Annotated in this window: 39 protein-coding genes; 16 read left to right on the forward strand and 23 right to left on the reverse strand. The window is 56.4% G+C overall.

Annotated elements, in window-relative coordinates:
* From J1C54_RS13105 to J1C54_RS13115, 3 genes are all read right to left on the reverse strand, one after another.
* The coding region (locus tag J1C54_RS13105) for a cbb3-type cytochrome c oxidase subunit I (protein WP_229148615.1) at window positions 1–572 on the reverse strand (572 nt) is incomplete at its 3' end.
* A gap of 236 nt (window positions 573–808) precedes the next feature.
* Window positions 809–1,759 (reverse strand): alpha/beta fold hydrolase, encoded by a 951-nt coding sequence (locus J1C54_RS13110; RefSeq protein ID WP_229148616.1) that lies wholly within the window; start codon window positions 1,757–1,759, stop codon window positions 809–811.
* Between the two features lie 148 nt (window positions 1,760–1,907).
* A complete protein-coding gene (locus J1C54_RS13115; RefSeq protein ID WP_229148617.1) occupies window positions 1,908–3,104 on the reverse strand; it encodes a Bcr/CflA family efflux MFS transporter in 1,197 nt (398 codons plus the stop codon).
* Window positions 3,105–3,367: 263 nt separating this feature from the next.
* On the opposite strand from J1C54_RS13115, the gene J1C54_RS13120 reads away from it, so the two are divergent.
* On the forward strand, window positions 3,368–4,003 hold the full coding sequence (locus J1C54_RS13120; protein WP_229148620.1) for a hypothetical protein: 636 nt from the start codon (window positions 3,368–3,370) through the stop codon (window positions 4,001–4,003).
* A gap of 18 nt (window positions 4,004–4,021) precedes the next feature.
* On the opposite strand, the gene J1C54_RS13125 is transcribed toward J1C54_RS13120, so the two are convergent.
* Genes J1C54_RS13125 through J1C54_RS13140 form a run of 4 tightly spaced genes read right to left on the reverse strand, consistent with a single transcriptional unit; the run spans window position 4,022 to window position 9,547 of the window.
* Window positions 4,022–4,852, reverse strand: a complete 831-nt coding sequence (locus tag J1C54_RS13125; RefSeq protein ID WP_229148622.1) for a 23S rRNA (adenine(2030)-N(6))-methyltransferase RlmJ — start codon at window positions 4,850–4,852, stop codon at window positions 4,022–4,024.
* The gene (locus J1C54_RS13130; protein WP_229148624.1) at window positions 4,852–6,414 is read right to left on the reverse strand and encodes an FGGY-family carbohydrate kinase; all 1,563 of its coding nucleotides are present in this window, start codon (window positions 6,412–6,414) and stop codon (window positions 4,852–4,854) included. Before J1C54_RS13130 ends, J1C54_RS13125 begins: the two co-directional genes overlap by 1 nt.
* Before the next feature lie 10 nt (window positions 6,415–6,424).
* A complete protein-coding gene (locus J1C54_RS13135; RefSeq protein ID WP_229148628.1) occupies window positions 6,425–7,936 on the reverse strand; it encodes a glycerol-3-phosphate dehydrogenase/oxidase in 1,512 nt (503 codons plus the stop codon).
* Between the two features lie 18 nt (window positions 7,937–7,954).
* A complete protein-coding gene (locus J1C54_RS13140; protein ID WP_229148631.1) occupies window positions 7,955–9,547 on the reverse strand; it encodes an FAD-binding oxidoreductase in 1,593 nt (530 codons plus the stop codon).
* Window positions 9,548–9,753: 206 nt separating this feature from the next.
* Between J1C54_RS13140 and J1C54_RS13145 the strand changes: the two genes are divergently transcribed.
* Window positions 9,754–10,362, forward strand: a complete 609-nt coding sequence (locus J1C54_RS13145; RefSeq protein ID WP_229148635.1) for a GNAT family N-acetyltransferase — start codon at window positions 9,754–9,756, stop codon at window positions 10,360–10,362.
* A gap of 6 nt (window positions 10,363–10,368) precedes the next feature.
* Here J1C54_RS13145 and J1C54_RS13150 read toward each other — a convergent pair whose 3' ends face one another.
* Entirely contained in the window at window positions 10,369–11,703 is a 1,335-nt protein-coding gene (locus tag J1C54_RS13150) for an oxygenase MpaB family protein (protein ID WP_229148639.1), read from the reverse strand.
* A gap of 106 nt (window positions 11,704–11,809) precedes the next feature.
* Window positions 11,810–12,652: a lysophospholipid acyltransferase family protein gene (locus J1C54_RS13155; RefSeq protein WP_229148641.1), complete on the reverse strand. Its 843-nt coding sequence runs from the start codon at window positions 12,650–12,652 to the stop codon at window positions 11,810–11,812.
* A gap of 172 nt (window positions 12,653–12,824) precedes the next feature.
* On the opposite strand from J1C54_RS13155, the gene J1C54_RS13160 reads away from it, so the two are divergent.
* The gene (locus J1C54_RS13160) at window positions 12,825–13,487 is read left to right on the forward strand and encodes an OmpA family protein (protein ID WP_229148644.1); all 663 of its coding nucleotides are present in this window, start codon (window positions 12,825–12,827) and stop codon (window positions 13,485–13,487) included.
* A gap of 7 nt (window positions 13,488–13,494) precedes the next feature.
* Here J1C54_RS13160 and J1C54_RS13165 read toward each other — a convergent pair whose 3' ends face one another.
* From J1C54_RS13165 to J1C54_RS13190, 6 genes are all read right to left on the reverse strand, one after another.
* Window positions 13,495–14,721 carry an MFS transporter gene (locus tag J1C54_RS13165; protein ID WP_229148646.1) on the reverse strand — a complete coding sequence of 409 codons (1,227 nt, stop codon included), beginning with the start codon at window positions 14,719–14,721 and terminating at the stop codon, window positions 13,495–13,497.
* A gap of 2 nt (window positions 14,722–14,723) precedes the next feature.
* Complete coding sequence (cysG, locus tag J1C54_RS13170; RefSeq protein ID WP_229148649.1) at window positions 14,724–16,106, reverse strand: siroheme synthase CysG; 1,383 nt, start codon at window positions 16,104–16,106, stop codon at window positions 14,724–14,726.
* Window positions 16,107–16,118: 12 nt separating this feature from the next.
* A complete protein-coding gene (gene serS / locus J1C54_RS13175; RefSeq protein WP_229148650.1) occupies window positions 16,119–17,405 on the reverse strand; it encodes a serine--tRNA ligase in 1,287 nt (428 codons plus the stop codon).
* Window positions 17,406–17,513: 108 nt separating this feature from the next.
* Complete coding sequence (locus J1C54_RS13180) at window positions 17,514–18,830, reverse strand: replication-associated recombination protein A (RefSeq protein ID WP_229148651.1); 1,317 nt, start codon at window positions 18,828–18,830, stop codon at window positions 17,514–17,516.
* On the reverse strand, window positions 18,827–19,444 hold the full coding sequence (gene lolA / locus J1C54_RS13185) for an outer membrane lipoprotein chaperone LolA (protein WP_229148652.1): 618 nt from the start codon (window positions 19,442–19,444) through the stop codon (window positions 18,827–18,829). Before lolA ends, J1C54_RS13180 begins: the two co-directional genes overlap by 4 nt.
* Window positions 19,445–19,453: 9 nt before the next feature.
* Complete coding sequence (locus tag J1C54_RS13190) at window positions 19,454–21,763, reverse strand: DNA translocase FtsK (protein WP_370635659.1); 2,310 nt, start codon at window positions 21,761–21,763, stop codon at window positions 19,454–19,456.
* Window positions 21,764–21,995: 232 nt separating this feature from the next.
* Between J1C54_RS13190 and trxB the strand changes: the two genes are divergently transcribed.
* The 4 genes from trxB to infA all read left to right on the forward strand — a co-directional run bounded on the left by trxB (window position 21,996) and on the right by infA (window position 24,730).
* Window positions 21,996–22,937, forward strand: coding sequence for a thioredoxin-disulfide reductase (trxB, locus tag J1C54_RS13195; protein ID WP_229148653.1), 942 nt, complete (start codon window positions 21,996–21,998; stop codon window positions 22,935–22,937).
* 11 nt (window positions 22,938–22,948) lie between these two features.
* Window positions 22,949–23,692, forward strand: a complete 744-nt coding sequence (aat, locus tag J1C54_RS13200; RefSeq protein ID WP_229148654.1) for a leucyl/phenylalanyl-tRNA--protein transferase — start codon at window positions 22,949–22,951, stop codon at window positions 23,690–23,692.
* Window positions 23,693–23,701: 9 nt separating this feature from the next.
* Window positions 23,702–24,409 carry an arginyltransferase gene (locus tag J1C54_RS13205; RefSeq protein ID WP_229148655.1) on the forward strand — a complete coding sequence of 236 codons (708 nt, stop codon included), beginning with the start codon at window positions 23,702–23,704 and terminating at the stop codon, window positions 24,407–24,409.
* A 102-nt stretch (window positions 24,410–24,511) separates the two neighbouring features.
* Window positions 24,512–24,730, forward strand: a complete 219-nt coding sequence (infA, locus tag J1C54_RS13210) for a translation initiation factor IF-1 (RefSeq protein WP_229148656.1) — start codon at window positions 24,512–24,514, stop codon at window positions 24,728–24,730.
* Window positions 24,731–24,828: 98 nt separating this feature from the next.
* On the opposite strand, the gene clpA is transcribed toward infA, so the two are convergent.
* Both clpA and clpS read right to left on the reverse strand, forming a co-directional pair.
* Window positions 24,829–27,102 carry an ATP-dependent Clp protease ATP-binding subunit ClpA gene (gene clpA, locus J1C54_RS13215; protein WP_229148659.1) on the reverse strand — a complete coding sequence of 758 codons (2,274 nt, stop codon included), beginning with the start codon at window positions 27,100–27,102 and terminating at the stop codon, window positions 24,829–24,831.
* A gap of 57 nt (window positions 27,103–27,159) precedes the next feature.
* Entirely contained in the window at window positions 27,160–27,540 is a 381-nt protein-coding gene (gene clpS / locus J1C54_RS13220; RefSeq protein ID WP_370635660.1) for an ATP-dependent Clp protease adapter ClpS, read from the reverse strand.
* A 243-nt stretch (window positions 27,541–27,783) separates the two neighbouring features.
* Between clpS and J1C54_RS13225 the strand changes: the two genes are divergently transcribed.
* From J1C54_RS13225 to J1C54_RS13265, 9 genes are all read left to right on the forward strand, one after another.
* Window positions 27,784–27,990 carry a cold-shock protein gene (locus tag J1C54_RS13225; RefSeq protein ID WP_229148661.1) on the forward strand — a complete coding sequence of 69 codons (207 nt, stop codon included), beginning with the start codon at window positions 27,784–27,786 and terminating at the stop codon, window positions 27,988–27,990.
* 83 nt (window positions 27,991–28,073) lie between these two features.
* A complete protein-coding gene (locus tag J1C54_RS13230) occupies window positions 28,074–28,658 on the forward strand; it encodes a pseudouridine synthase (protein ID WP_229148662.1) in 585 nt (194 codons plus the stop codon).
* Between the two features lie 68 nt (window positions 28,659–28,726).
* Window positions 28,727–29,194 (forward strand): NUDIX hydrolase, encoded by a 468-nt coding sequence (locus tag J1C54_RS13235; RefSeq protein ID WP_229148663.1) that lies wholly within the window; start codon window positions 28,727–28,729, stop codon window positions 29,192–29,194.
* A complete protein-coding gene (mnmA, locus tag J1C54_RS13240; RefSeq protein ID WP_229148665.1) occupies window positions 29,191–30,300 on the forward strand; it encodes a tRNA 2-thiouridine(34) synthase MnmA in 1,110 nt (369 codons plus the stop codon). Before J1C54_RS13235 ends, mnmA begins: the two co-directional genes overlap by 4 nt.
* Complete coding sequence (gene hflD, locus J1C54_RS13245) at window positions 30,300–30,920, forward strand: high frequency lysogenization protein HflD (RefSeq protein WP_229148666.1); 621 nt, start codon at window positions 30,300–30,302, stop codon at window positions 30,918–30,920. The genes mnmA and hflD overlap by 1 nt, the downstream gene beginning before the upstream one ends.
* 94 nt (window positions 30,921–31,014) lie before the next feature.
* Window positions 31,015–32,385 (forward strand): adenylosuccinate lyase, encoded by a 1,371-nt coding sequence (gene purB, locus J1C54_RS13250; RefSeq protein WP_229148667.1) that lies wholly within the window; start codon window positions 31,015–31,017, stop codon window positions 32,383–32,385.
* A 5-nt stretch (window positions 32,386–32,390) separates the two neighbouring features.
* The gene (locus J1C54_RS13255; protein ID WP_229148668.1) at window positions 32,391–33,536 is read left to right on the forward strand and encodes a JmjC domain-containing protein; all 1,146 of its coding nucleotides are present in this window, start codon (window positions 32,391–32,393) and stop codon (window positions 33,534–33,536) included.
* A complete protein-coding gene (locus J1C54_RS13260) occupies window positions 33,508–33,972 on the forward strand; it encodes a GNAT family N-acetyltransferase (RefSeq protein ID WP_229148669.1) in 465 nt (154 codons plus the stop codon). Before J1C54_RS13255 ends, J1C54_RS13260 begins: the two co-directional genes overlap by 29 nt.
* A complete protein-coding gene (locus tag J1C54_RS13265) occupies window positions 33,972–34,466 on the forward strand; it encodes a hypothetical protein (RefSeq protein WP_229148671.1) in 495 nt (164 codons plus the stop codon). Before J1C54_RS13260 ends, J1C54_RS13265 begins: the two co-directional genes overlap by 1 nt.
* On the opposite strand, the gene J1C54_RS13270 is transcribed toward J1C54_RS13265, so the two are convergent.
* The 6 genes from J1C54_RS13270 to ttcA form a co-directional block, all read right to left on the reverse strand.
* A complete protein-coding gene (locus tag J1C54_RS13270) occupies window positions 34,446–35,126 on the reverse strand; it encodes a hypothetical protein (RefSeq protein WP_229148673.1) in 681 nt (226 codons plus the stop codon). The genes J1C54_RS13265 and J1C54_RS13270 overlap by 21 nt on opposite strands.
* A gap of 119 nt (window positions 35,127–35,245) precedes the next feature.
* Complete coding sequence (locus tag J1C54_RS13275; RefSeq protein WP_229148676.1) at window positions 35,246–35,911, reverse strand: tRNA (guanosine(46)-N(7))-methyltransferase TrmB; 666 nt, start codon at window positions 35,909–35,911, stop codon at window positions 35,246–35,248.
* A 92-nt stretch (window positions 35,912–36,003) separates the two neighbouring features.
* Entirely contained in the window at window positions 36,004–38,229 is a 2,226-nt protein-coding gene (locus J1C54_RS13280) for a hypothetical protein (RefSeq protein WP_229148678.1), read from the reverse strand.
* Between the two features lie 172 nt (window positions 38,230–38,401).
* Window positions 38,402–40,570, reverse strand: coding sequence for a malate synthase G (locus J1C54_RS13285; RefSeq protein WP_229148680.1), 2,169 nt, complete (start codon window positions 40,568–40,570; stop codon window positions 38,402–38,404).
* 180 nt (window positions 40,571–40,750) lie between these two features.
* Window positions 40,751–42,484, reverse strand: a complete 1,734-nt coding sequence (locus tag J1C54_RS13290) for a hypothetical protein (protein WP_229148681.1) — start codon at window positions 42,482–42,484, stop codon at window positions 40,751–40,753.
* A gap of 103 nt (window positions 42,485–42,587) precedes the next feature.
* On the reverse strand, window positions 42,588–43,298 hold a 711-nt coding region (gene ttcA, locus J1C54_RS13295), incomplete at its 5' end, for a tRNA 2-thiocytidine(32) synthetase TtcA (protein WP_229148682.1).

Consider the following 43,298-nt stretch of genomic DNA (forward strand, 5'->3'; position numbering starts at 1 on the left):
TTCCACATGGAAATCGGCACTTCCAGATTGTTAACCACGTGCAGCATGGCAATGGTCAGGATATAAGCACCGAAAAACCAGTTGGCAACATAAATGTGGGAGGTAGTCCGGCGAGCCACAGTGGTAAAGAACACCACCGCATAGGAAACCCATACCACCGTGATAAGAATATCAATTGGCCACTCGAGTTCGGCGTACTCCTTGGCGGAGGTCAGGCCAAGCGGCAGAGTAATTGCAGCCAGCACGATAATTAGCTGCCACCCCCAGAAGGTGAATGCTGCCAGCTTGGGAAATGCAAGAGTGGTTTGACATGTTCTCTGCACTACATAATAAGAAGCTGCAAACAAGGCCGATCCACCGAAGGCGAAAATAACCGCATTGGTGTGCAGTGGTCGCAAACGGCCAAAGCTAAGCCAGGGGATATCAAAGTTCAGTGCCGGCCACGCCATTTGCGCCGCAATAAGCACCCCAACCAGCATGCCAACAACGCCCCAAAGAATGGTGACAATGCTGAACTGCCGGACAACGGTGTAATTGTAGTCAATGGGGCCGGGAGAGGGTGTCTGGGTCATCGGTCTTCCCTTGTTTGCCAGTAAACGCCCTTGCGACTGCGAGGGCGCAGGGTGGGGCGGTTGCAACCCTACCGTGCGAACTTGCCGAGAACCTTGATATAGGTCAACAGGGCCAGCGCTGGCGCGGATTATCGCTGTTTAATCGGCAGGATTCGACTGATTAAATGCATACATTGAGCTGGTTGGCGACAGACCAACCAGTCAGCAGGCAGTGAACAATGCGGGCAACGAACAGATTACAATTCGCGGCTTGCCAAGAACTCGCGCACAGCACTCAGAGTTTGCCCCGGTGCTTCTTCATGCGGGACATGACCGACGCCCTCAAGCATTACCAGCGTACTATCCGGAATGTCCTGATCCATTAACTCGCCAATGCTCGGTGGAATCAGGCGATCCTCATCACCCCAGATCAGCAGTGTCGGCATGGCGAGTGTGGCGGCGCGCTGCCGGGCATCCTCCCGGAATGTCATCTGGCTAAATCGCTGGGCCAGTGCCCGGCGGTTACCTTCGCGCAAGGTAAGCTGGTAGTAACGCTCCACCAACTCATCCGTAACCAGTGAAGGGTCGCCATAGACGTCTCGAACACTGGACTCAATCATGCTGCGTGGTAGCAAGCGATCCATCAAAGGTGCCATTGCCGGAATCTGGGCAAGGCGAAACCCGAGTGGCATTGACTCTGCCCGGAAGGGATAGCCAGCGGAATCCACCAGCACCAGTGCGGCAACTCGGCTCGGCGCTAACAGTGCAGTTTCCATAGCAATCTGCCCGCCAAGCGAATTGCCCGCCAGTACGGCGCGCTCTATGCCTCTGGCATCCATGACCTTGAGAACAAATGCGGCATAGCGCTCAGCACTGTAATCGTTGTCTGGTGCCGGCCCGGTCAGGCCGAAAGCGGGTAAATCGAAACGCAGCACGCGGCGGTCTGCGCTCAGGTCATTTGTCCATGCGTCCCAAGTGTGCAGGCTCGCAGATGTGCCGTGAATCAGCACTATAGGGTTGGCGTCTGTCTGCTGGCCCTGATCCCGGATATGTACCTGCATACCGTCGATTTGAATAAATTCAGACGGGGCTTCGGCCCAGCGCGCTTTAAGCTGCGCCAGTGGCAAGTCTGGCGCCCAACTTGAACCAATAGCTACTGCCACGGCGATAACAATCAAAATTGCAGCAGCGGAAATCAGTTTGGTCATTCTGGTTCTCCAGATCGTTTTTGGGGAGGCGGCACAATACCTGTAAAACTCTGTCAGCGGCACCCCGCTGGCCCACCACGGTTACTTCGCATAATGTATATTATGTTAAATCATTGAAATGAGGTCAGACTCTCGGCGAGCCGGTGATTCAGCCTGCCCTGTTTTGACCGTGACGGAATGACAACATAGCTAATGTCGATGCACCGAGCATGGCAATGCCCAGAGGCAGCAGACTGTGATTGTGCAGCGAGGTCATGATCATGCCAGTGATGCCTGCGAGGAAAAACTGCAGACTGCCATTGATGCCCGTGGCAGCTCCGCTGTCATGGGGAAAGTAATGGGTAAAACAGGCAATGGCATTCGGGATAATCATGGCAACGCTGCCGGCAGCCAGCATAACCAGAGGCACCAATAGCCAAAGTGGCGGCTGGCCAAGCAGTATGATCAGCAGCAACAGACTGGTCGAGGCAAATAGCTGGATTGCCAAGCCGGCTGCCATCAGGCGAATTGAGGCAAAACGTCGCAGTAACAGCACGTTAAGGCGGTTAAATAGAATCATCGCAACCACGTTGATTCCAAACAGCAACGGAAAACGGGTTTCAGGAACCCCGTACAGGCGCAGATAGACAAAAGCCGAGTCGGTGATAAAGGCAAACAGGGTCGAGAACGCCAGTGCATTGGCGGCAATTATCGGCATGGCCTGCCGGTGCCGGAGCACCCTCGCCCAACCCCGCGCTACGTCGCGCAGACGGCGATCCATGGCCACAGGGCTATGGGTCGGCATTACCCGCCATACCCAAAACATCATCACCAGGGCATATCCCGCCAGAGCGACAAAGATCATTGGCCAGCCAAACCGGGTCATCAGCAAGGCACCGGCTGCCGGAGCCAGTAAAGGGGCGATCAGCATTACCAAGCCGATACTACTTAGCACCCTCGCCGCCTGCTGGCCATCAAACCAGTCCCTTACTGAGGCCGCGGCGACCACCACTGTGGCTCCGCCGCCGAGAGCCTGAATCGCTCTGAGCAGGTCCAGCTGCCAAAGCGCGGTTGTCTGGCTTATTAGTAGACTGGTCAGGGCGAATAGCAGTAACCCGGCCAGTGCCACTGGCTTGCGGCCAAGGTGATCCGACAACGGTCCACCGAAGAGCTGGCCGACAGCTGTGCCAATCACGTACAGGCTGACCGAACGCTCTACCTCTGTGACCCTTACGCCATAGCTGTCCGCCATTGCGGACAGCGCTGGCAGATAGGTGTCGATGGCCAGTGGGCCAACAGCAATAAGGGGACCAAGTGCCAAAGCAAGGCGCAGATGGGTAACGTTAGGCGATGGAGTGTTGCGCACCAGATCTCCGGGAAATAAGGGGGGTATAAAGCAGGTCGTCACCCAGAGTAATAAAATACTTTAATAATGTACTTTATATGATTGTTTTTAAACATAAAATACGGCCGACATGGCCAGAATATAACCATCCGCCTGCCCTGTGCTCGTCAAGGCTCTGCATAGCGCCCTGACAAAAACCGCCAGCTCTGCCACCTTCGCGGATATGACAACCGACTCTTCACGCACTAATCTGAGCGGTAAAACTATAACAAAAGATCGGGAACATGGGCGTTCGACAATTACAAAAGGAAAGGACACGGCAGGCGTTTATGCAGGCGGCGCTGGATATGGTTGCAGATGACCGGTCGTTCACCAGTATTAGCCTGAGAGAGATTAGCGCCAAGGTCGGCGTGGTACCTACGGCCTTCTACCGCCACTTTCCTGATCTCGATAGTCTTGGCGTGGCGATCGTGTCCACGGTATTGCCAGCATTGCGACAGGAGCTCAAACAAAGGCGCCAGAAAATCCGCGACTCCGCCACATTAGTGGAAGATTCGGTTAACACCTATTTCGACTATGTTCTGGCCCACCGCAAGGAATTCGTTTTTTGCGGCCGGGAGATTACCGGGGGCTCGAAGACAATTCGAACGGCACTGCGCCTTGAGGTATTCACCTTTAGCAGGGAGCTTGCTGACGATATCGCCGGAATCAAGCAGACCCAAGGACTTAGCGACGATGACATCTTTGCCATGGCGGACTTGATGGTCAGAGCCATTCTGACCACAGCGCAGGATTTGGCAGGCATCAGTCAGTACCCGGAAGCGGTGGAAACCCTGAGAAAGCGCACCATCAAACAGATCCAGATGGTTGTGATCGGTGGTGAGCATCTGCGCTCTTCGGGCAGCGAATCCAGAATATAGTCCTTGTCCGCCAGACCCTCACCCCTGCCTGACTGCCCTTACCCGCAGCACCCGGCCCGGCTCCTGTAGCTGCTGAAGCCAGGTGCGCATGGATTCCATCGATCCGGCTAATGTCCAGGGAGGGTTAAGAACAAACATGCCGGAGCCATACATGCCTGCTCCGGGCGGACGAACGCAGAACTCGGTTTGCAGCAGCGGGCCCTTTGTTTGTCGTTCAACAGCCTGAACGAATGGGTGATGAGCCCCCCCTGCAAGCAGCGGGTACCACAGTAAATAAGTGCCAGTCGGCCATTTTTCTTCCGCCTTGGCCAGCGCTTCCGGCACGGTGCGGTATTCATCCTTGACCTCGTAGCTGGGATCGATCAGCACCAGTCCGCGCTTTTCTGGCGGTGGCACCAGTGCAACCAGAGACTCAAGGGCATCTCGATGATGTATATGAACCCGGGGATCCGAGGCAAAACGGGCTTTTAGGGCTTCATACTCCCGCGGATGCAGTTCGTTAAAGATCAGCCGGTCTTTGGAACGGGCCAGATCAGCGGCGATCTGAGGGGAGCCGGGGTAAAAGCGCGGCGGCCAGTGATGGGCTGCAGCCCGGCGGACAACCTCACGATATGGTGCTGCCGCTTCAGGCCAGGCAGTATCGGGCAAGGCGCCTATGCCTCTTTCAGCCTCGGCAGTCTTTTTTGCCCGTGCATCAGCCAGATCATAGAAGCCGGAGCCGGCATAGACATCCACCACTGCCAGTGGCTTGTCTTTTTTTAGCAGATAGTCGAGCACCAGGCAGTAAGTCAGGTGCTTGTGAACGTCAGCAAAGTTGCCGGCGTGAAAACCATGTAGGTAGCTGAGCATCAGTAACGCTTCGGGTATCCCGTGATGCGGCGAATATTACGGTAAAGAGGCGCCAGACGCCCGTACAACGGACGATAAACCTCGCTGTAGAGCCGGTCATACAGCTTGACCGCATCTGGATCCGGGGAAAATGCCCTGCCCGGCCGCGTCATCGCAGCCACGGCGACGCCGTGATTGGGATAACAACCGGAGCCCACAGCTGCGTTGATCGCCGCGCCGAGGCCGGAGGTTTCCCATGTGTGCGGTCGTTCGGCACGCAAGCCGAAAATATTTGCGGTGATCTGCATGATCTCGTCGCTCTGCGAACCACCACCGGAAACCCGCAACTGACGAATGGGTATGCCGTTACGTTTTTCCAGCCGCTCCTTGCCTTCGCGCAGCGCGTAGCCTATGCCTTCGATAATCGCCCGGTACAGGTGCGCGCGGGTGTGTACATCACCGAAGCCGATAATGGCGCCCTTCGCTTCTGGTCCGGGATATTTCACGCCCGGGTTCCAGAAAGGCTGCAATGTCAGACCCATGGCCCCTGGTGGTGACTCACGCAGTAGTCGATCAAACAACTGTTCGGCGGCGACATTCAGGGTTTCCGCTTCTTGAACTTCGGCAGCGGCAAACTCGCGCTTGAACCAGTTCACCATCCAATAGCCCCGTTGCACGATGATTTCCGAGTTGTAATGATCGGGTAATGCGGCTGGATATGGGGGCACAAACGGCATTGGCTCGACGTATCTGGAATTGCAGGTATTAAAGGTGGCTGTGGTGCCGTAACTCAGATTCCCGGTGTCAGGTGTCAGTGCGCCGCTGCCGAGTACTTCGCAAGCTTTGTCTGCACCGCAGGCGTAAAGCGTCAGTCCTTCAGGGATACCAGTATCGCGTGCGGCCTGATGGTTTATTACGCCGAGCGGTTGGCCGGCAGCTACCAACGGCGGCAGCTGCTCTCGCTTAACCGTCAGAGCATGCCATTTTAGATCCAGCGCTCCAGCCCAGTCCTGTTTGCGAAAATCAAACGGGATATAGCCCACCTGAGAGGGAATAGCATCAACCAGCTTTCCGGTCAGCTTCATAGTCAGGTAGCCGGAAAGCAACGCGTAGTGTTCGGTTTTTTTCCAAACCTCCGGTTCATCGGCGGCAATCCAGTTGCACTCAGCCTTGCTACGGAACTGGCGCAGCGTTTCACCCTGACCAATGGCCGTTACCGCAAGGTTCAGCCAGGTCGGCAGTGGTGGAAAGGTGCTGGTACGACGCTGGTCTAGCCAGATTACCGCCGGGCGTAATGGCTGGAGCTCCCTATCAAGGCAAACCACCGAGGCGCGCTGGGTTGTCAATGAGGCGGCAATTATTCGTGACTGCAAATCTGGATAATTTAACCACAGGCCCTGACAGGCACGACAAAGGTTTTCCCAGAAGTAGTCGCAGTCCTGCTCGGCCCAGCCAGGATGGTCGGCACGATAGGGTTCGATATGCACCTGATGCCGAGCCACTAGTTCGCCACGTAAATCGAATAACATGGCGCGAACACTCTGGGTGCCTTGATCAATGGCCAGCAGCAGGTCCTGGCTCATGACATGCCACTCATGCTGCGTCAGCCACGCTATTATTGGCCTGCGGCACGCTGTAGTAACGCTCGACTATTTGCAGATAGCGGGAAACTTCCGCGTCCCACTGTGCCCCGTTCCAGCCAAGTTGCTGCTGACATAACGATTTGATATCGCCAAGCACCGCCTTACCGCCCTGCTCCAACAAGTTTCCAATACGAGTACGGCGCAATAAAAGGTCGTCCAGGTGAACCACCATTTCGTTGTCCAGCACCCAGCGCACCTGATCAAGCAATGCATTGCCGCTGGGTAGTGCGGCAAGTGGATGGCCAAGACGATGCGGCGGGTTAACGGCGAAGTGGAACATGCGCTCCTTCGGTGTCTGGTTGGCCCTATGATCGCTGGCTTCAATCAGACCAGCGGCCAGTAATGCATCCAGCGCAATCAGCCGGAAGGTGGTCAACTTGCCGCCACTGACAGTAGTGACTCCATCGTGGGACCAGACCGCATGATCACGGCGCTCCTTGGAGGGATCAATGCCCTTGCCAGAGGCGATGATCGGTCGCACACCGGCCATGGTCGAAATAATATCGCTGTCTTGCAGTGCAACCTGCGGGAACTGACTGTTAGCCAGTTTGAGCAGATAATCGACTTCTGCGCGGGTGCAAACCGGTTCAAATGACAGGTCATCACGATGATCCAGATCCGTGGTGCCGATACAGGTTCTGCCTTCCCAGGGAAACACGAACACGGGCCGACCATCGTCCGGATGTAGAATGGTCAGGCAGTCGGAAACCTGCAGGCGCTCGGCCGCTACGAACAAATGGCTGCCGCGTTGTGGGCGCACCTTTTTTTCCGTACCAGACAGTCGGTCGGCCCAAGCGCCGGTGGCGTTAATTACATGACGAGTGCGAAATGACAATGCCGCACCAGAGATCAGATCCGTTGCCGATAATTGCAGCACATCACCGTCTCGCTGAATCTTGCCAACTTCAACATAGTTGCAAGCCCGGCCGCCATGGCCGCAGCCCTCATGCAACACTCGCGCTACCAGCCGACTGTCGTCGGTGAGAGAGTCGGTATACCTCATGGCGCCGACGAGGCCATTACTGTTAAGACCTGGCACCAGTTGCATCAGCTTGTCCATGGACAGCCAGCGGTGATCCCGAATTCCGGCAAGAAAATCGTAAAGCCATAGAACAGCTTTCATTGGCCAGCGGCCGGGGAACTTTCCGCGCCGAACCGGAAATATATAGGGCTGGCGTACCACCATATCTGGCAACTCTTGCAATAGACGTTCGCGCTCCAGTAAGGAATGACGAGTCAAACGGATATCGCCCTGGCCGAGATAGCGTAACCCGCCATGAACCATTTTTGATGAGCGGCTTGAAGTGCCCCAGGCAAAGTCGCGCTGCTCGACCAGCAGTACACGCTGCCCCCGGCGTGCAGCCTCCAGAAGCACTCCAGCACCAGTGATACCCCCACCGATGACAATCAAGTCCCAGGTTTCCGCTGTCAGTTCGGACGGATTCGGGCGCTGACCAAGCATGTTATTTCTCCTACAGAACTACTCTTCCAGCAAGCAGCCGGGATTCATTTGTTGGGTCGGATCGAAATGCCTCACCAGAGTATTGAGCACGGCTATGCCCTGCTCTGTTTTTTCATGTTTTAGCCAGGGCGCGTGGTCTCGACCGACACCATGCTGGTGGCTGATTGTGCCCCCAAGGGCCACAATCGCATCACTGGCCGCCTGCTTCATCTGCGCCCATCGTGCTTTGGTTTCTCCATAGGATGGCGCGCAAGGGAACACATACGTGGTGTAAATACTGGAACCCTGCGGGTACAGGTGTGACAGATGGGTAAAGACATGTACTTTGCCATCATCACCGCAGTTGTCGCGAATTGCTTGCTCGATATTGGCAACCATTTCTGGAACGCGGTTCCAGTCGACAGCTGTTTCCAGAGTATCCACAGCATAGCCGTGCTCCCACAGCCCATGGCGAAGATAGGGAGAGCGAAAGCGTGACTCTTCCCATTTTTTACCCAGCAGTGTGCCGACATGAACCCCACCGGCTGCACGAATACGACGCTTGGCGTCGGCCAGATTCTGCGAACAGGCGCGAGCCTGTCCGGTCACGCCAAAGGTAATCATGCATTTGCTGTCAGCAATGCCGCGTAATGCCAGATATTTCTCCAGCCAACCGACCAGCTTTTCGTGCCCTGCCAGTTTCAAGTGAGAACGCGTTTCCTCCGCATTAGACAAACGCAGCATCGACAACGGAAGTTTCGCTTGAGCCATGGACCGCACCAGCTCCACTGCGGTACCCCAGTCCGGGGCGAAGGCGACATGGAACTCTTCTTTTTCCGGCAATGGCGTGACGCGTACCTTTACTTCGGTAAGCACGCCAAAGCGCCCTTCACTACCCATCACCATTTCGCGCAGGTCTGGACCGGCACTGGAAGCCGGGATTGTCGGTATGACAAGCGTGCCACGGGGTGATTCGAGTCGGCCACCGGCAAACATCTGCTCGATCCGCCCATAGCGCATGGATTGCTGGCCGCTGGATCGGCTGGCAATCCAGCCGCCGACCGTGGAGAGCTCCCAGCTTTGCGGAAAATGGCCCAGCAGATAGCCTTTCTCGCGTAACTGTTGCTCCAGTGCGGGCCCAGGGGTGCCGGCACCGAAAGTGGCGATCTGGCTGACCGGGTCCAGATCAATCAGTTTATTCATTCTTGCCAGTGACAGGGTCAGTACCGGAGCCTCCACTGCTGGCGGATTGATGTGGCCGGCTACTGAAGTTCCGCCACCGTAGGGGATCACCACAACGTCGTTGGATAACGCCCAGTCAAGTAGCTCGCGCACCTCGGCGCTGGTCTCCGGCTCGGCGACGCCATCGGGAAACGGTCCCATCTCGCCACCACGCATGGCCAGCCAGTCCGGCAGACTTTGCCCGCGCGCATGTCGCAAGCGAATTTCTGCATCAGTGCGGATCAGTGTGTGGGCCGGCAAACGAGATGCGGGCACTTGAGCCAGCACCTGCTCCAGGGAGGTGTCCGCCAGCGCTGTTGCAACGCCAAGGCGCTGCTGCAGAAAAGCCAGCCCCGATGGCTTGAGTTCGTATTCGTTGGCCTCGTCGCCCCAGCCATTCCAACGTCGCATGCCGTACTCCCGTGTTTTCGACAACCACACATTATTACCTGCGCGGATGCTAACTGTTGCGAATCCCAACTTCACTGGCGCCGGCTGTCAGCATATGGACATTTGGGGACACAGCGGAAGCCCCATGGCGCACAAAGTCATCCCGGTGACCACAAACACCTTGTCTTGTGCAGCTATAATGCAGTCCTTTGCCAGTTGGAAAAACCATGCATAAGATTCGTCCAGCCAGCCAATCTGATTTAAGCGCTCTGGCTGCGATGTTGGCGCGGGCATTTAACAACGACCCTTTTTGGCGTTGGATAGTTGATGGCCAAGGGGATTATCAGTCCCGCCTATGTGGTGGCTTCGAAGCACAGCTACGGCATATGGCATTACCAGGTGGGCTAGTATGGTGTGGAGGTCAGCATCAAGGTGCGGCGCTGTGGTCCGCACCCGGCCAGTGGCAACTGGGTGTTTTACAGCAATTACGTTTCTTGCCTGAGTTCGTCCGCATGACCCCATGGCAACGTCTGTGGAAGGTCAGTCGTGCCATTCAGGCCGTACAGGAAGCTCATCCAAAGGTTCCTCATTACTATCTTCAGGTGCTTGGTGTTGACCCTTCTCATCAGGGTAAGGGCTGGTCGCGACCGCTCATTGAAACCGGCCTTGCTCTGGCGGACCGATATGCTCAGCCGGCATATCTGGAAACCGCTGAACAAAGCAATCTATCCCTCTATCGCCGTTATGGCTTTGAAGTGACTAAAACGCTTGGCGATATGCCAGGCAACCCGCCACCTCTGTGGTGTATGTGGCGGGAGCCAAAAGGCAGTGCTTGATACTGGTTAGCTGGCTTTAGCATCCTTGTACTTGGCCGGGTCGGTGGTGTACTCCGCGTGACCATAATTAACCAGCAGCTGATTCAGCCGGCGAATTAGCAGCTGGTCCGCCACCCAGCCGGCCACCGGCACTCGCTCAATCAGGGAAAATGCCGTCATCTGCGGCAGGATGTACAGGTTGCTTGCTGCGAAAAACAGGTAGTCCTTGATACCAGGTTGCACGCCCATCCGCTTGGCCTTCTGCTTTTCATCTCCAATCAGAAATACCCGGCTGAAGAACACCTTGGAAAAACTTTTTTCGAAGCTGTTGTAAACACGATTGCGCAACGATTGATCCGGTGGCAGATAGGCTGACATGGTGGAACGCACTAGTGCGCCACAGGTTTCATCGTCATAGCCGTCACGCAATGTGCCGCCGTAGGTCATCATGGCGTTGAAAATTTCCCGCGGCGAATCCGGCAGCAGATCCTCGGGCAAACCAAGCAAATAGCTCTGGTAGCGGCACAGTTCGACAATGGCGCGCTCGTCCCGGGTAAATTCCTTGCGACCTTTGCGAATTACTTTAAAGGCTGTAATAAACGCCGGCATTGTGCCGGCAGGCATCTGATCGACCTGTGGAATCGGAATGCCGTAAACGCTGACATCCCATACCTTTGAGCGCTTGAGGATATTGAAGCGCACCATAGAGTGCATCAGTCTCACCATGGCGGCGGCTTTGAACCCGGTACCGAAACGCTGCAATGCACCGGGCAGGGTCGCAGTGGTAAAAAAGCTGGCGGTTTCCTTGACCCGCTGCACCGATGACTCATCCGACAGAGTGCCAGTCAGAGCCATGGGCAAACCCGAGTACTTGTTCATAAAAGTTGCAACAAAGGCGCCGCGAATGGCGAATGGGGCCAGATTGGCCATGGCAATACGGCTGACCCGGGCACCCTCGTTAACCAAGTCCATATCGAGCCACTCCGGGATGCGCTCCATGGACTGAATAAAGTCGATCAGCTCCTGCGGTGCGCCGTCGACCTTGTCGACTCCCTTATCGCAAGCATCGGTGAGCATGCTGATCAATCGGCGGAAGCCGAATTGAGGAATCAGTGCGGCATAGGCGTCGGCCACAGTATCGCCGAGCATAGTGTAGGCCCGGGCCCGCTCAATCCGCTCCCTATCCGCCAGCAGGTTAGGCCGGTACTTGCGAGCAAATCGGCCTGGCAAGGCGCACTCATCACTGGGGTCGTCAGTGAAGCGTTCCGGGGTAATGCTAAAGTCCACATCTCCATAAAGAGATGGAATCAACGTTTTTTGGGCGGCCACCTTGGCTCGCAGTTCCTCAAGGGACATAACCATGGCTGAATACCGTTATCACAGATAGACACACAGTAGTCAGCCAGTCCGATGTTGAGCAATGGGCAGATCACTCACCGCTTTGACCTTCCGGGTCAGTGGGTAAACATCAACGCCCAAGAAGTCGACGGCGCCAGCCAGGCAGTTGTTGTGCTGCGCGCTTTACTTTCAGGCTCTCAATCATCGACTCAATGCTGTCAGCAGTTCTATTGCGCAGCTCCCACAGTGCCTCCCGATCATCTTGGCGGCCAGCATATTCCAAGGTACTTATCGGCTTGCCAATCATGAACCAGAAGGGTTCGGGGCGCGGCAGCATGGTTGGGCCAAGCCCCTTGGCAACGGGCATAAAAGTATCGCCGCCGCGCAGCAGCGTGTTCACGCGCGGGTGGCCAAGTAGCCAGCGCCCTGCCCGGCTATTCTGAAAGTCGTCGCCATCGAACAGAATGGTATAAGCCTCATCACAGCCCACCGAGGCGAACGGAATAACGTCGTAGCCGTGTTCGATGGCCATACGGGCGAAGCCGGTCCGCTTCTTCCAGGTCAGCCGGTTGATCTCGCTACGTCGTTTGGCAACTTCGCGAGCTCCGCCGGGGAATACCAGAATGTGCTGGCCTGCCTGCATCAGCCGGCTGCAGTTCTCCCGCGTTCCCGGCACCGCGCCGTAACGAATCAGCATGTCACCCCAGCCGGGCACATCAAAGTGGAAATGATCTCCGAGGCTGCGCGGATAGATACCCGTCTTGCTATACAGGGCGCTAGCAAATAGTGGCGAGTCAACCACGCCAAAAATGGCGTGGTTGCCGACAAACAGGCCCGGGCGACCTGGAATGATATTCTCCGCACCAAGCAGTCTGGGCGTGAAATACCAGCGCTGGATGGTCAGCATCCGGCGAATACGGCCCGCTGATGGCGGGCGGTAATCCTCAAACTGAATCGGTGTACGGACTTTCATGCAACCTCTGCTGACCTTGTCAGCTATCGAAGTGGTCGAGTTTACCATTCCATGACACAGTCACGGTTCCCCAAAGGTGACAAAACGACTAGGCTTGGTGGTCAGTTGCGGCCAGATGATGCGCCGTATTGCGCTGGATTATTCAGAATTTTATGTTTCCCAAGGAGTTCCCATGAAGAAGCTCGCTCTTGCTGCCCTGGTTGGCAGCGCCGTTACCCTTAGTGCCTGTACTGTTAATCCCTATACCGGCGAAAAACAGACTTCCAAGGCGGCAACGGGTGCGATGATCGGTGCCGCTGCCGGTGCGCTGATCGGCATCGCTACCTCCGACAACTCTAAGGAGCGCAAAGAGCGAGCTCTCAGGGGCGCAGGTATTGGTGCCGTAGCCGGCGGCAGTGTCGGCGTTTATATGGACGTTCAGGAGGCCAAGCTACGGGAAAAACTGTCCGCCAGTGGTGTTTCGGTGACCCGCGATGGCGACAACATCATTCTTAACATGCCCGGCTCCATTACCTTCGACAGCAATCAGTATGTGCTGCGCGAGTCGTTTATGCCGGTGCTGGACTCAGTTGCCGAGGTGCTGAAAGAGTACAAGTCGACCATGATTCAAATAGGCGGCCACACGGACAGCACCGGAGCAGACCAGTACAACATGATGCTGTCGCAGCAGCGTGCGCAATCAGTAGCCAATGCTCTCAGCGGTTATGCGGTCGAGTCGGTGCGCATGGATGTGGTCGGTTTTGGAGAAACTCAGCCAATTGCCAGCAATAGTACGGAGAGTGGCCGAGCGCAGAACCGCCGTGTGGAACTGATTTTGTTACCCTTCACTCAGTAATCTCTCGTCAACTGTGGCGTCTCCCCAGGCGCCACACCGCCCAAGCCAAAGGCAACACCAGCACACAAACCAGTACGTACGGCCCTATCGGCCAAATGCTATATATACCGGTCCCCAATAGGGGCCCGATGATATAGCCCAAAGCCGGACAGGCACTCATCATTCCTGCCACAGCGCCCTGCTCTTCCGCCCCCACACGCAAGCTGGCTGCACTACTGACGCCGGGCATGCCCAATCCCAATCCCAGGCCCACAAATGCAATGGCGGTGGCAGCCACAGACTGCACCGGCGCAAATAAAAGCAGGAACGAGCCGAGTCCGATCGCGATAACCGCCACCTTGAGCAGGGTCTCCGGCGGCCAGCGCAGTTTTTGCACAATCACGACCTGTGCCAGTAACGACGCCGCCGCCGCCACCATCATCGCGAGTCCAACCCCGGCCGCGCCCTGAGTGGGAGTCAGGCCAAAACGGTCCTGATACATGAAACCAAGCGTTTGCTGCACCACGGCAAAGCACAGGAACAGGGATACCCCGATAAGCAGCACATCTACCAAGCGCCTATCAACATAGGCCGCCAGACTGGCGCGCACCGCATCCAGTACAGAAAATGGATGGCTGGGTCTGCTGTGCTCCAGTATACGTGGCGACTCCGGCAGCCGATGCCAGACCAGCAGTGCCATGATCAAAGTAATCAGGACCACCGCATACAACGGCATAAGCAGACCAAATACGGCCAGAGCACCACCCAGTGCCGGGCCAGCTATAGTGCCAAGATTATGGGCAGCGGCAATCTTGCCCATTCCCCGGGTCCGCTCAGCGGCACTGGTAATATCAGCAATATAGGCAGTTGCTGCGGGTGGTGAAGCAGCCATAACCAACGCTTGTAAAACCCGCGCCGTCACCAACAAAGCTAATAGCCTGACACCGCTTACCCAGCCACCAAGGCCTGCTTCAAATGCCAGTGCGAATAATAATGTTCCGGTTGCATAGCCACTCAGCCCAATAACCAGCACCGGGCGCCTACCAAGATATTCACTGAAGCGTCCCCATACCGGGCTGGCCAACGCGAAAGCCAAAGCTGAACAGGTAATAATCATGCCAACCTGGATATCTGCCAAACCGGTGGCCCGACCCAAGGACGGCAAAATGGCAAACACCAGAGTCTGACCCATGCCAGTTACAGCAACCGCTAGCAATAGCAAAAAAGTAGAGGGTTTGAGCGGGGCTTTTGGCACGCTTACATAAACCAGCTGTAGCGCGGGTGAAGCGTGACCACGGTACCAATAATTAACAGGCTCGGCGCGGCAACTTCCATTGTGGCAACTTTATCCGGCAAAGAACTTATGCTGCTGATAATCACTTGCTGATCCTCCAGCGTGCCGCGCGACACTATTGCCGCTGGCATATCGGTGGCCATGCCCTGTGCCAAGAGGTTGCTGCAAATCTCCGCCAGACTGACCAGCCCCATGTAGAAAACCAGCGTTTCATTGACGGTATTCAGATTGGCCCAGGGCAAGTCTACAGATCCATCCTTTCGGTGACCGGTAATAAAGCGCACGGACTGCGCATGATCACGATGCGTTAATGGAATTCCTGCATAGGACGCACAGCCTGCAGCAGCGGTGACTCCGGGTACCACCTGAAAGCTGATGCCGGCGGCAACCACGCTATCGAGCTCCTCCCCACCGCGGCCAAAAATAAACGGGTCGCCCCCCTTCAGGCGGCAGACTTTTTTACCTTCAAGAGCGTACTTGACTAGCAGGTTATTAATTTCCTGTTGCGGAACAACATGTTCATTGCGGGCTTTACCCACATAGACCAACTCTGCATCGCGCCGGGCCAACTCCAAAATCCCCTTACCCACCAAGCGGTCATAAAGAACAATATCTGCTTTCTGCAGCAGACGTAGCGCTCGAAAGGTCATAAGGTCCGGGTCACCAGGACCAGCACCGACCAGATATACCTCTCCCTGCGACAGCTTCTGGATATCCGCATTTGTTACTGCATCAGATAACAGTGTTTCTGCTTCAGCTTGCTGGCCAGCCAAGACCTTTTCCATCAGCGGGCCGTCCAGTAGGCCCTCCCAGAACAGTCGTCGCGCGCCAATTTGCGGAAGCTTCTCTGCCAGAGGCTTGCGAAAGCGCCCCATCAGCTCAGCAAGCTTGCCAAGGCGTGCCGGAAAGAGTGTTTCAATTTTTGAGCGGGCCCATCTTGCCAGCACCGGAGAGGCACCACCCGAGCTGATACTAATCAGCAATGGATCACGGTCGACAATCGCGGGAAAAATAAAGGTGCACAGCGGAGGGTTGTCGACCACATTGACCGGCAGCTGTCGGGCTACCGCATCGGCATTCAGCTGCCGATTGACGTCGTTGTCATCAGTGGCGCCAATGGCCAGCACCACACCGTCAAGGTGGTGTGTCTGGTAAGTCTCAGGCAGCCATTCGCCACCTTGCTGCTCAATCAGCAGTTTAAGCTCCGCTTCTATTTGCGGCGCTACTACCCGCAATCTGGCACCGGCACGGACCAGCAGCCGGCCCTTGCGCAGGGCAATATCACCGCCACCGACCAGCAGCGCAAGCTGATCACGCAGTCGCCAGGAAACTGGCAGATAGTCCATTGCTATCTCCCGTTACAGGGTCTCTCGACCGCCCAGGTAGCTGCGCAGCACAGGCGGAACCGTGACGCTTCCGTCGGCATTCTGATAGTTCTCCAAAATGGCCACCAGAGTGCGTCCAACGGCCAGCGCGGAGCCATTCAGAGTGTGCAGCAACTCTGGCTTGCCGGAGTCCGCACGGTAACGGGCCTGCATGCGGCGCGCCTGAAAATCAGCAAAGCTGGAGCAGGAAGAGATTTCCCGGTAGGTATTCTGGCTCGGGATCCACACTTCTATGTCATAGGTTTTACATGCGGAAAAGCCCATATCTCCAGTGCATAGCACGACCACCCGATAGGGTAACTCAAGCGCCTGAAGGATAGCTTCTGCGTGCCCGGTCAATGCCTCCAGCGCGGCGGCTGATTCTTCCGGGCGTACCAGTTGCACCAGCTCCACCTTCTCAAACTGGTGCTGTCTAATCATGCCGCGCGTATCACGGCCATAGGCGCCTGCCTCGCTGCGGAAACAAGGGGTGTGGCAGACGTAACGAAGCGGCAGCTTCGCCGAGTCAATGATTTCATTAGCTGCCAGATTAGTCACCGGTACTTCCGCCGTGGGGATAAGGTATAGTTCCCGGTCGCCTTGAATACGGAACAGATCCTGTTCGAACTTGGGCAACTGGCCGGTGCCGCGTAATGCCTCAGGCCCGACCAGATAGGGAACGTAGACCTCTTGGTAGCCGTGCTGGTCTGCATGCATGTCGACCATAAAGTCGATCAAAGCTCTATGCAGGCGCGCCAAAGAACCGGTCATTACTGAGAAACGAGACCCGGATAATTTGGCTGCCAGATCAAAGTTGAGCTCTCCACTTGCCAGAGTGGCGCCCACATCAACGTGGTCACGGACTTCGAAGTCGAACTGACGGGGCTGTCCCCAGCGCCGCAACTCAACGTTATCTGCCTCGTCCTTGCCCTCCGGCACATCATCCAGCGGCATGTTAGGCACCGCCATCAACAGGGCTTCAATCTGCCCGTGCAGTTCGGCGGCACGGTCCAGCGCTGCCTGCATCTGCGCGTCGATCTTGGCCTGTACCTCTGCCACTCTGGCCTTGGCCTCATCCACCGCCACGCCCGACTTAACCAGCTCACCAACGTCGCGGGAGGCCTGCTTGCGCTGAGCCTGCAGGTCCTGTGACAGCATGTCCGCCTGCTTGCGCTCAGCATCCAGCGCCCGAAAGGCGGCCAGATCAAAGTTCACTCCACGGCGCGCCAACCGCGCAACCATCTGCTCGCCATCACGGCGTAATTCACGAATATCCAGCATCAAACCATCCTGCCCGTTATCCTGCTGCCCCGGCTGTTAGCGGACAGCGTAATCAAGGCGGGGATTATCGTTGAGATGGGCCGCAAGGTCACGTTCTGTAGCGAAAGGCTATTTTTTCTCGGGATAACGCTGCCAGTCGGCACCGAGGTTGCGTTGCTGCCAGTCGCGCAGCTTCTCAGCGATGCGAATTTCAAGGCCGCGGGATGCCGGTTGGTAGAATGCTGGCCGACCCATGCCTTCGGGAAAGTAATTCTCGCCAGCAACGTAGGCATCGGGAAAATCGTGGGCGTAGTGATAGTCCGCCCCGTAACCTTCTGCCTTCATTAGCGTGGTTGGCGCATTGCGCAGGTGCAGTGGCACCTCGTCACTCGGATGAGAGGCGACAAATGCTCGGGCCTGCTTCCATGCCAGATAAACCGCATTGCTCTTCGGTGCCACAGAGAGATATACCAGTGCTTGAGCAATAGCCAGTTCACCCTCCGGTGAGCCAAGACGCTCCTGCACATCCCAGGCATTCAGGCATAGTTGCAGTGCGCGCGGGTCGGCGTTACCAATATCCTCACTGGCCATCCGTACTATACGGCGGGCCAGGTATAGTGGGTCGCAGCCGCCATCTAGCATGCGTGCAAACCAATAAAGAGCGGCGTCCGCATCAGAGCCCCGTACAGATTTGTGCAAGGCGCTAATCTGATCGTAGAAATAGTCGCCTCCCTTATCAAAGCGCCGCAGGCTGTCGCGCAGCAGCTCATTGACCAGCTCCAGATCAATCACCTCTTCGGCCATATCCAAAGCAATATCCAGAAGATTAAGCAGGCGCCTGGCATCTCCATCGGCGTGATCAAGTAAGCGGTCTCTGCCGGCATCCTCCATGCTGATACCAGCGAACTCCGGCATCCCCAGCGCCCGCTCAAGCAGCTGCATCAAGTCTTCCCGATCGATGCTGCGCAAACGATACACCCGAGCCCGCGATAACAGCGCATTGTTAAGTTCGAAAGAGGGGTTTTCAGTGGTCGCACCAATAAAAATCAAAGTGCCATCTTCCACATGAGGTAAAAATGCATCTTGCTGGGCCTTGTTAAAGCGATGCACTTCGTCAACAAAAAGCACGGTACGCTGACCACGAGTCAGGCGCTCTTTTGCCTGCGCCACTGCCTCGCGTATTTCCTTGACCCCTGCGAGTACTGCAGAAAGAGTGATAAATGCAGCATCAATGGATTGTGCAAGGATTAACGCCAGAGTAGTTTTACCAGTGCCGGGCGGCCCCCAAAGAATCATTGAGTGAAGCTGATGTTGCTCAACCACGCGACGAAGCGGCTTACCTGTTCCTACCAGATGAGACTGACCGACATAATCATCCAGTGACGTTGGACGCATGCGCGCTGCCAACGGCTGATGAGACATATCTGCAGCAAACAGGTCACTCATTCGCTTTGCCGGATTACATCAACGCCGTCTGGTGCAGTGAATTCAAACACGCTGTTATCAAGCGTTTCATTAATTCGGGTGCCTTGAAAGTCCAGCGAGGTCTGTTGTCCCAATGCATCCTCAAGACGCATGCTATGAGGCATCTTGCCAACAAAGGTGACCTCCAGCTCAACGAACATGGTGTCGTCATTACGGGGGGAAAGGCGGTACGTCACCATTTTCCCTTGGCGGGCGCCCTCCTCCACCAGGAATGCCTCGCTCACCTGACCTGGATCCCCACCAAATAGCAGCGCTGGAGTGCTTGCGGTATCCGGCGTTAGCGGCTTTTCCACCACTTGTTCCAGATCAACATCGTAGATCCACACGGTGCTGCCGTCCGACACTGCCAGTTGTTCAAACGGCTGAAGCGTGTGCCACAGAAAACGATTTCCTCTGGCCATCTGCATCTCACCACTGGCTTCCTGCAAGCGTGTGCCGCCTTGATCCAGAACCACTTGTTGAAAGCTGCCAGACAGTGTTTGCACCGCAGCAAGACGTTTGACCAGATCCTCAGTGGGGCCAGCAAATACCAACGCTGGAGCGACAACCAGCAGCAACCCTAACTGCAATTTCATGGAGAGTCCTCAGTCAGCGCTGCCAGGCGCCAACACTTCACGTTGACCATTATGTCCGGCTTCACTAACCACCCCGGCCATTTCCATGGCTTCTACCAAACGGGCGGCGCGGTTGTAGCCGATCTTGAACTTTCGTTGCACCGATGAGATCGACGCGCGGCGGGAGTGCAGTACAAAAGCTACCGCTTCGTCGTACAGGGCATCCTGCTCAGCGTCGTCGCCGCCAGCGCTGCCGTCGAAGCCTGGCATGCCTGTATCGCCGCCACCCTCGAGTATTTCATCCAGATAGTCGGGCTCACCACGCTTACGCCAATCATCACAGACCCGATGCACTTCCTCATCTGAGACAAAAGCTCCGTGAACTCGTTCCGGAACACTGGTGCCCACCGGCAAATAAAGCATATCCCCGTGGCCGAGCAACTGCTCCGCGCCGCCTTGATCAAGCACCGTACGAGAATCGATCTTAGAGGAGACCTGAAACGCCATGCGGGACGGCACGTTAGCCTTGATCAGACCCGTAATTACATCCACCGAAGGCCGCTGGGTGGCAAGAATCAGGTGGATGCCGGCAGCGCGAGCTTTCTGGGCAATACGGGCAATCAACTCTTCAACTTTCTTACCAACAATCATCATCATGTCGGCAAACTCATCCACCACAATGACGATATACGGTAGCTTCTGAAGCAGCGGCGCCGGCTCTTCAAGATCCATCGGGTCTTTCGGCTTCCACAACGGATCACGGATTGACTCACCTTTTTTCTCGGCATCAATCAGCTTGCGGTTATAGCCGGCAATATTACGTACCCCCAAAGCGGCCATCAGCTTGTAACGCCGTTCCATTTCTGCCACGCCCCAGCGTAGAGCGGCAGCAGCATCTTTCATGTCAGTGACAACCGGGGTCAGCAGATGTGGGATGCCATCATAAACAGCAAGTTCCAGCATCTTCGGGTCAATCATGATCAGGCGTACTTCTTCCGGGTTCGCCTTGAACAGAATTGACAGTAGCATTGCATTCAAACCGACCGACTTACCGGAGCCAGTGGTACCGGCAACCAGCAAATGGGGCATCTTGGCCAGATCAGCAACCATCGGATTGCCGCTGATATCCTTGCCCAGTGCCATGGTTAGCGGGGATGGTGATTCATCAAACGCCCGCGACGCCACCGCTTCGGTAAAGCGGATCATTTCTCGCTGCTCGTTGGGGATTTCAATGCCGACCGTGGTTTTACCTGGAATAACTTCGACTACCCGCACGCTGATTACCGCCAGAGAGCGGGCCAGATCCTTAGCCAAATTGCTAATACGGCTAACCTTGATTCCCGCAGCCGGCTGAATTTCAAAACGGGTAATAACCGGGCCTGGCTGCACCGCCACCACCTCTGCTTCGATATTGAAGTCCTTTAACTTCATTTCCAGCAGCCGCGACATCGCATCCAGCGCAGCATCAGAAAAGCCACCACGGCCACCCTCTTCCACCGGGTCAAGCAACGCAAGCGGCGGCAGTGTTCCGGTGACTTGAGTGGTAAACAGGGGCTGCTGTTTTTCTTTCTGCACCCGGTCGCTTTTCTCTACCTTCTGTACCGGCTTGACGATGGCAGGTGGCTTGCGGGTTTCCGCTTTCTTTTTACCCGCCTCGACCACCATGCGTCGCTGCTCTTGCACCTGTCTGGCTTGACGCCGAGCTTTCAGCTGCTTGATCCATACCGGCACTTTACGAACCAGTGCCATAAACATTGCGGCGATAGTGCCCGCCAGGCGAATCCAGGACAGGTCGGTAAAGATGGTCATGCCGATCAGAAACAGGGTGGTCAACAACAAGGTGCCGCCCAGCATATTGAAGCCATCCAGGGCAGTGCCGCCGACTTCCTTGCCAAGAATGCCGCCGGCATCTTCTGGCAAAACACTGCCATTGCCAGCCAGGTGCATGTAGCAGAGCCCGGTACCGGCGACCATGGTCAGCACAAAGCCAACCAGCCGCACCGAGAACATGGGCCAAGAGCCTGCCATGCCCGCATGACGCTCGCGTAATACACGGACACCCCAGAAACCGACCAGCAGCGGAAACAAAAATGCCAGATAACCGAACAGGATAAACAGCACATCGGCAAAGTAAGCACCGGCACGACCGCCGGCATTCTGTACGGCAGCCGTGGACACCATCTTAGACCAGCCCGGGTCGCTGGGCTCATAGCTGGCCAGCGCCAGTAACAGATATACAGACAGCGCCAGTAGCAAAATAACCATGCCTTCAAGCAGACCGCGCTTCAGATGCAGGGACCAACCCTGCTCAGTCTGTTTTACTGTTTTGGAGTTACTCAAAGTTTGCTCACTAACCAGCTGAATTAAATAGGAATACTACGCCGAAAAGGCGTGGCGTACCAGCGCTCCCGTGCTCCGCCGGGGACACTCGGGGGCGACTCGCCAGGGCCCGATTGTTCGATCAATAGCCGCTGCCAGTCAAATTGATCGCGAGCAACTGTTCAACGATAACCGCATTTGGTGTAGCTTCCTCGACCATTCTCGCATTGACGCATTTTCTCTGGAGGCTTTCATGAGTGGCGCCCAGCATCACCGTCTTATTATTCTTGGCTCCGGCCCCGCCGGCTATTCCGCTGCTGTTTATGCCGCTCGCGCCAATCTTAACCCGGTGGTGATCACCGGAATCCAGCCCGGTGGCCAGCTCACCACTACCACGGAAGTGGATAACTGGCCGGGAGACGTGCATGGTCTGACCGGCCCAGATCTGATGGTACGCATGCAACAGCACGCCGAGCGTTTCAATACTGAAATCCTCTATGACCACATCAACAGTGTAGACCTCCAACAGCGCCCGTTTGTGCTCAATGGGGACAATGCTCAGTACACCTGCGAAGCCCTGATTATTGCCACCGGGGCCTCTGCCAAGTACCTCGGCCTGCCCTCGGAAGAAGCCTTCAAGGGCAAGGGCGTATCCGCCTGCGCCACCTGTGACGGTTTTTTCTATCGTGGCCAGAAGGTGGCTGTGCTCGGTGGTGGGAATACCGCTGTCGAGGAAGCCCTGTATCTTGCCAATATCGCCGCTGAGGTCACTCTGATCCATCGCCGCGACAAGCTGCGCGCCGAGAAGATTCTTCAAGACAAGCTGCTCGCCAAGGACAATATCCGAGTGATCTGGGATCATAGTCTGGACGAGGTACTCGGTGATGAAAGCGGTGTCACCGGAATTCGGGTCAAATCAACCAAAGATGACAGCACTCAGGAAGTGGAGGTGCAGGGCGTGTTCATCGCCATTGGTCATCAACCCAATACAGCCATTTTTGAAGGTCAGCTGGAAATGAAAGATGGCTATCTGAAAATTCGTAGTGGCAGTGCGGGTAACGCCACCGCCACTACGATTGCAGGCGTTTTTGCAGCGGGCGACGTGGCCGACCATGTTTACCGGCAGGCAATCACCTCCGCCGGTGCAGGCTGTATGGCGGCACTGGATGCCGAGAAATACCTCGACAACCTCTGACCGGTCGCTCTGTGACCTCTCTCACCTGGCTGGCCCCCGGAGATCCCTTTCCACCGACCAGTCAGGCGCTGGATGATCCTGATGGTCTGTTAGCCGCCGGTGGCGACCTGTCCACCGCCACTCTGTTGAATGCCTACGGTCAGGGAATATTTCCATGGTATTCACCAGGGCAGCCAATTCTTTGGTGGAGTCCGAACCCCCGACTGGTGCTGTTTCCGCAACGGTTCCACCTGTCCCGCCGGATGCAGCGCACCCTGCGTCAGGGGCACTGGAAGTTCTCCCTGAACAGCGCCTTCGAGCAGGTAATAGATGCCTGTGCCGACACGCCAAGACACGGACGGTCAGGCACCTGGATTACCCCGGAAATGCGAGCCGCCTATTGCCAGCTGCATGCACTAGGTCACGCTCACTCCCTTGAAGTCTGGCACCGGCAACAGCTGGTGGGCGGCATTTACGGAGTGCGGGTTGGCCATGTGTTTTTTGGCGAATCCATGTTCAGTCATGCCCGTGACGCGTCAAAGGCCGCCATGGCAATGCTGTGCCAGCTTCACACGACGCTGTCATTCGAGCTGCTTGACTGTCAGGTGGAAAGCGCGCATTTGTTGTCTCTGGGCGCAAGCAACCTGACACGGGAGAAATTTGAGCAGCAGCTCAGAATGCTCACCACACGGTATTCCGAGGCTTGGCCGGTGATACCTCCCGGCGGTCTGAGCTTTTGTCAGGCTGCCTGTTTCGCTGAACCTGTTGGGGACTGAGAAAGAGCCATGACTGACCTGTCCACGCTGCGTTTTTTTCGTACCCCGGCGCACCCGTGCAGCTATCTTGATGATCGCGAAGCGACCACCCTGTTTGTCGACCCATCGACGCCGATGACCAGCGCTCTTTACAGCAGACTGTCACAGCGGGGTTTTCGACGCAGCGGAGAGTTTCTTTACCGGCCGCACTGCCAAGGCTGTAATGCCTGCATCCCCGTGCGCGTTCCAGTCAATCAGTTTCAGTGGCGCCGACGCCACCGGCGCCTGCTCGAACGCAACGCAGACCTCACAGTAGAAAGCCGCCCGGCTCGCTTTGATCGGGAGCTATACAGCCTCTACGCCCGCTATATCATTAGTCGCCATGGCGATGGCGACATGTACCCGCCGTCCGAAGAACAGTTCACCGGCTTTCTGATTAGCCAATGGAGTGACACGAGATTCTTTTGCTTCCGGGCTGAGGGCAAGTTGCTGGCTGTTGCGGTGGTGGACCGGCTGGAAGATGGCCTGTCAGCGGTATACACATTCTATGACCCGGACGAATCTTCCCGTGGTTTGGGTAATCTGGCGGTGCTTTGGGAGCTGGAGCGCTGTCGCCGCGAGGGCCTGCCTTACCTCTATCTTGGCTATCTGGTGGATGGCTGCAAGAAGATGGCCTATAAGGGCAACTTCCGGCCGCTGGAGCGACTACGCGACAATGTATGGCAGCCTTCTGACTAACTCTGTTGTTGCCGGGTATCCTTTTGTTTTGCAGCTCCGCGCCATTTCGGGCAGAATTGCGCCTTCTTTTTGGCGGACCACCGCGTAAGGGCACATAACTGCATGGCGAAAGAAGAGCAGATCGAACTGGAAGGCACGGTAATTGACACCCTGCCGAACACCATGTTCCGGGTAAAACTGGACAATGGCCATGTGCTGATTGCACATATCTCAGGCAAGATGCGCAAACATTATATCCGCATCCTCACCGGCGACCGGGTCAAGGTTGAGATGTCTCCCTACGACCTCAGCAAGGGTCGCATCACTTTCCGGATGAAATAACCCCTCCAGCCCCCTGCTTCAAAAGGGCTGCCAGACAAAAAAGGGACCCAAAGGGTCCCTTTTCCTGTTGGCGAACTGGGCAAGCATGCCCAGCTCCCTTACAGGGCCGGCTCTGCAGCTTGCTCAACCACGGTCAACACCAGCTTGTCGTCCTGCATGGTGACCCTCACTCGTCCGCCATGCTCCGAGAGCTCACCGAACAGTAGCTTTTCCGCCAGAGGCTTCTTGACCTGATCTTGAATCAAGCGCGCCATGGGTCTGGCTCCCATGGCAACATCATAGCCATGCTCTGCAAGCCATGCCCGTGCAGAAGCGTCTACCTCCAGCACAACCCCACGCTCGTCCAGCTGCGCCTGAAGCTCCACCAGGAACTTGTCCACCACGCTGAGGATGGTCTGTGGCGTGAGAGCGCTAAACTGAATAATCGCATCAAGCCGGTTACGGAATTCCGGCGTAAACATCTTCTTCAGTGCCTCCATACCATCGGTGCTGTGATCCTGTTTACTGAAACCAATGGAGCTGCGGCTGATTGCCTCGGCGCCCGCATTGGTGGTCATGATCAGAATTACATTACGGAAGTCCGCCTTACGACCATTGTTGTCCGTCAAGGTGGCATGGTCCATCACCTGCAGCAGCAGGTTGAACACTTCCGGGTGGGCCTTCTCGATTTCATCAAGTAACAGCACGCAGTGAGGCGTCTTAGTGACTGCCTCGGTAAGCAAGCCACCTTGGTCGAAGCCCACATAGCCCGGAGGCGCACCAATCAAACGGCTGACTGTGTGACGTTCCATATATTCAGACATATCAAAGCGTATAAGCTCCACACCCAGTGCGCGGGCCAGCTGACGACTGACTTCAGTTTTGCCGACACCAGTGGGGCCGGCAAACATGAACGAGCCCACCGGCTTGTTAGGTGTCTTGAGGCCTGCGCGGGATAGCTTGATAGCGGCCGCCATGGCCTCAATGGCATCGTCCTGACCAAATACAGTCATCTTCAGGTCACGCTCCAGATTGCGCAGCAATTCTTTATCAGAAGCAGACACCGACTTTGGTGGAATACGCGCTATCTTCGCGACCATTTCTTCTACATCGGTAACATCAATCACAGTGCTACGCTGGTCTTCCGGGCGAAGGCGCTGCCAGGCACCTACTTCATCGATTACATCAATCGCCTTATCCGGCAGATGGCGATCATTGATATAACGTGCTGACAATTCGGCAGCAGACTTCAACGCACCGTCGGTGTACTCCACATGATGATGATCTTCAAAGCGCTTCTTCAATCCTCGCAAAATACCAATGGTTTCATCCACAGTAGGCTCGACCACGTCAATTTTCTGGAAGCGTCGAGCCAGCGCACGATCCTTCTCGAAAATGCCACGGTACTCCTGGAAAGTTGTTGAGCCCATGCATTTTATGTCGCCGGATGCTAATGCAGGCTTAAGGAGATTAGAGGCATCCATCACCCCACCAGAGGCAGCACCGGCACCAATGATGGTATGAATTTCGTCTATGAAAAGAATGGCATTAGTCTGCTTTTTCAGATCACTGAGCAGCGCCTTGAAGCGCTTCTCAAAATCACCACGGTACTTTGTACCCGCCAGTAGTGCGCCAAGATCTAATGAGTAAACCACCGCATCCTGCAGTGGCTCAGCCACTTTACCTTCGACAATCATCCAGGCCAGACCTTCGGCAATGGCAGTCTTGCCAACACCAGGCTCGCCGACCAGTAACGGATTGTTCTTGCGGCGGCGGCAAAGAATCTGCGCTGCTCGCTCAATTTCAAAGGCACGACCGATGAGCGGGTCTATTCGACCACTCGCTGCCTGGACGTTCAGGTTGACGGCATAGCTTTCTAGTGGGCTGCCACTAGCCTCGTTTCCTTCCTCACCCATCTGCTCGCTGTCCGCAGAGGCCCCGTCTTCATCGCCGTCACTGATTTTTGAAATGCCGTGGGAAATGTAATTGACCACATCGAGACGATGAACATTCTGGGTGGCGAGAAAGTAAACGGCCTGACTTTCCTGCTCACTAAAGATGGCCACCAGCACATTGGCACCGGTTACTTCACGCTTTCCTGAAGACTGCACGTGGAATACGGCGCGCTGCAAAACACGCTGAAACCCCAATGTGGGCTGGGTATCTCTCTCCGGGTCTTCCTCTGGAATCAACGGGGTTGTGTCGTCAATAAACTGCGAAACCGAGCTACGCAAGTCGTTGACGTCAGCGCCACAGGCAGTCAGCACTTCAACGGCGGAGTCGTTATCAAACAGCGCGAGCAAAAGGTGCTCTACCGTCATGAACTCATGACGATGACTGCGGGCATAACGAAACGCCTCATTCAGAGTCATTTCCAGTTCTTTGCTCAGCATGATGACACCTCTTGAACCTATGGGTTGGTTATCAGACCACCATGTCTGCCAATTCGTTCAGGCTACTTCTACCTGACACATTAACGGATGCTGGTGTTGACGAGCATAATCAATGACCTGCTCAGCACGCGTCTCCGCCACATCACGGGTATAGACACCACAAACTGCACGTCCCTCTGTATGAACCGTCAGCATGATTCGCGTCGCCTGCTCGCGGTTCATGGTGAAGAACAACTCTAACACTTCGACAACGAACTCCATTGGCGTAAAGTCGTCATTCATCATCAGTACTTTGTACATCGCCGGTGGCTTGACTTTGGCCTGCTGCTCTTCAAGCACCAGCCCTCCATGCCGCTGTGGCTGGTCATGCCCTTCACCACTCAGTCTTGCCGGTGTACTGCGTTGTGATTCTTTGATATCCAATACCATTATGCTCATGCGTTCCTGTGTTCAGTTGTACTGCGCCACCAGCGCCAGCGCAATAACTGTGTGGCAGCGCACACCATACCCAATCGCCCATTCGTCGGGGACTTGACACCCCGGCCCAGTGGTTAAAAGATGTACGATAGTTAATCGTTCCACAATCAGTTTACACCAGTGCCGTGAGGTCTTGGTGACGTAGCGGAGCGACAGCCACAAAACAGACACAAAACAACAATCAGGGATGACAGGGGCGGCACGATGGCAACCGGCAAGGTGAAGTGGTTTAACAATGCCAAGGGTTACGGTTTTATCCGGCCGGATCAAGGTGGAGATGACCTTTTTGTCCATCACTCGTACATCCTGATGGATGGCTATCGCAGCCTGAAAGCAGGCCAGCCGGTGGAATATGAGCTACAGCCCGCTTCCAAGGGGTTTCATGCGGTAAACCTGAAGCCGGTGGACTGATTCAGGGCTCGGCAGGTGGCATTCCTGACGACATAGATATACTTTGTCGGAAATTCTGTTCCATCGCCCACTTGGCAACCCTGATGGCTAGGCTGCTACTGCTGAACAAGCCCTACCACGTGCTTTCCCAGTTTCGCGACAAAGACGGGCGGGGCACCCTTGCGGACCACATCAGCATTCCCGCGGTTTATCCCGCAGGCAGGCTTGATTACGACTCGGAAGGTCTGCTTCTGCTTACCGATGATGGTGCGCTGCAGGCGCGAATTGCCGAGCCTCGCTTTAAACTTCCAAAGACCTATTTGGTGCAGGTAGAGGGTCAGGTCAGTGACACAGCGCTAGCCGCGCTGCGTAGTGGGGTTGAGCTCAAGGACGGCATGACTCTGCCAGCAAAAGCCAGAGCTATTGCGCCCCCTGCCCTTTGGCTGCGCGATCCGCCGGTGAGAGAGCGCAAGAGCGTACCGGATAGCTGGCTGGAGCTGACCATTACTGAGGGTCGCAACCGCCAGGTACGGCGCATGACGGCCGCTGTGGGACTGCCTACACTGCGGCTGGTGCGCTGGCAAATTGGCGACTGGACGGTGCAAGGACTGGCACCTGGTCAGTGGCGAGAGGTTGTCGTCCATCTACCGGCCAAAGCCCCCGCCAGGGGGTCTCGCAGGCAGCGTTGAAGCATCCATCACTGTAATCGAGTGCTGTGCTGGTTTATCCTCTGCACCCCGACATTTTCCGGCCCGCAATGAATAGTTTTGAGCCCCATATCACCGTTGCCACCATAGTAGAGCAGGATGGCCGATTCCTCATGGTGCGTGAGCATGCGGACGGCAAACTGGTGCTAAACCAGCCAGCCGGCCATGTAGAGGCCGGTGAGAGCCTGATTCAGGCAGCATTCCGTGAAACCCTTGAAGAAACAGCCTGGCAGGTGGAGATCACTTCCCTGCTCGGCCTGTACATTTATCAGGCCAAGCGTGGCGGTGGCGTTTACTATCGAATTTGCTTTGTGGCCGAGCCGGTCGGCCATGATGCCCGGCAAAAACTGGACACCGGCATTATGGCCGCTGAGTGGCTATCTGCCGATGAGCTCCGCGCTTGCAGCGGAGACCACCGTGGCCCGCTGGTCATGCGCTGTGTGGATGACTATCTGTCTGGCCGGCGACTTCCGCTGGACGTGATTTACCAGCACCCCTGGCCTCTTCAAAAAGCATGAATACGCCCTTCGCCAAACCAGTTGGACAGACCCGGATTATCGTCGGCATGTCCGGAGGTGTCGACTCTGCTGTTGCTGCTGCCCTTCTCAAGCAGCAAGGCTATCTGGTTGAAGGGCTATTCATGAAGAACTGGAACGAGGATGACGGTAGCGAATACTGTACTGCCCGTGAAGACCTGATGGATGCAATGCAAGTGGCCGGTGCACTGGACATGGAGTTACACACCGCCAACTTCGCCAGCGAGTACTGGGACCGTGTTTTCGCTCATTTTCTCCATGAATACCGATCCGGCCGCACTCCGAACCCGGACATTCTGTGCAACCGCGAGATCAAGTTTCAGGCGTTTCTAGACCATTCCTTGACCCTCGGCGCAGATGGCATTGCCACTGGCCACTATGCACAACTCGATTACCCTGGTGATAGTGCCAGGCTTCTACGCGCAGTGGATAAGAACAAGGATCAAACCTATTTCCTGCATGCGGTTGGCGGCGATAAGTTTCGCCGTACCCTGTTTCCTCTTGGCGGCATGGAAAAGCCTGATGTGCGCCGTTTGGCAGAGGGGTTTGGCTTCGACAACCACAAGAAAAAGGATTCCACCGGTATCTGCTTTATTGGAGAGCGCCGTTTCCGGGACTTCCTGCAACAGTATCTGCCCGCTCAGCCGGGGCGCATCGAAGATGATCACGGCAACCTGCTGGGTGAACACAGCGGGCTGATGTATTACACCCTGGGCCAGCGTCAGGGACTTGGCATAGGTGGGCGATCTGCAGCTGCCGAGCAGCCCTGGTACGTGGCCGCCAAGGACCTTGATCGCAACGTGCTAGTCGCGGTGCAGGGCCATGACCATGTGTTACTGCAAAGCGATGGCCTGAACACTAGCGCGGTGCACTGGGTTGCCGGGCAGCCCCCCGCCTTGCCGACTCAGATTACCGCAAAGACCCGCTATCGGCAGGCCGATCAGGGCTGTACCCTGAAAAACCTGGGTGATGGCCGGGTATCCGTGCTGTTTGATCAGCCGCAGCGAGCCGTAACCCCGGGACAGTCGGTGGTGTTCTATGATGGTCAGGTGTGCCTCGGCGGCGCCGTAATTGAGGAGACCTTCTGATGGCTTCCGATCGTGAACAGATGATGTCACTGGCGGCCGTGTTCCAGTCCGCACAGCTTGCAGACCAGCTGGCAACAACCGGGCAATGCAACCGCCGCAATATGGCGCCCTTGTTCAATGCCGTGCTAACCCTGGATGCGCAAGACTATCAGAGCATCTATCCCAACCCGCCAGAACTACGCCCGGGCCTGACCCTGCTACGCAGCGCGCTGTCCGGAGAACAACAAGCAGCAGACCTGCGCGCCGTGGGCCATGCTCTCGCTCTGGTACAGCTTTCTACTGCCTTACGCCGCGACCCGACAACGATAACTGTGCTGCGTAATCGTCTTGAAGTGCTGTCCGCCGCCCGCGCCCAGTTCGAAGACATTGCTGATGTGGAGGTTTGCCGGCGTCTTGGCAGCATCTATCTGGATACCCTGAGCACTCTGAAGTTTCGCATACGCGTACATGGAGAGCCTCAGTATCTACAGAACGAGGATACTGCGGCTTCGATTCGGGCTCTTTTTCTGGCAGGCGTGCGCGGCGCCATCCTCTGGCAGCAGGCCGGTGGCCGGCGCTGGCATCTGTTATTACGGCGCCAGCGCCTGCTTAAGACCTGCCAAGGCCTGATGTCTCTCTAACTATGTCGCCCGGCGCCCACATCCGGGTGGTTTTGCCGTATCATTGCGCCGCCTTTTCGCCCGACCTAGCCCCGACTTCAACCGAGGAACCGTCATGTCCGCATCGCTGAATCCCCTGCTCGCCATTTCCCCCGTTGACGGCCGCTATGCTGGCAAGTGCGACAGCCTGCGCACGATCACCAGCGAATATGGCTTGATCTATAATCGGGTCAAGGTAGAAGTGCGCTGGCTGGAGGCCCTGGCGGCACACTCCCAGATTGCGGAAGTACCCACTCTGAGCGTCGATGCCAGCCGTCGGCTGCGTGAAGTGAGCCTGAACTTTTCCGTCGATGGTGCCGCACGGATCAAGGAAATCGAGCGCACTACTAACCATGACGTCAAAGCGGTTGAGTACTACATAAAGGAGCAGCTTGAGAGTAATACCGAGTTGCACGCGATCAGCGAATTCGTCCATTTCGCCTGCACCTCCGAAGACATCAACAACCTGTCCTACAGCCTGATGCTGGCAGATGCCCGCAATGTCATGTTGCCGGTGATGGATAAGGTGATTCTGGCGCTGCGCCAGCTGGCTCACAGCCTGGCCCACCAGCCTATGCTGTCACGCACCCATGGCCAGTCGGCATCGCCGACGACGGTTGGCAAGGAGCTGGCCAATGTTGTCGCCCGCCTTGTTCGCCAGCGAGACCAATTTGCGGCGGTCTGCCTGCTTGGCAAAATCAATGGTGCGGTGGGCAACTACAACGCCCACCTGAGCGCCTATCCGGAGGTTGATTGGCCCACGTTCGCTCAGCAATTTGTTGAAAGCCTTGGCCTCACGTTCAATCCCTATACCACCCAGATTGAGCCACATGACTGCATCGCGGAATATTTCCATGCTCTGATGCGCTTCAATACCATCCTGCTGGATTTTGACCGGGATGTATGGGGCTATATTTCCCTCGGTTATTTCAAGCAACGCACTGTGGCTGGGGAAATTGGCTCATCAACAATGCCCCATAAGGTGAACCCGATTGACTTCGAAAACTCGGAAGGAAATCTCGGTCTGGGCAATGCCATCATGGACCACTTGGCAGCAAAACTTCCGGTATCCCGCTGGCAGCGTGATCTGACTGACTCCACCGTATTGCGCAACGTAGGGGTTGGCTTGGCTCACAGCATGATTGCCTATGAGGCCTCTTTGAAAGGCATCAGCAAGCTTGAGGTCAACCCTGCACAATTGGATACAGATTTGGATGCCGCGTGGGAAGTTCTGGCTGAACCGATTCAAACTGTTATGCGCCGATATGCCATTGAAAAGCCCTACGAAAAACTCAAGGAATTAACCCGCGGTAAAACCATCACTCGGGAAGCGCTGGAAAGCTTTGTTGAGTCGCTGGCCATTCCAGACGATGCCAAAGCGCGACTGAAGGCCATGACGCCAGCCAGTTACACTGGCAACGCGGCCGATCAAGCACGCAAGGTCTGACCTCTGTGGATCGCGCCGATGTGAACCTGCCGTCATTCGAGCTGCCGCTGCCCGCGGAACAGTTTCTGCAGCAATACTGGCAGAAAAAGCCGCTGCTAATGCGTGCCGCAGCCAGCGGCCTTGCCCATCCTGACCCGGACACATTAGCCGGACTGGCGCTGGAAGATTGCGTTGAGTCACGTTTGATGACAGGAGCCGGAGGCGGCCCATGGAATGTCCAGAGCGGGCCTTTCACCGAGCAGGACTTCAGTGCCCTGCCGAAACAAAACTGGACACTTCTGGTGCAGTCTGTGGATCACTTCATGACCGAAGTATCGCTACTGCTGGACAGTTTTTCCTTTCTACCCGGCTGGCGCATGGAAGACATCATGCTCAGCTATGCCGTAAAAGGCGGCAGCGTCGGCCCACACTACGACCGCTATGACGTATTTTTGATTCAGGCCCGTGGCAAGCGCCACTGGCAGCTCGGCCCCCACTGTGACGACAACAGCCCACGCCTGCCACACGACGAGCTGCGCCTGCTGGACGGCATGCCCGTGGAGGATGAGTTTGTCGTGGAACCGGGCGATGTACTCTACCTGCCCCCTGGAGTTGGTCACTGGGGCGTCGCTGAAGATGACGACTGTATTACCTGGTCTGTCGGGTTTCGCGCCCCGGCACCGGCTGATCTGCTCGCCCGACTGGCTGACGAAGCGATTGAACGCAGCGATCAGAGCCTTTTCACAGATGTGGGCCGAGCACCTTGCAGCGCCCCCGAGCTGCTTGGCGACGCGGATTTGGCTAACCTGCGCCAGCAGGCTTTGGAGCTTATTGATCGTGATGTCCTGCGAGAGGCTCTATCTGCCCTGCTGTCCGAGCCTCGCCAGCCAGCCGGTCTTGATTTTGAGGTCGATTGCGGGCACATTGCCGCCGCATCGGAAGACACCGTGATGGTCCGGCATGGTGCCGCCCGTCTATTGATAGATACCCTTGGCAATGCCTGGATCAATGGCGAAAAACGGCCACTGGGTGAGGCCCAACGGCCTCTTGCCACTCTGTTGGCTCGCCAGCGCAGCTACACCGAAACGGAATTACAACCGCTGCTGAATGATGATTCAGAGCAGTTGATGGAGGAATGGATTGATGCCGGCTACTTCACTGTTATCGAGTAACCAGACTATGCCTGTCACTATCCAGCGCACATCCTGGGCTGAAAATGAAACGGCCCTGCGCAGCATTCGCGAAGCGGTATTCATTCGCGAGCAGCGCGTACCCGAGTCACTGGAGTGGGACGAACACGACCAGCAAGCGGTGCACTTCCTGGCCCTCGGCCCAGGCGGCATCCCGGCAGGCTGTATTCGTTTGCTACCCACCGGCCAACTCAGTCGCCTCGCCGTGCTTGAACAATTTCGCAATCAGGACATAGGCTCTGCCCTGCTTTCCGCGGCAGAAGCTGAAGCCCGTAGCAGCGGTATGGATGAGATTTTCCTGCATGCCCAGACTCAGGCCACCCACTTTTACGAAAATGCCGGCTTTACGGTCAGCGGGGGCATTTTCCTTGAGGCGGACATTCCACATCGCCAGATGTTCAAGGAGCTTGGCCACTGATGCAGCCGGGTAACGCAGACGGTGCATTGCCAGATGACCCTGCAGTGCATGAACAAGTCTGCGATGAAGTGCTGGCCGATGCTCGTCGCAGCGTGCGCATATTTGCCCCCGACCTGGACCAGCAACTACTTAATCGAGACCGTGTCAGTGAACTGCTGGCGGGGCTGGCACGGCGGAACTCCTCGGCACGCATTCGTATTCTGATTGCAGATGCCGCTCAGGCGGTAACGGATGGTCACCGTCTTGTCTATCTGGCCCGCCGTCTGCCCTCATATATCACTATCAGGGTATTGCCCCGAGACAGCCGTAGCGTAAGCGAAAACTGGCTAATGACCGACGAACGCACTCTGTTCTGGCGGCCTGACTTCCGTCACCTTCGTCACGCCATCCTGCATCGGGATGATCCAGCTCGATGCGGCGCACTCCAGCGCTACTTTGATGAGCGCTGGGATCAATCGCTTAGCGACCCCGCTTTACGCCAGTTGCACCTTTGACAGATCAGCCTTATGCCGCAGCTCTTTGAGCAGCCGCCGACGAGCTGACTCATAAAGCCGCTTTGACAACCAGCCGCTATCCAGCATGCGCCGGTGCTCGGCGAGCTCCGCAGCGAGACGCTTGTTGCCCTTTGGTAAGATGATCTGCGCCCCCTCGGCACGTTCCGCGAGCAATTCAACAAAGCGTCTTGGCCGCGCATGGCGGAACAGCTCACGGCTGACGCTGCACACGGAAATAGCGCCCGTGGCAGTGCGAAACTCCCATCGCCCAAGACGGGCTGACATCAGCGCTAGCAACAGCAGACAGGGAGCTGCCACGGCCACCATCAGCAGCGCCTGCGGCTGGAGTACCGTGGCGACTATTATCATGAGCATACTTACCAGACCCACCAGCGATACACGGATGATAATATCGCCAGCGTGATACGTCGGTTGCGGGTCAAGATAGGCTAGATTGATCACCCGCTCAGGCACCTCTGGCCGACGTCGATCACGAATCGCCACATAATGCCCATTGAACAGCACCAACTCGACTTCCTCATCACGCCTTGGGCTTCGCTGCAGCAGCCTGCTTTCTATGCGGCGTTGGTTGCTCGATGGCACGGCAATGCAGTCATCGGCAAGCATTCTGGTGACGAGCGCATGAGCACTATGGTTCATGATGACGTCTCTCCCCACTATCTCATTGGAGCGCCCATTGAAAGCGCGATAGGAAGATAGTGCCGCAAATCCTTAATGCTTAAATATGAACCAGTTGGCAGTGACAGCGGACCCGCACCTCAAATCATGCAACTGGTTAGCCGCCACAGGGCATGGCCGCTGGCCTGATACTTGTCCTCGAAATCACTAATTGGCTGGTCAGGATGAAACTGCTCAAGCAGTGCCCGACGACCAGTCATGGCTAATGCGGCAGCCATTTCCTCAACGTAGATAGACCAATTGCTGCGCAGCTCAAGGCACTGGCTGATTGCCAGCAAGGTTGGCAGCACCGGGTGACCATGCCAGCGCCGGGACAGATGGCCCGGTTTCGGCCATGGATTAGGATAGAGCAGAAAATTGCGCTCAAGCATCCAGCCGTCTGCGGCCATCAAGCGCCAGATGTCCGCGCACTCGGCACGTAGCAAGAGAGCATTGACGGGAAGCTCGAAGCGAGCATGCCCGCGCAGAAGCCGGTGGGCAGATTGATCAATACCAATAACCAGCACGTCCGGATTCGAGCGGGCCAGCTGACAGGAGCTGTAACCGGTGCCGCAGCCGGAGTCCAGCCATACAGGCATGGACTCTCCGCGCTGGCGCCGCCAATTTTTCATGGCGGCAAACGCCTCGACGTTATGATCGGCAAGTGGCTGCTGCCACTGCGAGTTCAAATGGCGCGATACAACTGCTTCAAGAGATTGATGCACACCTGTTTGAGATGACAGAACGGAACGACTGTTGCCAGACATCAGCGACTCCACCATTCGGGGCCGGCAGTGTAACTACCAGCCCCGGGGGCTACCAGTGAAGTCAGCCGAACTAAAGGATCATTGCCGCCTGTTTAAAGTGACTCGCCAAGCAGCGCGCCAAGCAGGCTGGCAAACAGATCAATCACTTCCTGCGGCAAGATATCGGTGATCGGGCCGGCAAAATAACTGCGTGACTCACCATTCAGGAAGTGAATGGTGGCGCCCAGACTCTGCCAGTCGAATGCAACCGTGGCCACCAGCTGATCACCGGAGTAGATATAGCCGCCATTCAAGCCGGTCAGGAAAAAGCTCAAGGCAACATCAGTATCGTTTGCAGCGGTCGCGTCGAGTCGCAGACCATCCAGAGTAAACTGCCACTGTTTCCCGTCTCCCTGTATGGCTGCAGTACCATTAATATCGAGCACAGAGAAATTAAGTCCCGCAACTATGGCCAGCAGGGTTTCCGGGTTCAGGCTTGCAGAAGAAGCTTGTTCAGTGAACTCTGCAAAAAGACCACCCAACCCGCTCAGCTCACCGTCAGCTTCGACTTCAAAAACTGGCAAGCCAAATGCTTCAAAGCCGAAAGCAGCCTGCAGCGTCGCACTTTCCCGAATATCAATATGCAAGGCCGGCACGCCGTCAAGGCTGAACAGACGATCACCGTCCGGGCTAACCAATTCACCAGACTCAATGTGCAGGGACAGCAGTGGGCCATCAGCCTGCGCCGTCAGCACCCGAGTGTTGACCTCGCCCCATGCGTCCAACTCACCATAAAAACCGAAATCCTGATCATCCGTTTTATAGATTGCCGCATCGCCAACGATATGAGCACGAACCTGCAGGTTGGCAAGCAGGTCCAGTATGTCCTCAATGAAAGCGCTGCTATCCAGTTCCCCACCGGAAACTACCGCAGCAGTCAGCGCGCTGAGCAATGGCCCGAAGTCCGTATCGTAAAGATCGATATCCAGAGTGCCCTGTAACTGACCGGAGATTTCAGTATTGCTGGCCGAGGCGGTCACCGCATAGCTCAGCTCTCCGTTAGAAAGTCCGGCGATAAGTGGCGCCAGATCCACTAACACGTCTACAGTCTGGCCGTTATGGACGCCCGAGATCACCATCTGCCGAGTTGCGATAGTTACGACAGCGTTTAGGCCCGGCATGCCGTACACGTCAATCAGCAGGGTTGGCGGCAGGGGAAAACCTGGCGGCAGCTGGGATAACATCAGGTCTGTTGTTATTGCAGCCTGAATAACGGTAACAGCGCTGCCCAGAGAAACCTGAGCCAAGTCCAGCGTATGTTGCGTATAGAGCCAGTCAAGTTGATGTCTCTGGCTGGCCAGGAAAGTGCCGCTTTCATCTATCCCGGCAGTTCTCAGGTAGCCATCCAAGTCATCCAGCGGCGCCATCGCTCGAGCCATGGCTGCCTCGTCGTAGCTGGTAGAACCCGAAACTACGGTAAGCGGACCTGCCCAACGGGTATACACATTCTGCAATGAGGCGATCAGAGTGGTCAGATCCAGTTCACCACCGGCGAACTGCAGCGCCACCGTACGAGATGCCTCTACCAAAGTCTGCAGGTCGCCCTCGCCCTCGCCAGTTGGCAACTGGCCACCATTGTCGATAAAGGCCTGCACATACTCCGCAATGATCTGCTGGGCATTCGTCCCGCCGCCGAGCTGGGCGAATCCCGCCGACAAAAAGCCATGTGCTTGAGCAGCATCTGTGGCCCCTGACAGCTCTGCAAGGTCGGTTACGTCAATTGGCGTCTGCCAGGCAAAATTTTCATCAAGACCAAATACTGCTGCGACCTGAGACAGTGCCAGCATTGCCGCCTGATCAGTAACCCCCAGAGGAAATTGCTCAGCCCAAAGCGCCGCGATATGAGTCAGCGGAGTGACCGCTACGCTACCCTGTGGCCGATTTGCCGGCAGCAGGGAAACCAGTTGAAAATTCTCAGGCAAAGGCATCGCCTGACCAAAGGCAATGCCATCACCACAGCCATCAGCTGCGTCACACAGCATGGTGGACGAGCCATCTGGAGCAGCCTCAATGACCAGACGAATGAGCTCTTCGGGGAGCTCTGAAAAATTGAAATACCCGGCATCGTCCGTCAGTGTGCTGGCAAGAAAACGAGTGGGCCGGCGCTCTGAATCGAATGCATAGGCACTAACCCGCGCTCCCTGCAGGACACCTTTGACGGCTCGCCCATCTGTGGAGCGATCTGCTTCTGCAGGTTTATCGTTTAGACGCTCACCGCCGCAAGCGGAGAGCCCGGCAGCAAGTAGCAAAATCACCAGCCATCTGAATGACGCGACCATAATATTTCCCTGTTGTTGTTATCGCCGCCGTACAGCAATCCCCAAGCGGACATATTTTAGTCAAGTCTAAGCCGAAAGAATGGTTGCACGCCAGTTCTGATTTGCGGTTGAAACAAAAAAGGCCCGATATGCATCGGGCCTTTTTTGCTTTTATAAACAGTGGGTTAGCTGGCTAGCAGCCGTAACGGGCCTTGGCTTCAAGACGGCGGCGGTGCAGCACCGGCTCGGTATACCCGCTGGGCTGAACACAGCCCTCGAACACCAGCTCGCAGGCTGCGGCAAAGGCCACCCCATCAAAGTCTGGCGCCAACGGCCGATACAGGGGGTCATTGGCGTTCTGTTTGTCGACCACCACCGCCATGCGTTTCATGGCAGCCATAACATCGTCCTTGCTGACCACGCCATGACGCAGCCAGTTTGCGATGTGCTGGCTGGAAATACGCAAAGTGGCTCGATCTTCCATCAAGCCAACATCACTGATGTCCGGCACCTTGGAGCAGCCAACGCCCTGATCAATCCAGCGCACCACATAGCCAAGAATACCCTGGCAGTTGTTGTCCAGCTCGGCGCGCTTGTCTTCTGCGCTCCAGTTGGTATCACTGGCTAGCGGAATAGTCAGAATGTCATCCAGAGAAGCACGGGGGCGGCTCTGCAGCTGCTTCTGCACGGTGAATACATTCACCCTGTGGTAGTGAGTGGCATGCAGTGTGCCCGCAGTTGGGGACGGCACCCAGGCACAATTGGCACCAGCCTTTGGGTGACCGATTTTCTGCTCCATCATTTGCTTCATCTCGTCAGGCATGGCCCACATGCCTTTACCGATTTGGGCATGTCCCGGCAAGCCGCACTCCAGACCGATGTCCACGTTCCAGTCTTCGTAGGCACCAATCCACTTCTGCTTCTTCATGTCCGCTTTGCGCACCATGGCGCCGGCTTCCATGGAGGTGTGGATCTCGTCACCGGTACGGTCAAGGAAACCGGTGTTGATGAACATGACCCGCTCTTTGGCGACACGGATGCACTCTTTCAGGTTGACCGTGGTACGGCGCTCTTCATCCATGATGCCGATCTTCAAAGTGTTGCGCGGCAAGCCCAATGAGTCCTCAACGCGACCAAACAGCTCGCAAGCGAAGGCAACTTCTTCCGGGCCGTGCATTTTTGGTTTTACGATATACACGGAGCCGGTGCGGCTATTGCTGTATTTGCCAAGGCCTTTCAGGTCATGAACCGCTGCCAGCACAGTGATCATGGCGTCCATGATGCCTTCCGGGATTTCCTCACCGTTGACCAGAATAGCGTTATTAGTCATCAAGTGGCCGACGTTGCGCACCAGCAATAACACCCGACCATGCAGAGTTAGCTCGCTACCATCCACGGCAGTGTAGGTGCGATCCGGGTTCAGGGTGCGGGTGATGGTACGACCGCCCTTCTCCATGGTCTCAGCCAGATCTCCTTTCATCAGACCGAACCAGTTGCCGTACACCACTACCTTGTCAGGCGCATCCACCGCTGCCACTGAATCTTCACAGTCCTGAATGGCCGTCACTGCAGACTCAAGTAGCAGGTCTTTAACATTCGCCGGATCTTCAGCACCAATCGGATGACTGGCATCAATCTGAATTTCAATATGCAGGCCATTATTGACCAGCAGAATGCCGCTAGGGGCAGCCATATCACCACTAAAGCCAACAAACTGGGCCGGGTTCTTCAGGCCGGTTTCACCGGCACCGGTATTTACCACCAGCTTACCGTCAACAATGCTGTACTTGACCGAGTCACAGTGGGACCCGTTGGCCAGAGGCGCGGCGTCATCCAGCAGCTGGCGCGCCCAGGCAATTACTTTGGCGCCACGCTTCGGGTTGTAAGCGCCACCCTTCTCGGCACCACCTTCATCGCTGATCACGTCCGAGCCGTACAGTGCATCGTACAGGCTGCCCCAGCGGGCGTTGGCTGCGTTCAATGCGTAGCGGGCATTCATCACCGGAACCACCAGCTGGGGCCCGGCAATGGTCGCAATTTCCTGATCAACATTCTCGGTGGTAACGCTAAAAGCCTCTCCTTCGGGTAGCAGGTAACCGATCTCTGTCAGGAATGCCTTGTACTCCACCATGTCGATAGTCTTGCCCTGGCGAGCCTGATGCCAAGCGTCAATCTTTGCCTGAGTCTCATCACGCTTGGCTAGCAGCGCCTTGTTTTTTGGCATCAGATCGGTGGCGACTTTTTCCAGCTCGGACCAGAACGTGTTCGCCGCAATGCCAGTGCCGGGAATAATGCGGTTGACCACCAGGTCGTGCAGATCAGAGGCGATTTCAAGGGTGCCGTGCTTGATGCGATCAGTCATGGGACGGGTACCTATCCGGTCGAATAAAACGGATGCCGGGCAACAGCCCGGCTATTGAAGGCGGCGATTCTAACGGATTCGGCGGGTCAGTTCATGCGCCCTGAGACAAGGCGCGTGACCCTTGAGTCACCACTCTGAGGTTTTTTCTCCCAGCCCAGGCTTGCCCGCGGTCACTGCCTGTTACGGGGCTGCCCGTAACAGCGGCGTCACCGGCACAGATGATCCAGCACTGACGCGCAGGCGCACGATCAGCTCCCGGTGTTGCTGGGATATTGCGTCAGCGAGTTGGATACGATGACAGACATCACCAGACTGTGCCCCTGCAGTGGCCTGCAGGGCATCAGCGCTCCAGTCCTGCAGCAACTTCCAGTCACCATCTCCGGCGCGTCGGGCACTGTAACGATACAGGTACTGTCCGGAGCCACCCTTGGCTTGCGGTGCAATCTCATAATTTTGCCCCGGTGCCACTCCCGCAAGGTGAAGCCAATCACCTGCGCCAAAGCCGAGGCTGTCATCAAGACCGCCCAGCGGCATCAACGCAACGGCTTGGGCAGAGTCACCACAGTTCAGATAGCCATGGCCAATACCGCGCCGGCCATCATTGAGGTCGTTGACGCTGGCTAGCTCCCAGCCTTCCGCACCAATCAAGCGATTGGCCAGCAGCTCCGCCTCCGCCCCCGGCTGATTCAAGTCGAGCAGAAATGGCACGCCGATACCGGCACCGGCAAAGCCGCTGTTACCCACCAGCAAGCCCTGATTGTTCAGACTGAAACCGAACACTGTGCGCACCTGAATACCAATAGCCGCTGTCTCAATCATGCGCAGCCCGGCAATGCAGTCAACCACGCCATCTGCATTGCCATCCTGCTGCAGCGGATCGAAGTCACAGCGCAGCAGGCGGCCAGGCCAGACGGTGCTGCCATGAATATCGGCACGCAATACGGCGGTGCGATTGTTTAATGCCAGCGGATATAGTTTCGACAAGCCCTCACCACTGATCAGCTCAGAGGGAAACTGCAGGCGGCTGATAACGCCGTCTGCCGCGACGGTGATTAACGAGCTGCCGGCGCCGGCGCTGTCAGTCGCAACTGTAGATGTCGTGAAATCAGCGCTGGTCGCAATGCCGCGATAAGAGTTGCTACCCGGCTTGCCACGGCCGCAGCGGTAATGACCGTAGCCGTGGCCCTTACCATGACTATGATGACCTTTGCCGCGGGTATTCGCGTGACGGTCGCCATCCTTATGGCAGGATACCGGCGCTGGTGGCTCGCAGCCCACAGCCGAGATAAGGCAGTCCGCATCGTTGCCGTGATACGCCAGTACCTGTGCGGGCACGTTGTCGTTGATTGCCGTTAGCCAGGGTGCATCGCTTAACGTAACAACGCCGTTATTGAAAACAATGGCGCCAAAACGGCCGGTATCGGATAGCTGCGAGCTGGCCACTACGCCATGACGGTTACCGTTAACGAAAGCACCCGGGAAGCTGCTATCTGGCAAAGAGCCAGCCAAAGGCGCCAGCAAACGGTCACGAGCGACAAACTGCCCCACCGGGCCATCCAATGTCAGCATCACACCCCATGGCAATGCCGTAGAACAGAAGATCCACACGCACACCGGTTCGCCCGCTGCCAGAGCAATAAAGTCCGGGGTGTCGACGATCAGCAGCGCTGGATTACTGCCCGGGGTGACGTTGAAACTGCGCCACTGGCCAGCTTCGGTCAGCTGGTAGCCGATCAGGTTGCCACGCTGGTTGACGGTGGTGCCCACGGAGTACTGGTGATTGGCAAAACCCTGTCCGAAGGCCGAACTTGCCGTCATTTCGGTGAGTGGCCGCATAATAAAGCCATCACTGCCCTGCGCCAGCGACTGGGCAGCAGTGAGCAAAGCCAGTGTGGCAAGCAGGAATATTCGCATCAGAGCCCCCGAGGCCGATCAAATTTCAACCGACCCAATCTAGCACGATCGCTCAGGAAACCGGGAGTCCGCCGGTCGGCACAACCAGAGCTGTCGAGCATCATCACAGATTTACGATGTCGAGCCGATGGGCCTGAGACGACCCGCTGCTGCTTCTACCCTGCTCAAGATTGACAAAATCAAACAGCTTGGCGTCAGCCAGCTGCGATGGAGCCACATTCTGGATGGCGGCAAAAATGCTTTCGATACGGCCGGGAAACTGGCGATCCCATTGGAGCAGCATGTCCTTCACCGCCTGACGCTGCAGGCCGTCCTGAGAACCACACAAATTGCAGGGAATGATCGGGAATTGCTTGTAGGTGGCGAACTTTTCGATATCCTTTTCACGGCAATAGGCCAGCGGTCGTATCAGGATATGTTTGCCGTCATCACTGCGTAGTTTGGGTGGCATCGCCTTCAGCTTGCCGCCATGAAACAGGTTGAGAAACAGGGTTTCAACGATATCGTCGCGATGGTGGCCCAGAGCGATCTTGTTGGCCCCGATCTCCTCGGCAAAGCCGTAAAGGGTGCCACGACGCAGGCGCGAGCAAAGCGAGCAGGTGGTTTTACCCTCTTCAATTTTTTCCCGTACGATGGAGTAAGTGTCTTTCTCAAGAATGTGGAATGGTACTCCTTCTTTCTCAAGGTACTGCGGCAGTACATGCTCCGGAAAACCTGGCTGTTTCTGGTCCAGATTAACCGCGACCAGCTCAAAATTAACCGGAGCTGTAACCTGCAGATTGCGCAAGATATCCAGCATGGTGTAGGAGTCCTT

The sequence above is a fragment of the Alcanivorax sp. 1008 genome (assembly GCF_020667895.1).
Taxonomy (GTDB): Bacteria; Pseudomonadota; Gammaproteobacteria; order Pseudomonadales; family Alcanivoracaceae; genus PGZG01.

Coding starts and splice junctions, on each gene's coding strand:
- J1C54_RS13110 (WP_229148616.1), bottom strand. CDS start 1,759: ATGACCAAACTGATTTCCGCTGCTGCAATTTTGATTGTTATCGCCGTG.
- J1C54_RS13120 (WP_229148620.1), top strand. CDS start 3,368: ATGGGCGTTCGACAATTACAAAAGGAAAGGACACGGCAGGCGTTTATG.
- J1C54_RS13125 (WP_229148622.1), bottom strand. CDS start 4,852: ATGCTCAGCTACCTACATGGTTTTCACGCCGGCAACTTTGCTGACGTT.
- J1C54_RS13130 (WP_229148624.1), bottom strand. CDS start 6,414: ATGAGCCAGGACCTGCTGCTGGCCATTGATCAAGGCACCCAGAGTGTT.
- J1C54_RS13135 (WP_229148628.1), bottom strand. CDS start 7,936: ATGCTTGGTCAGCGCCCGAATCCGTCCGAACTGACAGCGGAAACCTGG.
- J1C54_RS13140 (WP_229148631.1), bottom strand. CDS start 9,547: ATGCGACGTTGGAATGGCTGGGGCGACGAGGCCAACGAATACGAACTC.
- J1C54_RS13145 (WP_229148635.1), top strand. CDS start 9,754: ATGCATAAGATTCGTCCAGCCAGCCAATCTGATTTAAGCGCTCTGGCT.
- J1C54_RS13150 (WP_229148639.1), bottom strand. CDS start 11,703: ATGGTTATGTCCCTTGAGGAACTGCGAGCCAAGGTGGCCGCCCAAAAA.
- J1C54_RS13155 (WP_229148641.1), bottom strand. CDS start 12,652: ATGAAAGTCCGTACACCGATTCAGTTTGAGGATTACCGCCCGCCATCA.
- J1C54_RS13160 (WP_229148644.1), top strand. CDS start 12,825: ATGAAGAAGCTCGCTCTTGCTGCCCTGGTTGGCAGCGCCGTTACCCTT.
- cysG (WP_229148649.1), bottom strand. CDS start 16,106: ATGGACTATCTGCCAGTTTCCTGGCGACTGCGTGATCAGCTTGCGCTG.
- serS (WP_229148650.1), bottom strand. CDS start 17,405: ATGCTGGATATTCGTGAATTACGCCGTGATGGCGAGCAGATGGTTGCG.
- J1C54_RS13180 (WP_229148651.1), bottom strand. CDS start 18,830: ATGAGTGACCTGTTTGCTGCAGATATGTCTCATCAGCCGTTGGCAGCG.
- lolA (WP_229148652.1), bottom strand. CDS start 19,444: ATGAAATTGCAGTTAGGGTTGCTGCTGGTTGTCGCTCCAGCGTTGGTA.
- trxB (WP_229148653.1), top strand. CDS start 21,996: ATGAGTGGCGCCCAGCATCACCGTCTTATTATTCTTGGCTCCGGCCCC.
- J1C54_RS13205 (WP_229148655.1), top strand. CDS start 23,702: ATGACTGACCTGTCCACGCTGCGTTTTTTTCGTACCCCGGCGCACCCG.
- infA (WP_229148656.1), top strand. CDS start 24,512: ATGGCGAAAGAAGAGCAGATCGAACTGGAAGGCACGGTAATTGACACC.
- clpA (WP_229148659.1), bottom strand. CDS start 27,102: ATGCTGAGCAAAGAACTGGAAATGACTCTGAATGAGGCGTTTCGTTAT.
- clpS (WP_370635660.1), bottom strand. CDS start 27,540: ATGAGCATAATGGTATTGGATATCAAAGAATCACAACGCAGTACACCG.
- J1C54_RS13225 (WP_229148661.1), top strand. CDS start 27,784: ATGGCAACCGGCAAGGTGAAGTGGTTTAACAATGCCAAGGGTTACGGT.
- J1C54_RS13230 (WP_229148662.1), top strand. CDS start 28,074: ATGGCTAGGCTGCTACTGCTGAACAAGCCCTACCACGTGCTTTCCCAG.
- J1C54_RS13235 (WP_229148663.1), top strand. CDS start 28,727: ATGAATAGTTTTGAGCCCCATATCACCGTTGCCACCATAGTAGAGCAG.
- mnmA (WP_229148665.1), top strand. CDS start 29,191: ATGAATACGCCCTTCGCCAAACCAGTTGGACAGACCCGGATTATCGTC.
- hflD (WP_229148666.1), top strand. CDS start 30,300: ATGGCTTCCGATCGTGAACAGATGATGTCACTGGCGGCCGTGTTCCAG.
- purB (WP_229148667.1), top strand. CDS start 31,015: ATGTCCGCATCGCTGAATCCCCTGCTCGCCATTTCCCCCGTTGACGGC.
- J1C54_RS13260 (WP_229148669.1), top strand. CDS start 33,508: ATGCCGGCTACTTCACTGTTATCGAGTAACCAGACTATGCCTGTCACT.
- J1C54_RS13265 (WP_229148671.1), top strand. CDS start 33,972: ATGCAGCCGGGTAACGCAGACGGTGCATTGCCAGATGACCCTGCAGTG.
- J1C54_RS13270 (WP_229148673.1), bottom strand. CDS start 35,126: ATGAACCATAGTGCTCATGCGCTCGTCACCAGAATGCTTGCCGATGAC.
- J1C54_RS13275 (WP_229148676.1), bottom strand. CDS start 35,911: ATGTCTGGCAACAGTCGTTCCGTTCTGTCATCTCAAACAGGTGTGCAT.
- J1C54_RS13280 (WP_229148678.1), bottom strand. CDS start 38,229: ATGGTCGCGTCATTCAGATGGCTGGTGATTTTGCTACTTGCTGCCGGG.
- J1C54_RS13285 (WP_229148680.1), bottom strand. CDS start 40,570: ATGACTGATCGCATCAAGCACGGCACCCTTGAAATCGCCTCTGATCTG.
- J1C54_RS13290 (WP_229148681.1), bottom strand. CDS start 42,484: ATGCGAATATTCCTGCTTGCCACACTGGCTTTGCTCACTGCTGCCCAG.